The organism is Micromonospora sp. NPDC000089 (assembly GCF_042899365.1).
Classification (GTDB): domain Bacteria; phylum Actinomycetota; class Actinomycetes; order Mycobacteriales; family Micromonosporaceae; genus Micromonospora.
In genome coordinates this window covers 111,682-168,861 of sequence record NZ_JBIAZT010000008.1, presented here as the reverse complement: position 1 = coordinate 168,861, position 57,180 = coordinate 111,682, and the positions used below count along the sequence as shown (strand labels likewise).

Below are 57,180 nucleotides of genomic sequence, written 5' to 3'. Positions count from 1 at the left end.
GCGCCCGTCGATGTCGCAGACCACCCCGTTGCCCTTGGGCAGCAGCCGCGGCTGCAGGCCGGCCAGGGAGAGCTCGCGCGCGATCAGCGCGGCCGTCTCGAACTCCTCGCCGGACAGCTCCGGGTGGGAGTGGATGTGCCGGCGGGTGGCGATGAGGCCGGGCACCCGCAGCGCCAGCAGGTGATCCAGCTCGCCCGGCAGGGGCTGGGATCCGGACGGCGCCTCGGGCCAGGACGACGCCAGCTGGCCGCCGTTGGGCAGCGTCAACGCACTCGTCACGTCGAATTCTCGATCACTAGGAATGGATGGATCTTCGGGGCGGACAGCAGACAGCCTAGACCTCCGTCGGTGACGCTGCGCAACCTCGCTACGGTAGTGATCAGACCGCGCAGCGTCACTTACCCCCTGGTGAGAGGGCTCGAAAATCTGCGGGACAGCAGGTAGATCGGGTTCGAACGCCGTCATCTGCCCCACACCTCCTACACCGCGTAACCGTGCCGGCGGTCGCTAAATCGCCGTCGATCCGGGGCCGTCGTTCCGAATTGTCGCATTAGTCGCACCGATTAACTGACGCTCCGACAATTACCCGACGACCGTGGGCGGTCAGCCGACTCCAGAGCGTGGCACGACCGCACTGGCCACGACCGGACACGCTGTCCGTCCCGGATCACCCGTTCGGGTTACCCCGCAACACCGGTGACACACGCCCCACCCGCCGGTCGTACTCCTGGGCGCGACGACCGGGCCGCGTGCCGGCATCGGTTCCCGGTGACCGACCGTAGCGCGGCCGGGCCGCCGAGCGTCAGAACCGGTCGCTCGGCCGGTACGTCCCCCACACCTGGCGCAGCGTCCCGCAGACCTCGCCCACGGTGGCCCGGGCCCGCAGCGCCTCCTTCATCGGGTAGAGCACGTTCGCGTCGCCCTCGGCGGCGGCCCGCAGCTCGGCCAGGGCCCGCTCCACCGCGCCGGAGTCCCGCTCGGCGCGCAGCTTCGCCAGCCGCTCGGCCTGGGCCGCCTCGATCGTCGGGTCCACCCGCAGCGGCTCGTACGGCTCGTCGGCGTCGACGGTGAACCGGTTGAGCCCGACCACCACCCGCTCACCCGAGTCGATCTCCTGGGCGATCCGGTACGCCGACTGCTCGATCTCGCGCTTCTGGAAGCCCGCCTCGATGGCGTCCACCGCCGAGCCGTGGTCGGCCACCCGCTCCATCAGCTCCACCGCGGCCGCCTCGATCTCGGCGGTCATCGCCTCCACCACGTACGACCCGGCGAACGGGTCGACGGTGGCGGTCAGGTCCGTCTCGTACGCCAGCACCTGCTGGGTCCGCAGCGCCAGCCGGGCGGCCTTCTCGGTGGGCAGCGCGATCGCCTCGTCGAAGCTGTTGGTGTGCAGCGACTGGGTGCCGCCGAGCACCGCGCCGAGCCCCTGCACCGCCACCCGGACCAGGTTCACCTCGGGCTGCTGGGCGGTCAGCTGCACGCCCGCGGTCTGGGTGTGGAACCGCAGCATCATCGACTTCGGGTCCTTGGCGCCGAAGTCGTCACGCATCAGCCGGGCCCAGATCCGCCGGGCCGCGCGGAACTTCGCCACCTCCTCCAGCAGCGTGGTGCGGGCCACGAAGAAGAACGACAGCCGGGGCGCGAAGTCGTCCACGGCCAGCCCGGCCTCCAGCGCGGCCCGGACGTACTCCACGCCGTTGGCCAGCGTGAACGCGATCTCCTGCGCGGGCGTCGCGCCGGCCTCGGCCATGTGGTAGCCGGAGATGGAGATGGTGTTCCACTTGGGCACCTCGGCGCGGCAGTACGCGAAGGTGTCGGCCACCAGCCGCAGCGACGGCTTCGGCGGGAAGATGTACGTCCCCCGGGCGATGTACTCCTTGAGGATGTCGTTCTGGATGGTGCCGTTGAGCGCGCCGCCGGCGACCCCGTTCTCCTCGGCGACGAGCTGGTAGAGCAGCAGCAGCACCGAGCCGGGGGCGTTGATCGTCATCGAGGTGGAGACCTTGTCCAGCGGGATGCCGGCGAACAGCAGCCGCATGTCCTCGATGGAGTCGATCGCCACCCCGACCTTGCCCACCTCGCCGTGCGCGATCGGGTCGTCCGAGTCGTACCCCATCTGGGTGGGCAGGTCGAAGGCGACCGACAGGCCCATCGTGCCGGCGCGCAGCAGCTGGTGGTAGCGCGCGTTGGACTCGGTGGCCGTGCCGAAGCCGGCGTACTGCCGCATGGTCCACGGCCGGGAGGTGTACATGGTGGGGTAGACCCCACGGGTGTACGGGAACTCGCCCGGCCCGCCGAGCCGGTCGTCCAACTCCCCCGGCAGGTCGTCGGCCGTGTAGACGGCCTTGATGGGGAAACCGGACTCGCTCGACCGTTCGCTCATCACCGGATGGTAGGACGCCGGACGGCATCGATGGGTGAGGGATACCGCACACACGCGGCGGCGACCGACGCGTCGACCCCAGGTGAACAACCGGGTACCTACCGTCTGGTTCGGCAAAGGACCGCCGCGTCGGGTTTCGCATCGGGCGTCGGAACCAGCAAGATAGGGGGGTTGTGTCCCAGCCCCCTCGATATCCCCCGGTGGCTTTTCTGTGACTCAGATCCCGACGTGGAGCGGCGGACCAGTCAGTCCCTCCAACGGACGCGCGGCACCCGGCACCACCATCGGTGGGCGCTACTCGCTGCGCTCCGCGGTGGGCAACGGCGGCATGGGCACGGTCTGGCGTGCCGCCGACACCCTGCTGCGGCGTGACGTGGCGGTCAAGGAGGTCGTGCTGCCCCCCGGGCTGGCCCCCAGCGACCGGGACGCCATGTACGAACGCACCCTGCGCGAGGCCCGCGCCGCCGCGGCCATCCAGCATCCGGCCGTGGTGCAGGTGTACGACGTGGTCACCGAGGGTGGCCGCCCCTGGATCGTGATGGAGCTGCTGGATGCCCGCAGCCTGGCCGACATGGTGATCGAGGACGGCCCGGTGGCGCCGCGCGCGGTCGCCAAGATCGGTGTGGCGCTGCTCGGCGCGCTCGAGGTGGCCCACGCGAACGGCGTGCTGCACCGCGACGTCAAGCCGGCCAACGTGCTGATCTGCACCGACGGGCGCTGCGTGCTGACCGACTTCGGGGTGGCCCGGATGCCCACCGACGTGCAGCTCACCACGCCCGGCATGGTGCTGGGCTCGCCGCACTTCATCTCCCCCGAGCGGGCCATGGGCCAGGAGTTCGGCCCGCCCAGCGACCTGTTCTCGCTCGGCGTGACGCTCTACACCGCGGTGGAGGGGCGCCCGCCGTTCGACCGGGGGGACCCGATCGAGACCATGCACGCCGTGGTCGAGGACCCGCCGGCCACCCCGCAGCGCAGCGGCCCGCTGACCCGGGTGCTGATGGGCCTGCTGGAGAAGGACCCGGCCCGCCGGCTCGACGTGCACACCGCCAGGGCGATGCTCCGCGAGCTGCTCGCCGGCCCGCTGACCAGCACGGCGACCGCGGTCAACTCGGTCACCGACCCGTACGCGGTGGTGCCGGTGCAGCGTCCCGCCGCGCCCCCGGCCCCGCCCGCCGCGCCGGAGCCCAAGCCGAGCGGCCAGATCGGCGGCCGGGCGATGATCGGCCCGGGCGAGTCGTTGACCGACCGGTTGGCGGCGCTGCGGCGCGGCGAGCGGCCCACCCCGGCCACGCCGGCCCCGGCCGCCGGCCTCGAGGAGACCAGCGCGGACGCCCTGGCCGGCCCGCTGCACACCCCCACCGGCGCGATGCCCACCGCGGGTCGCCCGCCGGCCGGGTACCCGGGCGCCCCGGAAGCCGGGTTCGCCGGCGGCCCGGACGCCACCCGGCGGATCGGCGCCGGCGACACCACCCAGCGGGTCTACGGCGGTTCCGCCGACACCACCCAGCGGGTGTACGCCGGCGGCGCGGACAGCACCCAGCCGGTGTACGGCGGCGGTCAGTGGTCGGTGCCCGGCACCGGCCAGTCCTGGACGTCCCCGGCGACCGCCCCGACCGGCGGCGGCACCGGTGGCGCCCTCGACCGGGCGAAGGCGCTCGGCGGCAACCTGGTCGGCACCGTCAAGGGCTGGCCCCGCAAGCTCCAGCTCGCCGCGGCCGGCGGCGTCGCCGTGCTGCTGCTGCTCGGCATCGTGGCGCTGACCAGCGGCGGCGACCCGCAGCCGCCGGCGCCGACGCAGGCCCAGCCGACCGCCCCGGCGGCCGGCCCGCTGCCGGAGATGCAGGAGCACAACGCCAAGGGCGTGCAGCTCATGGTCCCCAAGGGCTGGCAGAAGGCGACCGGCGGCTCCTACGTCGACTACGTCGACCCGGCCGACGAGGGGCGCAAGGTGCGCATCCTGGCCGAGAAGTGGAAGGGCACGCCCGACCGCTGGGCGGAGGTCGCCCAGAACTTCCTGCGCACCAAGAGCACCACCTGCGGCAAGCCGTACACCCAGGTCGCGATGAACGATCAGGGCACGGCGGGCAAGCCGGGCGTCCAGTTCGAGTACACCTGCGGCGAGGGCGACGCGATGCGGCACGGCGTGTGGCGGGGCGTGCTGAGTGACGGGAAGATGTACTCCTTCTACCTCACCTCCAGCCAGGCGAACTTCGCGGAGAGCAAGCCGATCTTCGACGAGATGGCGAAGACGTTCCAGCTCACCGCGGCCAACTGAGTCGAGGCCGACCGGACGTGGTGCTCCGCCGCCGTGCTATCCATAGGCAATGGCGGCGGAGACCACTGACCTTGACCAGATTCGCGACCAGGCCCGGCGCTGGCTCGACGACGACCCGGACCCGGCCAGCCGGGAAGAGCTGCGGGCGGTGCTCGACGGGCTGCCGGGCAGCGCGCCGGAGCTGGCCGACCGGTTCGCCGGGCCGCTGACCTTCGGCACCGCCGGGCTGCGCGGCCCGCTGCGGGCCGGCCCCAACGGCATGAACCTCGCCGTGGTCACCCGGGCCGCCGCCGGGCTGGTCGGCTGGCTCGCCGCCCAGGGCGGCGAGGGTCCGCTGGTCATCGGGTACGACGCCCGGCACGGTTCCCGGGCGTTCGCCGAGCGCACCGCCGAGGTGGCCACCGGAGCGGGCCGGCCGGCGCTGCTGCTGCCCCGACCCCTGCCCACCCCGGTGCTGGCGTACGCCGTCCGGCAGCTGGGCGGGGTGGCCGGCGTGATGGTGACCGCCAGCCACAACCCGCCGCAGGACAACGGCTACAAGGTCTACCTGGGCGCGCGGCTCGGTGGGCCGCTGGGCGCGGGCGCGCAGATCGTGCCGCCGGCCGACGCCGGCATCGAGGCGGCCATCCGGGCGGTCGGCCCGCTGGCGCAGGTGCCGCTCGGCCCGCCCGGCCAGACCCTCGGTGACGACGTCGTCGCGTCGTACGTCGACCGGGCGGCCGCCGTGGTCGACCCGGGCGGTCCGCGCGACCTGCGGGTGGCGTACACGCCGCTGCACGGGGTGGGCGCGGCGGTGCTCACCGCGGCGTTCGCCCGGGCCGGCTTCGGGGTGCCCGGGGTGGTGCCCGACCAGGCGGAGCCGGATCCGGCCTTCCCGACGGTGAGCTTCCCCAACCCGGAGGAGCCCGGCGCGGTCGACCACCTGGTCGCCCTCGCCGACACGATCGACGCCGACCTGGCGATCGCCAACGACCCGGACGCGGACCGCTGCGCGGTGGCCGTCCGGGACGCCTCGACCGGCGGCTGGCGGATGCTTCGCGGCGACGAGGTGGGCGCGCTGCTCGCGGACCACCTGATGCGCCGCGGGGTGACCGGCCTGTACGCCACCACGATCGTGTCGTCGTCCCTGCTGCGGGCGATGTGCGCGGCCCGGGGGCTGCCGTACGACGAGACGCTGACCGGGTTCAAGTGGATCGTCCGGGCCGGTGGTGGGGCACAGCCGCTGGTCTTCGGGTACGAGGAGGCGCTGGGCTACTGCGTGGCACCGGAGCACGTCCGGGACAAGGACGGCATCACCGCCGCGCTGACCGTCGCCGAGCTGGCCGCCGGCCTCAAGGCGCAGGGCCGCACGCTGACCGACCGGCTGGACGAGCTGGCCGCCGAGTTCGGCGTGCACCACACCGACCAGCTCTCGGTGCGGGTGGACGACCTGCGGGTGATCACGGGCGCGATGGCCCGGATCCGCGCCGCCACCCCGGCCACCCTGCTCGGGCACCCGGTCACCGCGGTGGAGGACCTGCTCCCCGCCTCGGACGTGGTGGTGCTGCGCACCGACGCCGCCCGGGTGGTGATCCGCCCCTCCGGCACCGAGCCGAAGCTCAAGGCGTACCTGGAGGTGGTGGAGCCGGTCGCGGACGGCGACGTCGCGGCGGCCCGCACCCGCGCCCAGGCCGCCGTCGCGGCGCTCCGCACGGAGATCGCCGCCGCGTTGGGCGTCTAGCCCTCTCGGGGCGGTGGGTGCGCGGGCGCGGTGGCGTCGCACCCCCAGCGGCGCGGGGCCCATCACCCACGGTGACCGTAGCGGGACGACCGGCCGACCCCGCTCGGACGCTTTGCTCTGCTGCCATTGACGCTACAGCTACGAAGGGTGGCTGTCGCGTCGGTGGCAGCAGAGCAAAGCGGGGAGCGAGGGTGCGCCGGCGCTTCCCGGTGCGCGGACAAAGCAGCAGCTCAGCGCCGCGCACCGGGCGGTGCGGCGGCCGGGGCGACAGTTGAGTGCCGCCCCGCCGTCACAGTGAGTAATGGCGGCTCAGGCGGAAGGCCGCGAGCACGCCGGGTGACGATCGGCGATTCAGGGGAGCTTGCCCAGGGCGTGGTCGACGGCCTGGCCCAGGGCGGCGATGACCAGGCCCACCGACGGGCGGACCACCGAGTCGTCCAGGCTGACCGTGCCGGAGAAGCCGGCGCCGCCGGCGATCTCCTCCAGCCGGCGGTGCGCGTCCGCGGCCGCCTCGCCGGTCAGGCCGAGCGCCGGTTCCATCCGCAGCACCGCCACCAGGGTGGCCAGCGCGGCGGTGCGCTCGTCCGGCAGCTGCCCGTCGGCCAGCGCCTCGGCCAGCCGGCGGCGGGTCTCCTGCTCCACCGAGCGGTCCGCCACCGGGTAGCGGTGCACCACGATGAACTCCAGCTCGGTCTCCTCCACGTCCCGGACCACGCCCCGGTCGACCAGGTCCTGGAGGATGCGGTCCCGCAGGCCGTGGCGCAGCCGCTGCACCCAGGAGGACGGGGTGTGCGGGGTGTCGGCCGCGATCCGGGCCAGCACCGCGTCAAGGATCGGTTCACCGACCGGCGTCGGGTCGGCGGCCACCAGGTTCCCCTCGGCGTACGCGACCCGGCCGGCCAGCGCCAGCTCGACCAGGACGGCGGCGGCCATCCCCAGGTCCAGCCCGATCCGGGTCATGGTCGCCCGGCCGGTCTCGTCGTCGTACCCCAGCAGCAGCAGCTCTTCGGCGAGCGCAACACCAGTCATGGCCCGGAACGGTAGCGCCTGCGCGCACCCGACGGGGTACCAACTCGCCCGCCGCCGGGGCGGGGAGCTCAGAACCGGGGCATTCCGCCGAACTGGCGGTCGCCCGCGTCGCCCAGGCCGGGGACGATGAACATGTCGTCGTTCAGGCCCTCGTCGATGCTCGCCGTCACCAGGCGCAGCGGCAGGCCCGACTTCTCCAGCCGGGCGATGCCGACCGGGGCGGCCAGCACGCAGAGCACGGTGATGTCGGTGCAGCCCCGGTCGGCGAGCAGCCGGCAGCAGTGCTCCAGCGAGCCGCCGGTGGCCAGCATCGGGTCGAGCACCAGCACCGGCAGGCCGGCCAGGTCGCGCGGCAGCGACTCCATGTACGCCCGCGGCTCGTACGTCTTCTCGTCCCGGGCCAGGCCGACGAAGCCCATCGACGACTCGGGCAGCAGGCCGAGCGCGGCGTCGGCCATGCCCAGGCCGGCCCGCAGCACCGGCACCAGCAGCGGCGGGTTGGCCAGCCGGGTGCCCTCGGTGCCGGTGACCGGCGTCTGCACCGGGTACCGCTCGACGGGGAAGGTGCGCGCGGCCTCGTACACCAGCATGGTGGTGAGTTCGTGCAGTGCGGCCCGGAACGACGACGAGTCGGTCCGGGCGTCCCGCATGGCGGTCAGCCGCGACTGGGCGAGCGGGTGGTCAATGACGTGTACGTCCACGGTCGCTCAACCTACCGCCCCGGGCGCGCCGCCGGTGCGGGTGCGGGGTGACCAGCGACGCCGCTCACGTGTGGCCCACCCGACGGAGGGAACGTGACCAAGATCACCCGACGCGCGGATGCGTAGACTTCGGGGCATGACGGCGACAGCGACGTCGGCCCGGTCGGACCTGACCGAACTGGGACGATCCGAGACCGCTCTGCGGACCTTCCTGCACGGCCTGCCGGGCGTGGACCAGGTCGGCGCGGAGCAGCGGGCGGCACAGCTCGGCACCCGCTCCATCAAGACCACCGCCAAGGCCCAGGCGATCGACCTGGCCATCCGGATGGTCGACCTGACCACCCTGGAGGGGGCGGACACCCCGGGCAAGGTGCGGGCGCTGGCCGCGAAGGCGCTGCGCCCCGACCCGGCCGACCCGTCCTGCCCACACGTCGGCGCGGTCTGCGTCTACCCGGCGATGGTCCCGTACGTGGCCGAGGTGCTGCGCGGCAGCGACGTGCACCTGGCCAGCGTGGCTACCTCGTTCCCCTCCGGTCAGGCCCCGCTGGAGATCAAGCTGGCCGACGTCCGGGCGGCCGTCGAGGCCGGCGCCGACGAGATCGACATGGTGATCAACCGGGGCGCGTTCCTGGCCGGCCGCTACTCCGAGGTCTACGACGAGATCGTTGCGGTCAAGGAAGCCTGCGGCCCTGCTGATGGCGGTCACCAGGGGCGACCGGCAGCCCACCTCAAGGTGATCCTGGAAACCGGCGAGCTGGCCACCTACGACAACGTGCGCCGGGCCTCCTGGCTGGCCATGCTGGCCGGCGGCGACTTCATCAAGACCTCCACCGGCAAGGTGCCGGCCGCGGCCACGCTGCCGGTGACCCTGGTGATGCTGGAGGCGGTCCGCGACTTCCGCGCGGCCACCGGCCGGCAGGTCGGCGTGAAGCCGGCCGGCGGCATCAAGAACACCAAGGACGCGATCAAGTACCTGGTGATGGTCAACGAGACCGTCGGCCCGGACTGGCTCGACCCGGACTGGTTCCGCTTCGGCGCGTCCAGCCTGCTCAACGACCTGCTCATGCAGCGCACCAAGCTGACGACCGGCGTCTACTCCGGTCCCGACTACTTCACCCTGGACTGAGCGTGATGTTCGAATACGCCCCTGCGCCCGAGTCCCGCTCGGTGGTGGACCTCAAGCCCTCGTACGGGCTGTTCATCGACGGCGAGTTCGTCGACGGCGAGGATCGCAACAAGTCGATCAACCCGGCCACCGAGGAGGTGCTCGCCGAGGTGACCTGGGCCGGCGAGGCGGAGGTGGACCGCGCGGTCCGCGCCGCCCGGACGGCGTACGAGCGGGTCTGGGGTCCGATGCCGGGCCGCGACCGGGCCAAGTACCTCTACCGGATCGCCCGGATCATCCAGGAGCGCTCCCGCGAGCTGGCCGTGCTGGAGTCGCTGGACAACGGCAAGCCGATCAAGGAGTCCCGCGACGTCGACCTGCCCCTGGTCGCCGCGCACTTCTTCTACTACGCGGGCTGGGCCGACAAGCTGGAGCACGCCGGGTTCGGGCCGAACCCGAAGCCGCTCGGCGTCGCCGCGCAGGTGATCCCGTGGAACTTCCCGCTGCTGATGCTGGCCTGGAAGATCGCCCCGGCGCTCGCCGCCGGCAACACGGTGGTGCTCAAGCCGGCCGAGACCACCCCGCTGACCGCGCTGCTCTTCGCCGAGATCTGCCAGCAGGCCGACCTGCCGGCCGGCGTGGTCAACATCGTCACCGGCGCCGGGGAGACCGGCCGGGCCCTGGTCGAGCACCCGGGCGTCGACAAGGTGGCCTTCACCGGCTCCACCGAGGTCGGCCGGGCCATCGCCCGCTCGATCGCCGGCACCCGCAAGAAGCTCACCCTGGAGCTGGGCGGCAAGGCCGCCAACATCGTCTTCGACGACGCGCCGATCGACCAGGCGGTCGAGGGGATCGTCAACGGCATCTTCTTCAACCAGGGGCACGTCTGCTGCGCCGGCTCCCGGCTGCTGATCCAGGAGAACGTCGCCGAGCAGGTCCTCGACTCGCTCAAGCGGCGGATGGCCCAGCTGCGGGTCGGCGACCCGCTGGACAAGAACACCGACGTCGGCGCGATCAACTCGGCCGCCCAGCTGGAGCGGATCCGCGAGCTGTCGGACGCCGGCTCCGCCGAGGGCGCGGAGCGCTGGTCGCCGCCGTGCGAGCTGCCCGACCGCGGCTTCTGGTTCGCGCCGACCATCTTCACCGGGGTCACCCAGGCGCACCGGATCGCCCGCGAGGAGATCTTCGGCCCGGTGCTGTCCGTGCTGACCTTCCGCACCCCGGCCGAGGCCGTGGAAAAAGCCAACAACACGCCGTACGGGCTGTCCGCCGGGATCTGGACCGACAAGGGCTCCCGCATCCTCTGGACGGCCGACCGGCTGCGCGCCGGCGTCGTCTGGGCCAACACGTTCAACAAGTTCGACCCCACCTCGCCGTTCGGCGGCTACAAGGAGTCGGGCTACGGTCGCGAGGGCGGCCGGCACGGGCTGGAGGGGTACCTCAATGTCTGAGCGGGTCGCGGTACGCAAGACGTACAAGCTCTTCATCGGGGGCAAGTTCCCCCGCAGCGAGTCGGGACGGTCGTATCTCGTGCAGTCCGCCAACGTCTCCCTGGCCTCCCGCAAGGACGCCCGGGACGCCGTCGTCGCCGCCCGCGCCGCCGTCAAGGGGTGGGCCGGCGCGACCGCGTACAACCGGGGTCAGATCCTCTACCGGGTCGCCGAGATGCTGGAGGGCCGCCGCGAGCAGTTCGTCGCCCTCGGCGTGCCGGCCGACGAGGTCGACGCGGCGATCGACCGCTGGGTCTGGTACGCCGGCTGGGCCGACAAGCTCGCCCAGGTGTACGGCGGCGCGAACCCGGTGGCCGGGCCGTACTTCAACCTCTCCGCGCCCGAGCCGACCGGCGTGGTGGCCGTGGTGGCCCCCGAGCAGCCGGCGCTGCTCGGCCTGGTCAGCGTGATCGCCCCGGCGATCGTCACCGGCAACACCGTGGTGGTGGCGGCGTCCCCCTCGGCGCCGCTGGCGGCGGTGACCCTGGCCGAGGTGCTGGCCACCTCCGACCTGCCGGGCGGGGTGGTGAACATCCTCACCGGGCACCTGAAGGAGACCGTGCCGACGCTGGCCGGGCACCTGGACGTCAACGCGCTCGACCTGACCGGGGTGACCGACGCCGAGCTGGCGGCGGACCTGGAGGTCACCGCCGCGCAGAACCTCAAGCGCGTCCTCCGCCCGGCCCCGGCCGACCACGACTGGTCCACCGATCCGGGCATCACCCGGATGACCGCCCTCCTGGAGACGAAGACCGTCTGGCACCCCAAGGGCGTCTGACGGGGGTGGGTGGGATCTACTACGGGGGGTAGGATTGCTGCGTGACTCGGCTCGGTGATCTGGAACGTGCGGTGATGGACGTGCTGTGGAACGTGGTCCCGGGCACGTCCGACGGGGTGACCGTGCGGGAGGTCGCCGACGCGCTGGACGGGCGCGAGCTGGCGTACACCACCGTGATGACGGTGCTCGACCGGCTGGCCGGCAAGGGCATGGTGCAGCGCGAGCGGGAGGGGCGGGCCTGGCGCTACCGGGCCGCGGCCAGCCGTGAGCAGCACATCGCCCAGCTCATGCTGGACGCCCTCGACCTCGGCGGCAGTCGGGACGCCGCGCTGGTGCGCTTCGCCCGGTCGGTCACCGGCACCGAGGCCGAGGTGCTGCGGGCCGCGCTGGGCGCCGAGGCCGGGCTGACCGGCCGGGTCGAGGATCCGCACGCCGGTCGGGTGCGCCGCCCCGACGAGGCGACGGACCGGTAGGGCGGCTGCCGTGGCGTTCGCCGTGCACTTCGCCGCGTCGATGCTGGCCTGCTACCTCACCGCCCAGGTGCTGGCGCGGGCCACCTGGACGTGGCGCGCCCCCCGGGTCGCGATCGTCTGCTGGCAGGCGGTCGGGCTGGCGCTCGGGCTGTCCGCGATGGGCCTGCCGATGGCGGTCGGCCTGGCCGCGTACGACCGGCCGACCGGCGGCGCGCTGGTCGCGCTCGTCGTCGACCTGAGCCACGGCACGCTGCCCGCCGGGCTGGGCGCGGCCCACCTCGGGCTGGTCGGCGTCGGCTTCGGCATCGGGGCGGTGCTGCTGAGCACCACCGTGCGCAGCGTGCACGCCAGTGTCCGGGCCCAGCGCCGGCACCGGGACCTGCTCTCGCTGGTCGCCCGCCGCGACCCGTCGGTGCCCGGCGCACTGGTGCTGGACCACCCGAGCGCGGCGGCGTACTGCCTGCCCGGGGTCCGGCCCCGGGTGGTGGTGAGCGCCGGCACGCTGAGCCTGCTCGACCGCGCCGAGCTGGCGGCGGTGCTGACCCACGAGCGGGCGCACGCCCAGGAGCGGCACGACCTGGTGCTGCTGCCGTTCACCGCGCTGTGCCGGGCGCTGCCCTGGTTCCGCTGGGTGCGGGACGCGCACGCGCGGGTGGCGTTGCTGGTCGAGATGCGCGCCGACGACAAGGCCCGCGAGCTGCACGCGGAGGCGCCCCTGGCGGGCGCGCTGCGCCGGTTCGCCGCCTGCGGCGACCGGATCACCCCGGCCGGCGCGCTCGGCGTCGGCGACCGGGACCTCGACGTACGGGTGCAGCGGCTGATGACCCCGGACCGGCCGCCCCGGCTGCTCGGCGCGACCGCGCTGGCGGTGGCGACCACCCTGGTCGCGCTGCCGATCTCCCTCTTCCTGAGCTGACCGTGGGCACGGTCGGGCGAGGGAGCGGTGCGGCCGATATTACTACGCCACGTAGTATTTATAGGTAGGCAAGCTACGTGTAGGCTCCCTATCACAAGCGAGCCAACCTCTGGAGAGCGGCCATGGACACCCTGCTCCTCGCGCGCCTGCAGTTCGCCACCACCACCTCGATCCACTTCCTCTTCGTGGTGGTCACCATCGGGCTGGTCACCCTGCTGGTCGGCCTGCAGGCCGCCTGGTTCCTCACCGGCAACCCGCGCTGGGAGCGACTCACCCGCTTCTGGGGCCAGCTGTACGTGATCAACTACGTGGTCGGCATCGCCAGCGGGATCGTGATGGAGTTCCAGTTCGGGCTGAACTGGAGCGGGCTGTCCCGCTACGTCGGCAACGTCTTCGGCGCCCCGCTGGCGATCGAGACGCTGGTCGCCTTCTTCCTGGAGTCCACCTTCCTCGGCATGTGGATCTTCGGCTGGCACCGGCTGCGACGCGGCGTCCACCTCGCCCTGCTCTGCGGCGTCGCGGTCACCGCGTACGCCTCGGCGTTCTGGATCCTGGTGGCCAACGCCTGGCTGCAGCACCCGGTCGGGTACGAGCTGCACGACGGGGTCGCTCACCTCACCGACCTCGGCGCGCTGCTGACCAACCCCACCCTCGGCATGGCGTTCGGGCACGTGGTCGCGGCTGGGCTGCTCACCGGCGGGGTGCTGATGGCCGCGGTCAGCGCCGGGCACCTGATCCGTCGTACGCCGGACTTCGCGCTCTTCCGCACCTCGCTGCGGATCGGGCTGGTCACCGCCGCCGTCGCGATCACCGGAGTGCAGGGGTTCGGCTTCGCCCAGTTCGGGCCGGTCGGCGAGGCCCAGCCCACCAAGTTCGGCGGCGGGCCGGGCGCCGACGCGCTGGTCGCCGACTGGACCGCCCGGTTCGGCCCGGCCGACTACACCCCGCCGGTGCTGGCCAGCGTCGGGCTCGGCTTCATGATCCTGATCGGCTTCACCCTCGGCGCCCTCTGGCTGCTGCTGCCGCTGCTGTTCCGGGACTGGATCATCCGACTACGGTTCCCGCTCTGGCTGACCCTGTTCACCCTGCCGCTGCCCCTCGTCGCGGTGATCCTCGGCTGGATCGCGCGCGAGGTCGGCCGCCAGCCCTGGGTGGCGTACGGGCTGCTGCCCACCGACCGGGCCGTCTCCGACGTCGACCCCGCGCTGATGCTCGCCTCGCTGATCGGCTTCACCCTGCTGCTCGGCGCGCTCGCCGGCACCAACTGGACGCTGATGGCCCGCGCCGCCGCCCGGGGCGCCGCCGACCCCGCCCTCGGCCGCCCGCCCGGCGCGCCGGACGACGACTCCCGACCCGTACCCGCCCTCGCCGGATAGGACCCCGTGATGGATCTCGCCTTCTACGCCCTGCTCGGCCTCTTCTTCGCCGGCTACCTCGTTCTCGCCGGGTACGACTACGGCGTCGGCCTGCTGCTCGCCCGGCGGGACGGGTCGACCGGCCACCGCGCCTCGCTCACCGCGCTCGGGCCGTTCTTCCTCGGCAACGAGGTGTGGCTGGTCGCCACCGTCGGCATCCTGTTCGGCGCCTTCCCCACCCTGGAGGGCGAGCTGCTCTCCGGGTTCTACCCGGTGGTGGCCGGCGCGCTGGTCGGGGTGGTGCTGGTGACCGCCGGCGTGCAGCTGCGCAGCCGACCCACCGGCACCCGGGCCCGCGCCCGCTGGGACCGGCTGGTGGTGACCGGCAGCGCGCTCGCCGCGCTGGGCTGGGGCGCCCTGCTCGGCGGCCTGCTCCAGGGCGTACCCCGGCGGGCCGACGGGCACGTCGCCGGGGTGACCCACCTGGTCACCCCGTTCGTCGCCGCCGCCGCGCTCGCCGTGCTCGCCGTGGTGGCCGCGCACGGTGCGACCTTCCTCACCCTGCGGCTGCCCGTCGCCGAGGCGGTCACCGCCGGCCGGCTGGCCCGCCGGCTGATCCCGGTGGCGATCGTCGCGGTCGCCACGGCCACCGCGCTGGGCCTGCTCTCCGACCGGGTACGCGCCACCCCGACGCGCCCGCTGGTCGCCGTACTGCTGCCGTTGGTGCTGGTCACGGCGTTGCTGGCGGCCCGCGCGGCGCTGTGCCGGGGGCGGCCCGGGTGGGCGCTGGCCGGCACCGGCCTGGCGCTCGCCGCGCCGGTGGCCCTGGTCGGCGCGGCGCTCTGGCCCTGGGTGCTGGTCTCCACGGCCGATCCGGCGGCCTCGCTGGCGGTGGCCGACGCGGCGGCCAGCGGGCCGACCCTGCGCCTGCTGGGCTGGCTGACGTTGCCGCTGCTGCCGGCCCTACTAGGCTTCCAGGCGATGTGCTGGTGGGTGTTCCGAGGACGGACCGACGGCAGGGCACCGGTGTACTGGTGAACCGCCGTCCCTTCGACCCGCGTCTGCTGCGCCGGGTCCCCGCGGCCCGGCGCGACCTCGCCGTGCTCGCGGTCCTGGGCGGGCTCACCGCGCTGCTGGTCGTCGGGCAGGCCACCGCGCTGGCCGCGCTGCTCACCGCCGCCGTCGGCGGCCGGCTGGACCGGGTCGCGCTGGCCGGCTTCGTCGCCGCCGTCGGCGGGCGGGCGCTGGTCTCCTGGGGGCAGGGCACCGTCGCGGCGCGGGCCGCGGCGACCGTGAAGGCCGCCCTCCGCGCCGACCTGCTGGCCGCCGTCGGCCGGCACGGCCCGGGGTGGGTCGCCGGCCAACGGGCCGGGCAGCTCGCCACCCTGGCCGGGCGCGGCCTGGACGCGCTGGACGCCTACTTCACCGGCTACCTCCCCCAGCTGGTGCTCAGCGTGACCGTGCCGGCGGCCGTGCTGGCCCGGCTGGTGTTCGCCGACTGGTCCTCGGCGCTGATCATCGCGCTGACCATCCCGCTCATCCCGATCTTCGGCGCGCTGCTCGGCTGGCAGGCGCAGGCCGCCACCGAGCGGCAGTGGCGGCGGCTGTCGATGCTCGGCGGGCACTTCCTCGACATGGTCGCCGGCCTGCCCACGCTGCGCGCGTTCGGCCGGGCCCGGGCGCAGACCGAGGTGGTCCGCCGGATGGCCGACGGGCACCGGGTCGCCACCATGAAGACGCTGCGGATCGCCTTCCTCTCCGCGCTGGTGCTGGAGCTGATCGCCACGCTGTCGGTGGCGCTGGTCGCCGTGCCGGTCGGCATCCGGCTGCTCTCCGGCGGCATAACCCTGTCCACCGCGCTGCTGGTGCTGCTGCTCACCCCGGAGGCGTACCTGCCGCTGCGGGCGGCCGGCGCCCGGTTCCACGCCAGCATGGAGGGGCTGACCGCGCTGGACGAGGCGCTCACCCTCTCCGCGCCGCCCGCCACCACCGCCCCACCCGCCACCGTGCCTTCCGACGCCACCCCGGCGGGCGCCGCCCCCGCCGCCGCACCGGCGCCGGCCCCGTCCGGGCGCGGCGAGCTGCGCTTCGAGAACGTGACCGTGGCGTACGACCGCACCACCGCGCTGCGCGACGTCACGCTGACCGTCCGGCCCGGCGAGCGGATCGCCGTCATCGGGCCCAGCGGCGCCGGCAAGAGCACCCTGCTCGGCCTGCTGCTCGGCTTCGTCACCCCGACCTCCGGCCGGGTCACCGTGGACGGCGTCGACCTGGCCGGGGTGGACCTCGACGACTGGCGCCGGCAGCTGGCCTGGGTGCCGCAGCGGGCCCACCTGTTCGCCGCCTCGCTGGCCGACAACGTCCGGCTCGGCGCCCCCGACACCCGGGACCGCGCGCTGGCCACCGCGGTCACCGACGCCGCGCTGGACGAGGTGGTCGCCGCGCTGCCCGACGGGCTGGGCACCGTGCTCGGCGAGCGCGGGCACGGCCTGTCCAGCGGCCAGCGGCAGCGGGTCGCGCTGGCCCGGGCGTTCCTGCGGGACGCCCCGCTGGTGCTGCTGGACGAGCCGACCGCCCGACTGGACACCGCCAGCGAGGCGGTGGTGCTGGCGGCGACCCGGCGGCTGGTCGCCGGGCGCACCGCCCTCCTTGTCGCGCACCGCCCGGCGCTGCTGGCCGACGCCGACCGGATCATCCGGATCGAGGACGGCCGGGTGACCGAGCTGGCCCCGGCCCCGGTCGGGAAGGTGACCGGATGAGCGACGGAATCGTCCCGCCAGGGCGGGACCCGGTCGGCTCGACGCCCGCCGAGCTGCCCACACCGACGCCCGCAGAGGTGCCGGGGCCAGCGGGCGAGGTGACCGGGCCGGCGGCGGGCGAGGTGACCACCCGGGCCGACGCGACCGCCCCGGCCGACGAGGCGTCGCCCGGCCGGGCTCGGCCGACGCGGCCCGGTGGGCGGCGTGGTGCCGAGCGGGCGGTGCTGCGGTTGGCCCGGCCGTACCTGGGTCGGCTGGTCGGCGCGGGGCTGCTCGCCGCGGCCACCGAGTTCGCCGGGTTGGCGCTGATGGCCACCGCCACCTGGCTGCTGATGAGCGCCGCCGGTCGGCCGCCGCTGGACCGGCTGACCGTGGCGATCGTCGCCGTCCGGGCCTTGGCCATCGGTCGCGGCGTGTTCCGCTACACCGAGCGGCTGGCCGGCCACGACGCCGTGCTGCGCATGATCACCGACGTCCGGGCCCGGGTCTTCGCCGGCCTGGCCGCCCGGCCGGCCGGGCACCGCACCGGCGACGCGCTCAGCCGGCTGGTCTCCGACGTGGAGGCGGTGCAGGACCTGCTCCTGCGGGTGCTCGTGCCGGGGGCGGCCGCCGCGCTGGTGAGCGTGCTCGCGGTCGGCGGGGCGGCGGCGATCTCGCTGCCCGCGGCCGGGGTGCTCGCCGCCGGCCTGCTGGTCGCGGGGGTGGCGCTGCCCGTCCTGGCCGGCCGGCTCACCCGGCGGGCCGCCGACGAGGTGGCCCCGCTGCGGGGCGCGCTCGCCACCGACGCGATCGACCTCACCCATGGCGCCGCCGACCTGGCCGCGTTCGGCGCCACCGGGTCGGCCCTGGCGGTCGCCCGGGGCCGGGGCGACCGGCTGGCCCGCCTGGAGCGCCGGCTCGCCGCCACCGGCTTCGCGGTCGACGCGACCGGGGTGCTGGTAGCCGGGCTGACCGCCGGCGCGGTGGTGCTCGTCGCGCTGCGCGCCGGCGTCGGCGGCGTACTGGTCGGCGTGCTGGCGGTCGGCACCCTCGCCGCCGTGGAGGTGGCGCTGGCCCTGGTCGGCGCGGCCCGGCAACGCACCCAGCTCGCCGCCGGTCTGGACCGGGTCGCCGCGCTGCTCGCCGCGCCCACCGGGGCAACCGGTTACCCCTACCGCGCCGGCACCACCGCCGGGCCCGACCTCACCGGCGACCTCGGCAGGGGGACGACCGGCGGCGCGGCGGCCGGCGGCGCGGCAGCCCGGGCGGCGGGTTCGCGGCCCAGCGGCGGCCCGGCCGAGGCGGCGCACGTGCGGTTCGCGGGGGTACGGGTCCGCTATCGCCCGGGCGCGGCCCCCGCGCTGGACGGGTTCGACCTGGACCTGCCGCCCGGCCGCCGGGTGGCCGTGGTCGGGCCCAGCGGCGCCGGCAAGAGCACCCTGGCCGCCGTGCTGACCGGCGCGGTGCGGCCGGACGCCGGCCGGGTCACCCTGGACGGGATCGAGCTGTCGGCGTACCCGGCCGAGGAGTTGCCGCGCGCGGTCGGCGGGCTGCTCGCCGAGGCGTACGTCTTCCACGCCACCGTACGGGAGAACCTGCTGCTCGGCCGGCCCCGGGCGGACGAGGAGCAGCTGGCCGCCGCGGCCCGGGCGGCCGGCCTGCTGGACTGGGTACGCGAACAGCCCGACGGCTGGGACACCGTGGTCGGCGAGGAGGGCGGGCAGCTCTCCGGCGGCCAGCGGCAGCGGCTCGCGCTGGCCCGCGCGCTGCTCGCCGCCCCCGGGGTGCTGGTGCTGGACGAGCCCACCGAGGGCCTCGACCCGGCGGCCGCCGACGCGGTGCTCGGCTCCGCGCTGGCCGCCACCCCGGCCGGACACTCCGTGCTGCTGATCAGCCACCGGCTCAGCGGCCTCGACGGGCTGGACGAGATCCTGGTGCTGGACGCCGGCCGGGTGGTCCAGCGCGGCCGGCACACCGAGCTGACGGCCGCGCCGGGCTGGTACCGGGACCAGTGGCTGCTGCAGCAGGCCGCCGAGCGCGGCTACCTTGCCCTGAGACCCTGACCGCCGGGCTCCGGGAATCTCCCCGACGCGCCGGGGGCCGCCCGATGGCAGGCTGGGTGCCATGCGGGGTGGGGTGGACGAGCGGCTGCGGGAGTTGGACGACCGGCTGCGCGGGCCGGCGCGGGTCAAGCACGAGCTGCTCGTCGAGCTGCGCGACGCGCTGACCGACGCCGCCGAGGCGTACCGGGCGGCGGGGTTGTCCGCGGTCGAGGCCGAGCGGCGGGCGGTGGCCGAGTTCGGCAGCCCGGTCCGGCTCGCGCCGGCGTACCAGGCCGAGCTGGCCGCCGCCGCGCTGCGCACGCTCTCCACCCGGGCATTGCTGGTGGCCCTGCTGCTGGTCGCCGCCGGCGACCTGACCTGGCGGGGTTCGAGCTGGAGCGACGGGCCACGGCCGCCCGCCGGCTACCTGCTGCTGTCGGCGTCCATGCACGTGATCTGGTTGACCGCGGCCGGGCTCGCCCTGGCGGCGCTGGCGGCCGGGGCGCTGGGCGCGCGACGGGGGCGGGCCGAGCCGCCGGGCGGCCGGCTGCTCGGCTGGGGGTTGACCGGGGTGCTCGTCGTCGGGGTGACCAGCGGGCTCGCCCTGTTCGGCTGGTCGGTGCGGCTCTGGGACGCCGCGCTGACCTGGCCGCCGCTGCTGGTCGGGGCGGTGCTGGCGAGCGCGGCCTGGTTCTCGCTGGCCCGGGCGACCCGATCGTGGGTGGCCGCGACCCGCTGACCGGGGGTCGGCCGGTCAGGCGGAGGCGGTGGACGGCCCGTCGGTTCCGAGGAAGCGACCAACCGTGGCGCTGAAGTCCTGCCAGCCGGCGCGCTCGCCGGCCAGCGCCCGCCGCCCGGCGTCGGTCAGCTCGTAGGTGCGCCGCTCCCGCCCGTTGACGGTGCTCCAGGTGCTGGCCACGTGGCCGGCCCGCTCGAGCCGGCGCAGCGCCGGGTAGATCGTGCCGGTGGGCAGGTCCAGGCTGCCGTGGCTGCGCGCGCGGAGCGCCTCGATGATGGCGTAGCCGTGCAGTGCGCCACGCTCCAGCACCGCCAGCAGCAGGGCGTCCAGGTGTCCGTGCAGCGCCTGCGCCTTCATGTGTAGCAACGCTACCTGTCGGCGCCCCAGACCGCCAGCACGGCGTCCCGCTGGCCGCCCGGACCGTCCGCGCACCGGCCCGCCGGGCTTCCCGACCGCCACCGGGGTGCCGGTCCGCGCCCCGGCGGGCGCCCACTAGGGTATGTGCCCAGAGTCACTCGGCGGCGGCACCCGTCGGCGAGTGCCAACCCGACGCACACGGAGGTCAGCGTGGCCCGCCAGTCGCCCCACCGGCCCGACGCCGACGAGCCCGAGCTCGACGACACCGACGGGCCGGTCGAGCCCGAGGTGGAGCGCGGCGCCGCCGACCGCACCCTCTGGGACGAGCTGCGGATCGACCCGGTCGAGATCGCCCTGCCCGCCGGCACCGGCTTCACCCTGCGGGCGTACCGGCCGGCGCGGGAGGTGACCCCGACGGACGTCGCCGAGCGCGACGAGGACGACCCGTTCCTGGCCCGTCGGCAGGTCGTCGAGACCGAGGACGACGAGGAGGTGGTGATCCTCGACGAGGAGTTCGCCGCCCTCACCGAGGAGGACGACTCGGACGCCGCGCGGCGCCGGTCCGGCCGCGCCGGGGACGTCGACGACGAGGACGCCACGACCGACGAGTCCACCGACCGGGCGGACGACGAGGACGACGCCGACGAGGCGGAGGACGCGGACGACGCGGCCGCCGACGAGGAGGTGCCGGTCTTCCTCACCCACCGGGGCAAGCTGCTGCTGTTCCGTACCCCCGAGGCGCTGGTCAGTTTCATCCGTTCCGGTGCGCCCAACGACATGTCCCAACTGGACGGTTGGAATGAACTGTCCGATCGGGTGGAACCGGCCGACATCGCCCCGCTCGACGAGGACACCTACGAGCTGGATCTGGTCGTGGAGAACCTGCGCGGCGGGCACGACTCGTGGGATCCCACGCTGCTGATCGAGGCGGGCGAGGTGGCCCGCGACCTGTCGTACGCGCTGCGGCTACCGGCCGTGTTGGACATGCTCTCCGCCGGCTCCAGCCTGGACGACCTGGATGAGGCGCTGCGGTCCGCTGTCAACGGCGGAATCGGTGGTTTCCTGGGACGACGGCGACTCAAGAAGATCGGGGCGCAGACCGCGAGTTTGGGTTGGCGGACCATTGTCGGCAAGATCTCTGCTGTCGTGGACTGGCGCGACTGACCCCGAGCGGGGAGCATCAGTCTCTGGCGGAGAAAGCCCTGTGACCGGGAGGAGGACGACGCCGTGGCGCTCGTGCGCGTGTACTGCGGTCTGGCCTCAGCCGATCCGGCGGAGCGACCGGCGGCGGCCGGTCCGACGCTGACGTCTGCTGTGGTCGACGACGCAGGCCGGCTGCTGCATGTCTGCGAGATCGGCGACGACCCGGCCGGGTACGCCCGGTTGGTCGCGCTGCTCGTGGAGCGGTCGGGCGGGCCGAGCGGGGTGGCCATCGCGGCCGACAGCGACGACCACACGGTCACCGCGCTGTTGAGCGCCGCGGGGCGTCCACTCGCGATCACGGACGACGACTCCGCCGACGACTTCGCCGAGCGCTTCGCCGACGACGACTCCCTGGAGGAGATGCAGTCACCCCCGGCCGAGCGCCGGGCGGTGGGCCTGGCCCGCGCCCTGCAGGCCGGCGCGCTCTCCGCGGTCACCCTGCCGGCCCCGCGCGACCTGGTCGGCTACAAGCAGGTGCTGGCGGCGCACGCCGCCCTCTCCAGCGGTCGGCACGCCGCCGCGGCCGCGCTGCGCGAGGTGCTCCGCGAGCTCTATCCGGCGGCCCTGCGGGCGTACCCGGATCCGGCCGAGCCGGTCGCGTTGGCCGTCCTCGACGCGCTCCCCGAGCCGGGCATGCTGGCCGGCACCACCAGCCGCGGCCGGGAGCTCTCGGTCGCCGTCGACGCCGTGGCCGAGCACCTCGCGGCCGACGGGGTCGCCGAGCTCGAGCAGATCGAGGACGCGGTCACCGCGCTGCGGGTGGCGGTCACCGAGACGCCGCGCCGCGCCACCGTCAACCGGGCGCTCACCTCAGCGGTGGCGGAGACCGTCCGCCAGGCGGTCGCCTCGGTGCGGGCCTGCGACGCCGGCTGCGACGCCCTGGTCGGCGCCCTCAGCGCCCGGGTCACCACCCCGACCCCGGTGCCGGGCCGGCGGGCCGCCGCCCGTCGTGGCGAGCCGGTCGGCGAGCTGACCGGCATCGGCGGCACCGGAACGGGCCTGCGGGCCGTCCGCCCGGTCGAGCCGCAGGCGCCCGTGCCCACCGGCCGGCGCAGCCGTCCGGAGCCGGTCGCCGGCGGGACGCTGCCCACCGCGCCGCGGCCGCTCGGGCCGCCGCCGGTGGCGCCCGCCCCGGTGGCGCCACCGCCCGTCGCACCGGCGCCGGTCACCCCGGTCGCCCCCGCCGCGACGACCGCCACCCCGGCCTCCGCGCCGCCCGCCCGCACCGATCCGGCGATGCCGGTGGTCCGCCGCGGCACCGACGCCGGCATGCCGGTGGTACGTCGGGGCGCCGACCCCGCGTCGCCGCTGGCCGGCCGGGGCACCGACTCCACCTCGCCGCTGGTCCGCCGCGGCACCGACCCGGCCATGCCGGTCGTCCGCCGGGAGACCGACCCGGCCATGCCGGTCGTCCGCCGCGGGGTCGACGGGCCGACGAACCGGCCGGTCTCCGCGCCGCCGCCGCCCCCGCCCGGGATCACCCCGATCGCTCCGGCGCAGCGGGGGGCCGTGCCGCCCGCGGAGGCGGGCGAGCCGTTCCGGCCGACGCTGACCACCGCCGCGATCAACAGTGCCCGGGCGGAGCGGCAGCGCACCGTGATCCCGCCCCGGCCGAAGACCAACGGTGCGTCGGTGCCCCCCGTGGGCGGCTTCAGCGCCACCGACCTGAGCGTGCCGGTGCCGACGCCCCGTCCCGAGGCCGAGGCCGCGCCGCCCGGCTCGCGGGCCAACTGGCCGCTGGTCAACAACCCGCAGGATCCGGCGGACAGCGCCGCCGACAATCCGGTGGTGCCGTCCTTCGGCGAGCGCGGTGGTCGAGCGGCGGAGGCCTCCGCCGACGCCGGGGCCGAGCGCCGGGTCACCCCGCCCTGGCTCGCCGACGACCTGCCCCAGGAACCGCCGATGCTGCGGCTGGTCGAGCCGCCGCCGCTGGCCGACCGGGCGCTGCGCGACGGGCTCCCCCCGGCCGCCGACCCGCAGCTGGAGACGCCGCCGCTGCGCCTCGTCGAGCGGGACGACGCCAGCCGTACCGGCCGGGCCGGCCGCCCACTTCCCGAGCGCCGGGCCGACCTGCCCGAGCGGCGGTCCGACCTCGCGGAGCGCCGCCCGGAGCTGCCCGAGCGGCGGTCCGAGTTCGCCGAGCGGCGCTCCGATCTGCCGGAGCGGCGGTCGGACCGCCGGGCCGACCTGCCCGAGCGCCGGCCGGATCCGGTCGAGCGTCGGCCCGCTCCGCGGGAGCACCGCCCCTCGCCGATCTCCGACGAGGGCGACGGCGACCTGCTGATCTTCGCTCAGGCCAGGTCCGCCTGGTTCGTCGGTCACGCCGAGGAGAGCGAGCTGGACTGGTCGACCACGGCGGACACCGGTTGGCAGGCCGCCGAGCAGGCGGCCCGCCCGGCGATCGGCGCGGAGACCTCCGCCGGCCTGCCCAAGCGGGTTCCCCAGGCCAACCTGGTGCCCGGCTCACCGCTGCGCGAGGAACGGCCGCTGCGGATCGTCCGGGACGCGGCCAGCCTCGCCGAGAACACCACCGGTTACTTCCGCGGCTGGCGTCGCGGGCAGGAGATCGGTGGCTTCGCGGTCGGCGGCCGGCCGGGGCGTGAGTCGGCCGGTGGCTGGGACTTCAGCCGGGACCCGGCCGAGCGGGACGACGACCGGGAGTACGAGTTCCGTTCCGCCGGCTACCGGTCCTGACACTCCGCCGAGGATCGCCCCCGGCGACCGGCCGCCGGATCGGTCCCGAGCCCACCGGAACGCCCTCCGACCTGCGTGTTTCTGCCCACACCCGGCTGAGTTGACGCCGGGTCCGGGCGGGCGGAAACATACCCGCGGCACCGGCGAGAACCCGCCGGGCGGGAAAGGCGACTCCAATGGCGACACCGGCGACCGGCTCCCTCGTGCACACCCGACGCGGGGTGCTCACCGCGGCGGCCAGCACCCTCCTGCTCACCGCCTGCGGGCGCGGCACGGCCGACCGGGACGCCGGCGCCCCCACCGCCACCCCCGGCGTCGAAGACCTGGTGGTCGGGGTCAGCCTGGAGCTGACCGGGCGTGGCGCCGCGCTGGGCGTGCCGCAGGAGCGAGCGCTGCGGATCACCGCCGACGCCCTCAACCAGGACGGCGTACCGGTCGGCAACCAGCGCCGACGGATCCGGCTCGAGGTGCGGGACAACGGCAGCAACCCCCGGGTGGCCGCCCGTCAGGCCACCGAGCTGGCCACCCGGGACGGCGCGCACGCCCTGATCGGCGCCACGCTGGCCGAGACCTCGATGGGGATGATCGGGGTGGCGCAGCGGCTCCGGGTGCCGTACGTCTCGCTGGCCTTCGGTGACGGGATCGTCCGTCCGCTCGCCGACCGGACCTTCGTCTACAAGGTGACGCCCGACTCCCGGCCGGTTGCCAGTCGGATCGCCGCGCTGCTCGCCGAGCGGGGGCACCGCCGGGTGGCGCTGCTGGCCGGCAGCGGCCTGCACGGCGACGCGGGCGTCGAGGCGGTCGGCCCGGCCGTCGAGGCGGTGGGCCTGCGGCTCGTGCACACCGCCCGGCTGCCGGTGGACAGCATCGCCATGGTGCCGGCCGCCCAGGAGGCCGTCCGGCGCACCCCGGACGCCGTGGTGGTCTGGGCCAACGCCCCCGACTCCGGCGCCGCGGCCCGGGCACTGCGTAAGGCCGGCTACCGGGGGCCGCTGTACCTGGACGCCGCGGCCGTCGCCGAGGACACCCTGAACGAGCGCAACGCCCCGGCAGTGGAGGGCGCGTACGTGGTGCACCCGCTGACGCTCGGCGGTGACACCCTGACCAACACCACCAGCGGCGCCCTGGCCCGGCTCGACCTGACCTTCCAGTACCTCAACCGGTACGGCACCTACCGCGGCTTCGCCCCGTACGCCTCGGACGCCCTGACCCTGCTGGTGGAGGCGGCCCGGGCGGCGTCCAGCCTCGACCGTGGCCGGATCCGCGCCTACCTGCGCACCGAGGTGATCGACGGGATGGCCGGCTCGTACGCCTTCGAGCCCAGCCGGCACAGCGGGATGAACGGTGGCGCCCTCGGCGTGTACACGGTCAGCCGCGGCAGCTGGACCCGCTACTCCTGACCCCGCGACCCCCGGGTGCCCGGCGGGCCCACCGGAGCTACCTGGCCGGCCGGAGCACCGGCGTACGGGGCCGGCCGTAGCACCGGTGTGCACGGACAACAGGACGCGCCCGGGGCGGCCGAAGCCACCACCGGGCGCGTCGAGAGCCGTCAGGCCGGGGCGACCGCGCGCGAGCGGCGCATGGTCAGCACGTACTCGACCAGCGAGATCAGCACGTGCTTGGTCGACTCCCGGTTACGGGCGTCGCAGGCCACCACCGGCACGTCCGTGGAGATCGCCAGCGCGTCCCGGACGTCCTGCGGGTCGTGGTACTGCATGCCGTCGAAGCAGTTGATGGCCACCAGGTACGGCAGCCGCCGGTGCTCGAAGAAGTCGATCGCGGCGAAGCAGTCGGCCAGCCGGCGGGTGTCGACCAGCACCACGGCGCCGATCGCGCCGCGTACCAGCTCGTCCCACATGAACCAGAACCGCGTCTGGCCGGGGGTCCCGAACAGGTACAGGATCAGGTCCCGGTCGATCGAGATACGCCCGAAGTCCATCGCCACCGTGGTCGTCGTCTTGCCCGGCACCTGCCGGGTGTCGTCGACGCCCACGCCGGCGGAGGTCATGATGGCCTCGGTGGTCAGCGGCGTGATCTCCGAGACCGAGCCCACCAGCGTCGTCTTGCCGACGCCGAACCCCCCGGCGATAACGATCTTCGCCGACGTCACTCGCCCGCTCGGCGCAGGCGGGCGGTGCGACATGTCAGAGCCTGCGAAGTCCACTCAGCACCCTCTCCAGCAGTTCAGTGCCCATCGCGTCGTCCGAGTCGTCCAGGATGGTCGGCTCGTGGACCGCGACCAGGCCGTCCGTCGCCATGTCGGCGATGAGCACCCGGGCCACGCCGAGCGGAAGCTGCATCCGTGCCGCGATCTCGGCCAACGACTGCACGCGTCCGTCACACAGCGCGGCGATGTACTGGTGCTCTCGGCCCTGGCCGCCATTGCCACTGGCAGCGGCCCGACCGCGCACCGTCGTCTCGACGAGCGCCTCGAGGGCGATGTCGAGTCGGGGACGGGTACGACCACGGGTCACGGCGTATGGACGGACCAACGCACCGGTCGGTTCGTCACGATCGGCCATGTCGCCGCTCACCTCCCTCGTACCCGGCACCGGTTGTCACCGGCGACACCCCGTCATTGTCGTGTCGTTGCTGCTCACCGACCTGCTGGTCGGCGATCAGCCCATCATCCCGACAGCCGTACGCGGCTGCGGGGTCAGCGCGTCACCCACCCGGTCGACGAGCAGGGCCATCTCGTAGCCGACCTGGCCGACGTCGCAGCTGCGGGCGGCCAGCACGGCGAACGAGGAGCCGTCCGAGATGGACATCAGGAACAGGAAGCCGTTGTCCATCTCGACGACGGTCTGCAGCACCGCCCCGCCCTCGAAGCAGCGGGCCGCGCCCTGGGTCAGGCTGACCAGGCCGGAGGCGATCGCCGCCAGCTGGTCGGCCCGGTCCCGGGGCAGGTCCCGCGACGACGCGAGGAGCAGGCCGTCCGCGGAGACGGCGACCGCGTGCGCGACCCCCGGCACCCGATCGGCGAAGTTGGCCAGCAGCCAACCGAGATCCTGCGTAGTGGTCATCCTTCTTGCTCCTTCTGCCCGCTCCCGGCGGCCCGGCCCGAGCCGGACTGCGAGGATTGCTGCCCTCCCGGAGTCGCCTCCGGACTGGTGGGGTTGCTGTCCGAGGGGTGGGTCCGGCCGCGCTGCACGCCCCGATGGTAGGCGGAGAGCAGACCGCGTACCGCTTCCGGCGTCCGGCGCTGGACGGAGGTGGTCGGCTTCTCCACGGCGCCGGGCACCAGCTGGGCCATCGGCGTCCGCTTCGGCAGACCGGTTTCGGTGGTCGCCGCGACCGGCACGTCGGAGGCGGCCACCGCGGCCCGCCAGCCGTCGTCGGCGGCGGTCTGCCAGCCGGTGCCCTGCTGCGGCGCGGGCCGGCGGGTGGGCAGGCCGTTGGCCGGGCCGGGCCGGGCGCCGCCGTTGGTCGACCCGTTGGCACGGGGCGCGCCTGCGGCTGTCGGGGTGTCTGCCATCGGCGGTTTACCTGTCGGGGCTGGTGCGGTGTCCGGAGCGGAACGGTCGGCGGCGTCGACGACGGGGGTCTGCTGCGTCGCGGCGCCGTTCGGGGCCGCCTTGCCGCCGGCCGCCTCCTCGGGCCCGGGTCGGCGGGTGCGGAACCACGCCGACTCCAGCTCCCGGAAGATCGGCAGCTCCATCGTCTCGTCCGCGTACCGCTGGCGGCTGCCGGCCTGCTGCGGCGTCGTCGGCCGACCGGCCGGCGCCTGCCCGGCGCGGACCCGCGGCCCGCTGGGCTGTCCCGCGCTGGGCTGTCCCGCGCTGGGCTGTCCCGCGCTGGGCTGACCGGCCTGAGCCTGCGGCCCGGTGGGCTGCGCGGGCTGCTGCTGCGGCGCCGGACGGGTCTGCGGAGCGGCGTACGCCTGCGGCGCGGCGGGCCGGGCCGCCGCGCTCGGCGGCTCGGTCTCGGTGCGACCGATCCGGGGCAGCTCCGAGGTCATGTCCAGCGCGGCGGCGAGCCGTTCCGGGACCGCCGGGGCGCCGCCCTGCTCGGTGCCGGTCACCGGCGGCGTGCCGACCACCGGCGGCCAGGCCGGCGGCGCACCCGCGCTCGGTCCGGCCGGTGCGGCCGGGGACGGTCCCGCCGGGGTCGGCCGCTGCGGCAACGCGTTGCCCGGCGGCGTGGAGACCGGCTGGCCCGAGACCGGCGCGGCCGAGACCGGCGGGCCCGAGTACGGCTGCGCCGAGAACGGCGCGGAGTACGGCTGGGCCGAGTACGGCTGACCGGACACCGGGTGCCCCGACACCGGCTGGCCGGACGTGGGCGCGGCCGAGACCGGCATGCCGGAGACCGGCGGCAGTGGTGGCGACGAGACCGGCGGGAACGGCGGGGCGCTGTACGGGCGGGCCTCCGGGCTGCTCGGCAGCTGCCGCGGGATCATCGGCTGCTGCCCGGTGCTGCCCGGGTCGCCGTCGTCCGCACGCCGCTGCGGCAGCGGACCGGTCGGCTGGCCGTTGCTGGGCCGGTTGAACACGTCGCCGCCGTTGAGGCCGCCGGCGCCGGTCAGGTCCGACCAGGCCGGCATGGCGCGCGGGCCACCGTCGGCCGGGCTGCCGTTGCGCGGCGCCGGCTCGAACGGACGGCCACCCAGGGTGACCTGGTTACCGGAGTCGGCCGGACGGCCGCCCGCGGTGGGGCCGCCGCCGAGCGCGGGCAGCGCGCCGAAGACCGGGGCGCCCGCGGACAGCTGCGGAGCGGGGGTGGCGGCGACCGGCAGCGAGCCCGGCTGCGGCATCCGACCGGCGAGCGCCCGCGGCACCAGCACCGAGGTGGGCAGGGTGACCTCGGCCACCGTGCCTCGACCGGTGCCCGGCCGCAGCTCCACCTTGACCCCGTGCCGGGACGCCAGCCGGGCTACCACGACCAGGCCCATCATCCGGGAGACCGCCACGTCCACCTGCGGCGGCGTGGCGAGCCGCTCGTTGAGCTCGGCCAGCTGCTCGGCGCTGATGCCGATGCCGTGGTCCTCGACGTAGAGGGTGGCCCGGTCGCCCGCCCGGCGCGCCTCCACCATCACCTGGGAGTCCGGTGGGGAGAACGCGGTGGCGTTGTCGAACAGCTCGGCCACCAGGTGCACCAGGTCGTTGACCGCGTGCGCGGCGACCTCGATGTCCCGGTCGATGATGCCGAACTCGATCCGGGTGTAGTGCTCCACCTCGGACTGGGCGGCCCGCAGCACGTCGATCAGGGCGGCCGGCTCGCGCTGCACGCGGGTGGAGTCCGCCCCGGCGAGCACCAGGAGGTTCTCGTCGTTGCGGCGCATCCGGGTGGCCAGGTGGTCGAGCTGGAACAGCTCGGCCAGCCGGTCCGGGTCCTCCTCGCCGCGCTCCAGCCGGTCCAGGTGACCGATCAGCCGGTCGACCAGGATCTGCGAACGGCGGGCGAGGTTGACGAACATGGTGGCGACGGAGGACCGCAGGGCGGCCTGCTCCGCCGCGGTCTTCACAGCCTCCAGGTGGACCGCGTTGAACGCCTCGGTCACCTGGCCGAACTCGTCGCGGCTGCGGACCGGCAGCGGCTCGGCGATCTGGTTGGCCAGCTGCCCGGCGGACATGCCCCCGGCGACCTGCGGGTCGCGCAGTCGGGCGACCGCCTGGGGCAGGCCGTACTGGGCGATCGAGAGGGCGCCCTGACGCAGGTCACGCAGCGACCGGGCCATCGACCGGGCGACCAGGTACGCGAAGAGGATGCTCAGCAGCAGCATGCCGAGCAGCAGGCCGGTCTCCAGGAAGACCTGCTGCTGGACGTCCGAGCGCAGCCGGTCGGCCTGGGCCAGCACGTTACCGTCGAGCTCCGCCTCGACGGTCCGGTACAGGCCGGAGTAGGCCACCATGGCGGCGTCCCACTGGTCGGGGCCGAACTTGATCGAGTCGGTCCGGTCGGTGGTGAGGCCGCCGATCTGGCCGATGTAGACCTGGGCCTGCCGCAGGTCGGATCCGGCGACGGTCTGGTTGTAGAACTCCCGCTCTTCCCGGCTGGCCACCGTCTCGAAGGTCTGCTGCGCCTGCTGCAGACCGGTGCCGGTGGCGATGTACTGGTCGCGCAGCGCGGACGGGTACGCCTTGCGGAGCAGGATCTCGTGCACCGCGATCCGGCGGAGGGAGAGGAACTCCTTGGCCCGCGCGACGGAGCCGGCGGCCCGCATCCGGTCGCTCAGGTCGTTGTCGCCGGCGAGCTGGGTGGCGGAGTCGCGGATGCTGATCAGGCCGTCGATCAGGAACTGGTACTTGCCGACCGCGTCGGTGGTGCGCAGCCTGCCGTTGTAGACCTGGCTGCGGGTGCCCGGCAGGTCCAGCAGGTCCTGGTCGATCCGGTCCAGCAGGTTCTCGAAGTTGGCCGGCAGGCCATCGATGTCGACCCGCTGTTGGGAGTACGGTGCCTTGGCCTGGTCCACCCGCGCGTTGACCCGGTTGTAGGCCTCCTGGTACTGCTCCCGCGCCTGACCCTTGGGGGGCGAACCGAGCAGCAGGACGGCCGAGGTGCGCTCGTCCTGCAGGGTGTTCACCAGGTCACCCGAGCGGTCCACCAGGGCGGCGAGGTCGCCGGCCCGGTTGGCGTTGTTGAGCGTCTGCAGGTGGTCGACCAACCCGCTCGTGCCCACGACGACCGTGGCGATGGTCGGCACGATCATGATCAGACCGAGCTTGGACCAGATCGGCATGTCACGGAGTCGACCGGCCGGCCGGCTCAGTCGCGACAGGAAGGAGCCCGCCGTCTGTGGCCGTTTGCTCACGTCACCGCCCTCGCGATTACAGCGTTCCGCGTTGCCTCGGGCAACGCCCAGCGACCGACCCGGCGGGTCGGACCCCCGAGATTCCATCACGCCGCTCCGGAAAGAGAAAGCCCAGGTTGGCGCTCACCGGGGGTGTGATGAGATAGGGGAACACTTTGCTCGCTATCCGTCTGGCCGGAGTCACCTAACGTAATGGAATATCGTCACCGCGTCGTTCTTCTGGCCGGCCCCTCCGGCTCCGGAAAGTCGTACATTGCGCAGCGAACCGGACTTCCCGTGCTGTGTCTGGACGACTTCTACAAGGACGGCGATGACCCTACGTTGCCGCGACAGAACGGCCTGGTGGACTGGGACTCCCCCGGCTCCTGGGATGCCGAAACGGCCGTGGAAACGATTGCGCGACTGGCTCGGGACGGCAAGGCCGAAGTGCCGGTTTATGCGATCGGTGCCGACCGCAAGGTGGCCAGCCGGCCATTCGTGGTGACCGGATCGCCACTCTTCATCGCCGAAGGGATCTTCGCCGCGGACATCGCCGAGGAGTGCCGCCGACGCGGCCTGCTCGCCGGGGCGTACGCGCTGCGCCGTCCGCGCGGCGCCACCTTCGTCCGCCGGCTGACGCGGGACCTGGCCGAACAGCGCAAGGCGCCGCGGGTGCTGGTCCGGCGCGGGCTGGCGCTGCTGCGCGCCGAGCCGGAGGTGCTGCGCCGGCAGACCGGGCTCGGCGCCGAGGCGACCCGGGCCCGGGAGATCCTGCGCCGGGTGGCCGGCCTGGTGGCCGACCACCCGCCCCACTCCGCCGACCGGCACTGAGCCCACCGCCCGCGCCGGGCCGACCGGCACTGAGCCCGCCGCCCGCGCCGGGCCGGCCGGGACCTGGCCGACCGGCCGCGCCGGTCAGCCGAGCAGCTTCGCGTACGCCGGCTTGATCACCTCGTCGATGATGCGCAACCGCTCGTCGAACGGGATGAACGCGCTCTTCATCGCGTTGATGGTGAACCACTGGAGCTCCTTCCAGCCGTAGCCGAAGGCCTCCACCAGCAGCGCCATCTCCCGGGACATCGAGGTGCCGCTCATCAGCCGGTTGTCGGTGTTCACCGTCACCCGGAACCGCAGGTCGCGCAGCAGCCCGATGGGGTGCTCGGCGATCGAGGCGACCGCGCCGGTCTGCACGTTGGACGACGGGCAGAGCTCCAGCGGGATGCGCTTGTCCCGGACGTACGCGGCGAGCCGGCCGAGCACCGGCGTCGGGCCCGGGTTGATGTCGTCCACGATCCGTACGCCGTGCCCCAGCCGGTCGGCCCCGCACCACTGGATGGCCTGCCAGATCGACGGCAGCCCGAACGCCTCGCCGGCGTGGATGGTGAAGTGGAAGTTCTCCCGCTGGAGGTACTCGAAGGCGTCCAGGTGCCGGGTGGGCGGGAAGCCCGCCTCGGCGCCGGCGATGTCGAAGCCGACCACGCCGGTGTCCCGGTGCCGGACGGCCAGCTCGGCGATCTCCTGCGAGCGGGCCGCGTGCCGCATCGCGGTGAGCAGGGTGCCCACCCGGATCCGGTGGCCGGCCTCGGCGGCCGCCGCGGTGCCCTCGGCGAACCCGGCGAGCACCGCGTCGACCACCTCGTCCAGGGTGAGGTCCTGCTCCAGGTGCTGCTCCGGGGCGAACCGGACCTCGGCGTAGACCACGCCGTCGGCGGCCAGGTCCAGGGCGCACTCCCGGGCCACCCGGCGCAGCGCCGGCGCGGTCTGCATCACCGCCACGGTGTGCGCGAACGTCTCCAGGTAGCGCTCCAGCGAGCCGGAGTCGGCCGCCTCGACGAACCAGCGACCGAGCGCCTCCGGGTCGGTGCTGGGCAGCTCGTGGCCGACCTCGGCGGCCAGTTCCACGATCGTCGCCGGGCGCAGACCGCCGTCGAGGTGATCGTGCAGCAACGCCTTCGGGGCCTTGACGATGTCCTGGTACGAGATTGCGACCATGCCCAGACCCTAGTTCCCGCCGCCGCCGGGACGGCACGGGACCGGGCCTGCCGTCACGGCCGCCAGCCGTACACCCGCTCGACGGCGAGGCGCAGGACGAGCCGGCCGTCGGTGACCATGGCCGCCCGGTAGTCCGCCCAGTCCGGGTGCTCGCCGCGGATCCGCCGGTAGACCTCGACCAGCTCGTCGACGATGGCGTCGTCGGTGGCCGCCGCCGGCGGGCTGAGCGTGACCACCCCCTCGGCCACCGCGTACGCCCCGCCGTCGGGGGTGCTGACGTAGAAGCTGGCGCGCGGGTCGCGGCGCAGGTTGCGCACCTTGGCCCGGTCGCCCGTGGTGGAGCAGCGGATCAGCCCCGGCTCGGCGAGGTAGTCCAGGTTCGACAGCTGCGGCCGGCCGTCCCGGCGCAGGGTGGCCAGCGCCCCGCGCCCCCGGTCTCCGAACAGCTCCCACAGACTGGTTGACATGTCATCGACCGTAGGGCCGGATCGGTGACATGTCAACGACCTGGCTAGGATCGGCGCATGGAGTCGACGCGCTGGCTGGACGAGCGGGAGGACCGCGCCTGGCGCGGGTACCGCCGGATGCGTCGCCTGCTCGACCTGGCGCTGGCCCGGCAGCTGGCCCAGGATTCCGGCCTCTCCGAGCCGGACTACGACGTCCTCACCGACCTGTCCGAGACCCCCGGCCAGCGGCTGCGACTCAGCGAGCTGGCCGACCGGATGCTCTGGTCGCGCAGCCGGCTGTCCCACCACATCTCCCGGATGTGCCGGCGCGGCCTGGTCACCCGCGAGGAGTGCCCGTCCGACGGCCGCGGCTCGCTGGTGGCGCTCACCCCGGCCGGCCGACGGGCCGTCGAGGCGGCCGCCCCGGGCCACGTCGCCGCCGTCCGCCGGCACCTGATCGACCAGCTCACCCCCGCCGAGATCGAGGCGCTCGGCGCGCTCACCCACCGGGTGGTCGCCCGGCTGGCCGCCGACCGCGCCCGGCCCGAGCCGGCGGAGGGCTGAGATGGACCCGCGGATCCTGGCCCGGCTGCGCTGCCCGGTCTGCGCCGAGCCGCTGACCGAGGCCACCGCCGGCACCGCCCGGGCGCTGCGCTGCCCGCGCGGGCACAGCTTCGACACCGCCCGACAGGGGTACGTCAACCTGCTCGCCGGCCGTGCCCCGCACGCCGGGGACAGCGCCGAGATGGTCGCCGCCCGAGCCGACTTCCTCTCCCGCGACCACTACCGACCGATCGCCACCGCACTCGCCGAGGCGGCTCGCGCGGCGATGCCGGCCCACGAGCCGGCGGCCCGCGCGGCGACGGTGAACAGCGGGGCGACGCCGGCCCGCGAAGCGGCACCGGACCGCGAGGCCACACCGGACCGCGAAGCGGCACCCGACCGCGAGCCGGCGGCGGGCGGTGGGGCGTACCCGTTGGTGGTGGACGCCGGGGCCGGCACCGGTTGGTATCTCGCCGCGGTGCTGGCGGCGCTGCCGGACGCCGTGGGTCTGGCCCTGGACGTCGCCAAGCCCGCGCTGCGCCGGGCGGCCCGGGCGCACCCGCGCGCCGCCGCGGCGCTGGCCGACACCTGGCAGCGACTCCCGCTCGCCGACCACTCCACCGCCCTGCTGCTCAACGTGTTCGCGCCGCGCAACGGCCCGGAGTTCCACCGGGTCCTCGACCCGGCCGGCGCGCTGCTGGTGGTCACCCCCACCGACGCGCACCTGACCGAGCTGGTCGACGCGCTCGGCCTGCTGCGGGTGGACCCGGCCAAGGCCGACCGGGTGGCCGAGAGCCTGGCCGGGCACTTCACCGAGGAGTCGGCCACCGAGCACCGGGCGCGGCTGACCCTGACCCGGGCCGAGGTGGCCACCCTGGTCGGGATGGGCCCCAGCGCCTGGCACGCCGACCCGGCCCGGCTGGCCGAGCGGATCGCCGCGCTGCCCGAGCCGGTCGCGGTGACCCTCGCCGTCCGGCTCGGCGTACACCGACCACGCTGACCGGCGGTCACCGGCCGGCGAGCACCGGCGGCGCCGGCGCCGGGTCAGGTGGAGAGGTCGACCTCTTCCCAGCCCGGCGGCTCGTCGTGGTACGGCCCGCGCAGCATCACCGCCCACTCCAGCGCCCAGCGGCGCTGCCCGATCGCGTTGGCGTCGACCAGCCCGGGCAGCGGGTGGCCGACCTTCTCCGCCGCCAGGTACGCCCAGTCCAGGCAGTAGTGCAGGTCGAGCAGGGCGGCCGCGTCGGCGGGGTGCTGCGGGGCGGCCAGGATCCGCGACCGCCAGTGGGCGAACGTCTCCCCGGAGGGGATGTGCGGCAGCCGCTCGACCAGCCGCTCGTCCACCGGCACCGTCGGGTCCAGCTCCTTGGTCAGGCCCAGCACCCAGCACAGCGAGAAGAGCGCGTCGTGGTGCAGCACGAACGACCGGTGGTCGCCCTTGCCGCCCATCACGAACTGCCACTCCGGCGGGGTGACCATGTCGACCAGGTGGGAGTTGAGCAGCCAGCCCGTCGCGGCCTGGGCGGGCATCCCGAAGCAGCGGGCGAGGATCACGTGCAGCACCGCGATCCGCGCCTCGATCTCGTCGGTCGGGCGCAGCTCGATCTCGTCGCCCGGCTCCCAGACCAGCGGGAACTGGGCGGGCGGCAGGGGCAGGCCGAGTCGGGCCAGCTCGTCGAGGCTCGCCTCACGGACTTCCCGGGGGTCGGGGGCGGTCACCAGCACGATCGATGTCCCTGTCTGCTCGCATCGGCGCACACTGCCGGTCGATCCCCCTGGGCTGGGAGGATAGCCGGTCGGGCAGGTGGGCACCATGGTGCCGCACCCACCGGTGACCGGCCCGCCGGGGTCAGCCGATCCGCTCGATGACCAGCGGCGTCGGCGTCGGCGTGGTGGCGGCGATCCGGACCGCCCGGGCGGCCTCCGCCCGCGCCGCCGGGATCCGGGAGGCGTCGTCGGCGCGCAGCTCGTAGAGCGGGTCGCCGGCGCGTACCGGGTCGCCGGGCCGCCGGTGCAGCACCACCCCGGCGGGGATGCTGACCGGGTCCTCCTTGCGGGCCCGTCCGGCGCCGAGTCGCCACGCGGCCACCCCGATCGCGTACGCGTCGACCGACTCGACGAAGCCGTCGGCCTCGGCGCGGACCACCTCCACCTCGTTGGCGGTCGGCATCGGGGCGTCCGGGTCGCCACCCTGGGCGCGGATCATCCGGCGCCAGGCGTCCATCGCCCGCCCGTCCCGCAGGGCGGCGGCCGGGTCGGCGTCCGGCAGACCGGCCGCGGTCAGCATCTCCCGGGCCAGCGCCAGGGTCAGCTCCACCACGTCGGCCGGGCCGCCGCCGGCCAGCACCTCCACCGACTCGGTCACCTCGACCGCGTTGCCGACGGTCAGCCCGAGCGGAGTGGACATGTCGGTGAGCAGCGCGACGGTCCGCACCCCGTGCGCGCCGCCCAGCTCCACCATGGTGCGGGCCAGCTCCCGGGCGTCGTCCACCGACTTCATGAACGCGCCGGAGCCGACCTTGACGTCGAGCACCAGCGCCCCGGTGCCCTCGGCGATCTTCTTGCTCATGATCGAGCTGGCGATCAGCGGGATCGCCTCGACGGTGCCGGTGACGTCGCGCAGCGCGTACAGCTTGCGGTCGGCCGGGGCGAGCCCGGTGCCGGCCGCGCAGATCACCGCGCCGACGTCGCGCAGCTGGGCGATGAACTCCTCGTTGCTCAGCGCGGCCCGCCAGCCGGGGATCGACTCCAGCTTGTCCAGCGTGCCGCCGGTGTGCCCGAGGCCGCGCCCGGACAGCTGCGGCACCGCGCCGCCGCACGCGGCGACCAACGGGGTGAGCGGCAGGGTGATCTTGTCACCGACGCCGCCGGTGGAGTGCTTGTCGACGGTCGGCCGGGTCACCGCGGACAGGTCCAGCCGCTCCCCGCTGGCGATCATCGCGGCGGTCCACCGGGCGATCTCCGGCGGCGTCATCCCGCGCAGCAGGATGGCCATGGCCAGCGCCGACATCTGCTCGTCGGCCACCACCCCCTGGGTGTACGCGTCGACCACCCAGTCGATCTGGTCGTCGCTCAGCACCCCCCCGTCCCGCTTGGCCCGAATGACATCAACCGCCGCAAACCCACTCATCAGATGATCTTCCCTAGTCGTTGCGAGATACCGACCGCGCGGACCGCGCCCACCGGGGATGGACCGACCGTGCCCGGCGGAGGGATCAAGCCTGACCGCCCGGAGCCGGGCACGGTCGGGCCCATCCCTCAAGCTCAACCCCTCCAGACCGAAGGGATCTCCGTAGGCGGCTCGCCCTCCCCCGCCCAGAAGATGGTGCCGGCCGCGTCGACCACCACCACCCTGGGGGTACGGGCCAGTCCCCAGCTGATCGCCTCGGCGGAGTCGTCCCAGCTCGGGCCCTCCTCCAGCACCCCGGTCTCGGCGTCCACCGCGTCGCCCGCGGACCGTTCCCAGTACGCCGTCCAGACCTGCTGGCCGGCAGCGAGGTCGGGGTGCACGAAGACGGTGCCGCGGCCCCGCCAGGCGGCCACCCGCTCCGGCACCACCGGCACCGGGGTCTCCCCCACCACCGCGTCGAGGTCCGCCACGTCGAACGCGTGCGGCAGCAGCTCGGCCATCCGCAGCGGCCCGAGGCGGGACTCGACCAGGCACTCCGGGCCGCCGTTCTCCCACAGCAGCTGCCGGCACCGGCCGCACGGCATCAGCGGCTCACCGGTCGCGTCGACGCAGGAGAGCGCCACCAGCCGGCCGCCGCCGGTGGCGTGCAGCGAGGAGACCACCCCGCACTCGGCGCAGAGGGTCACGCCGTAGCCGGCGTTCTCCACGTTGCAGCCGACCACGATCCGGCCGTCGTCGACCAGGGCGGCCGCGCCGACCGGGAACTTCGAGTACGGCGCGTACGCGTGCCGCATCGCCTCGGTGGCGGCGGCCCGTAGCCGGTCCCAGTCGATCTCGGTCATCCCACCATTGTGCCGAAGCCGCCCAGGTCGGACGCGCGAAGGGGTACCCGGGAACGCCGCGCGCCCGGCGGGAGTTCTTCCCCACCGGGCGCGTCGGGTCGCGGGCTCAGCCCTTGACGTACGGCTTGCCGTCCGCGGCGGGCGCGCGGACCCGGCCGACCAGCCCGGCCACCGCCAGGATGGTGGCCAGGTACGGCAGCATCGCCAGGAACTGGCTGGGAATGCTGCTGCCGATCGCGCCGAGGTAGGTGGCCAACTGGTCGGCGAAGCCGAAGAAGAGCGCGGCGAGCAGCGCCCCGGTCGGGCTCCACCGGCCGAAGATCAGCGCGGCCAGGGCGATGAAGCCCTTCCCACCGATCATGTTCTTGGTGAACGAGTAGAGCGCCAGCGTGTACGACGCGCCACCGATGCCGGCGACCATGCCGGCCAGCAGCACGTTGCGGTACCGCAGCCCGAGCACCTTGACGCCGAGGGTGTCCGCCGCGGTGGGGTGCTCGCCGACCGAGCGGGTCCGCAGCCCCCACCGGGTCCGGAACAGCGCGATGTGGATCACCAGCACCAGCAGCAGGCCGAGGTAGAGGAAGATGTTGCCGCGGAACAGCGCCGGCCCGAGGACCGGGATGTCCTTCAGCAGCGGGATCTCCCAGTTCGAGAAGCGCGGCGCGCTGTTGTACTTCTGCGCGTCGGTCTGCATCAGCCGCTCGTAGAGGAAGCCGGTGACGCCGACCGCCAGCAGGTTCAGCACGATACCCATGACCACCTGGTCGACCAGGTAGCGGATCGCGAACACGGCCAGCAGCAGCGAGATCAGCGCGCCGCCGATCGCGGCGGCGACCAGGCCGACCCAGACGCTCTGCGAGATGCTGCCGAACAGCGCGCCGCTGAACGCGCCCATCAGCAGCTGGCCCTCGATGGCCACGTTGACCACGCCGCTGCGCTCGCAGAGCACGCCGGCCAACGCGCCGAAGATCAGTGGCAGGGCCAGGATGAAGGTGCCCCGGACGATGTTGACCAGCGGCATGAAGTTGCGCCCCTCGGGGGCGGCGGAGACCTGCCAGCACAGGAAGCTCAGCACGAAGGCGACCAGGCCGACGCCGAGCGCGAGCGTGAACCAGCGCTTCGGCACCCCGGCCAGCAGGGCGCCGCCGGCCGCGGCGGTGATCAACCCGAACAGGATCGCGCCGACCGTGCCGTCGATCTCCAGCGCGGCGCCGCCCTCGGTCTCGCTGAGGGTGAAGCGGGCCTGCTGGCCGGTGGCGAGCGCCCCGAACAGCACGGTGGCGAGCACGCCCAGCGCCAGCAGGACCGCGCCGATCCTGCGGTTGCGCGTCCAGAAGCCCTGGTCGACCGTTGCCACGGCGACGTCGGGGACAGCGGTGGTGGACATGCCTTACCAGCCCTTCGCCAGGCTCGTCTGCAACCGGGCGGCGCGGGCGGCCCGGAGCTGGAAGATCGCCTTCACCAGGGCCGGCGCGGCGATGAAGATGACGATCAGCGCCTGGAGCACGGTGACCAGCTCCAGCGAGATACCTGAGTACGACTGCATCCGGTTGCCACCGGCCTGCAGCGCGCCGAACAGCAGCGCCGCCAGCAGCACCCCCCACGGCTTCACCCGGCCGAGCAGCGCCACCAGGATGCCGTCGAAGCCGATCTGCGCGATCACCAGCGGGGTGAGCGCGTTCGCGGTCGAACCGAGCACCATCTGGCTGCCGCCCAGGCCGGCGAGCAGCCCGGAGATCACCATGACCAGCACGTACGTCCTGGTGACGCTGATTCCGGCGGTGCGGGCGGCGTCCGGGTTCGCGCCGACCGCGCGCAGCTCGAAGCCGAGCGTGGAGCGGTTGAGCAGCCAGGCGACGAACCAGGTGGCCAGCACGGCGAGCAGGATGCCGGCGTGCACCCGCAGGTCGGCGCCGAGCAGCCGGGGCAGCTGGGCCGAGGAGTCGACCGGCTTGCTGATCGCGTCGGAACGGTCCGGGTTCTGCACCCCGGCCTGGACGATGATCCAGGAGAGGAAATAGACCGCGACGTAGTTCAGCATGATCGTGTTGATCACCTCGTGGGCCCCGGTGCGGGCCTTGAGGATGCCCGGCACGAAGCCCCAGAGCGCACCGGCGGCGGCGCCGGCGATCAGCGCGACCAGCAGGTGCAGCCCCGGCGGCAGCGGCAGCGCGAAGCCGGCGATCGCGGCCAGGATGACGCCCATGGTCGCCTGGCCCTGGGCGCCGATGTTGAACAGGCCGCCGCGGAAGGCGAGCGCGACCGCCAGACCGGTGAAGGCGAGCGGGGCGGTGTAGGTGAGCGTCTCGGAGATCGGACCCATCGCCGCGGTGAAGCCGACCGCGTCCGGGTCGAAGACGGCGCCCTTGAACAGGTTCGCGTACGCCTCGCTGACCACCGTCCAGCTGGAGTTGATCGCGTCGGCCGGCCGGGCGGTGATGTAGCCGTAGGTGGCCAGCACCTCCGGGTCGGAGACGATGATCAGGATCGCGCCGATCACCATCGCCAGCACCAGCGCGAGCACCGTCACGGTGACCGTGTTGGCCGCCCAGAGGTTGTCCAGGAACAGCCGGCCGAGCGACGGCCGGGGCTGGTCGGCTGGCGGCGCGGTGGCCGTCGCACTCCGGTCGGCGCGGCCGGTCCCGGCCAGCTCCGCCTCGGTCGCCCGCTCCTTGTCCGGGGAGCCGGGGTTGGGGTTGCTCATGCCTCGTCCTCGTTCACAGGGCGTTCGTGGGCCGGCGCCGCACCGCCGACGGCCGCACCGCCGCCGGGTGCGGCGTGCCCGCCGGTCGGGGCCGCGCCGCCTCCGGCGGCCGGCTCACCGCCGGTCGGGGCCGCGTCGTTTCTGGCGGCCGGCTCACCGCCGACGGGGGTCGCGTCGTTTCTGGCGGCCGGCTCACCGCCGACGGGGGTCGCGTCGCCCGGGGCGGTGTCCGGGGTGATGCCGGCCATCAGCAGGCCGATCTCCTCGCGAGGGGTGTCCGGGCCGACGATGCCGATGACCCGGCCGCGGTACATCACTGCGATCCGGTCGGCCAGCCCGATCACCTCGTCCAGCTCGCTGGAGACGACCATGACGGCGGTGCCCACGTCCCGCTCGCGGATCACCCGGCTGTGGATGAACTCGATCGAGCCGACGTCGACGCCGCGGGTCGGCTGGGCGGCGATCAGCAGCTTCAGCGGCCGGGACAGCTCCCGCGCGACGATCACCTTCTGTTGGTTGCCGCCGGAGAGGGTGCCCACCGCGGCGTCGGCCGAGGAGGTGCGCACGTCGAACTGCTCGATCCGTTCCCGCGCCGACTTCGCGATCGCGTCCGGCTTCAGCGAGATGCCGCTGCCGAACGGCGGCCGGTCGTAGATGTCCAGCACCAGGTTCTCCGCCACGGAGAACTCCTTGACCAGGCCGTCCACGCTGCGGTCCTCGGGCACGTAGCCGACCCCGGCGCGGAGCACCTTCTTGGTCGACCAGCCGTTGAGCTGCTGGCCGTCCAGGCTGATCGACCCGGCGAGGACGGGGCGCAGCCCCATGATCGCCTCGATCAGCTCGGTCTGGCCGTTGCCCTGCACGCCGGCCACGCCGAGCACCTCGCCGGCGTGCACGGTGAGGTCGACGCCGTCCACCGCGCGCACGTGCCGGTCGTCGTCCACCACCAGACCGGAGAGCTCGAGCATCGGCGCGCCCGGGGTGGCGGGCTGCTTGTCCACGGTGAGCCGGACGTTGCGGCCGACCATCAGCGCGGCCAGCTCGTCCCGGCTGGCGTCCGGGGAGGCGGTGCCGACCGTCTTCCCGCGCCGGATCACGGTGATCCGGTCGGCGATGGCCTTGACCTCGCCGAGCTTGTGGGTGATGAAGACGATCGACTTGCCGGCGGCCTTGAGCGACCGCATGACCGTGAGCAGCTCCTCGGTCTCCTGCGGGGTGAGCACCGCGGTCGGCTCGTCCAGGATGAGCAGGTCGACATCGCGGGTGAGCGCCTTGACGATCTCCACCCGCTGCTGGATGCCGACCGGCAGGTCCTCGATCACCGCGTCCGGGTCGACCCGCAGGTTGTACCGCGCGGAGACCTCGGCCACCTCGCGGCGGGCCCGGCGGCGGTCCAGGAAGCCGGCGATGCCGCCCCGGACCTGCTCGGCGCCGAGCATGATGTTCTCCGCGACGGTGAAGACCGGCACCAGCATGAAGTGCTGGTGCACCATGCCGATCCCGGCGCCGATCGCGTCGGACGGGCCCTTCAGCTTCAGCGGCTGGCCGTCGACGAGGATCTCGCCCTCGTCGGGCTGGTAGAGCCCGTAGAGGACGTTCATCAGGGTCGACTTGCCGGCGCCGTTCTCGCCGAGCAGGGCGTGGATCTCTCCAGGCTCCACCGTCAGGTCGATGTGGTCGTTGGCGACCAGATCACCGAACCGCTTGGTGATGCCGCGCAGTTCGAGTCTCAGCGCAACCTCCTGGAGTGCGAGCGATGGTGCAGCGTAGCTGCCGGTAGCCGGGCGGCCGGGGCCGGCGGTGGCCGGCCGGTGGTGCGCCATCGGCCGCCCCGGGCGGGCGCGGGTGTCCCACGCCCGCCGGAGCGGCCGATCGTCATGCCTGGTGCCTGCCCGCCTCCGCTGTCGATGATCCCATCGCGGTGACCGGGCGGTCGGTCACTTGGTCGGCTGAGCCTTCGAGGTGACCGTGACGGTGCCGGCGGCGATGTCCGCCTTGAGCTTGTCGACCTCGGCCTTGAGGTCCGCGGGGACCTTCGAGTCGAAGTCGTGGTACGGGGCGATGGACACGCCGTTGTTCGCCAGGGTGCCGACGAAGCCCGGCTTGGCCTGCAGCTTCTCGCCACCGGCGGCCTTCAGCACGGCCTCCTTCACGGCGTCCGGGATGTTCTTGACGACCGTGGTCACGATCGCGGAGCAGTCCGGGGTGCTCTCGCAGCCGTCGACGTCCACCCAGACGACCGAGTACTTGCCGCCCGAGGCCTTGGCCGCGGCGGTGGTGCCGAGGCCGGCGCCGCCGGCGACCGGCATCACGATGTCCGCGCCCTGGGCGACCAGGGTGTCGGAGACCTTCTTGCCCTCGTCCTGCTTGACGAAGTCGTTGGTGAAGGAGCCCTTCTGGGTCGCCTTGTCCCAGCCCAGCACCTGGACGTTCTTGCCCTTGGCCTTGTTGTAGTAGGCCACGCCGTCGGCGAAACCGTCCATGAAGATGGTCACCGGCGGGATCGGCAGGCCACCGTAGGTGCCGACCTTGCCGGTCTTGCTCAGCCCGGCGGCCAGGTAACCGGCCTGGAAGGCGGCCTGCGCGGTGTCGAACTGCATCGGGTAGACGTTGTCCACGCCCGGGTTCGCGTCCACGATCGCGAACTGCTGGTCCGGCTTGGCCGCGGCGGCCTTCTTGGTGGCGTCCTGCATCAGGCCACCGACGGCCAGGATGAAGTCGCACTTCTGGTTGACGAACCCGGTCAGGTTGACCTCGTAGTCCGCCTCGGCCTTCGACTGGACGTTCTTGATGTCGATGTTGCTGTTCGCCTTCTGCGCCTCCTGCAGGCCCTTCCAGGCGGAGGTGTTGAAGGACTTGTCGTCGATGCCGCCGACGTCGGTCACCATGCAGGCGCTGTACTTCTTGCCGCCGGTGCCGCCGGCGTTGTTGTCGTCCTTGGGGGCCTCACCACACGCGGCGGCGCCCAGCACGAGCCCACCCGCCACGAAGGCGGAGGCGATCCGCATCCCACGCACAGAGCGCAAGACGTCTCCTTCCCATTGCACACCGCGCCTTGTGCGGTGGCAGCCCTTTGACCGACGAGCGCTGTGCTGCCGGCATCCCACGTTACGGACGGGAGCGTACGCCCGCGCCCACCCACCGGCCGACAATCGTGCCCGACTGTTGAACGCCTGTTATCCGGGCGTAACCCGGGCGTGGGGTAGATCACCCCGGACGCTGCTAATGCGCCGTTCGGCACGTTTCACCGGCGTCGCGACCCGGCCTGCGGGGCTACCGCCAGAAGACCGCCACCGCCGCGTTGAGCAGGGTCAACCCGATGATCGCCAGGAAGTGGCCGCGGGCTACCTGCTCCCGCTTGCGGGAGAAGAAGACCATGACAAAGATCAGCAGGGCCAGCACCAACTTGGTAACAAGCTTGGCGGGCGCCGGCTCGTCCCCGTCGCGCAGCGGCGCGGCGAGGCCGAGACCGGTCAGCAGGCCGATCACCGAACCCCAGAGCATGGCCGCGTTGATCCGCAGCCGGCCGCTGACGTACTGGGCGATCGACCCGCCGAGCAGCAGGGCGAAACCGATCAGATGGACATAGAGAAGGACCAGCCGGAGAGCTTCCACGCCGGCCATCCTGCCCCATCAACGACGGGTTGTAGTAGCACCCCCGCCGACTGAGCTCAATCCGTGATCTCGACCGGCTGCCGCGCCGGCCGCTCCGGTCCCCGATCCGGCACGGGCCCGGCCGGGCGGAACCGGCCGACCAGCACCAGCAGCACGCCGAGCAGCGCGTACCCGCCGAGCACCACCAGCGACCGGCCGGCGCCCGCGCCGTCGAAGAAGGCCGCCGAGCGCAGCAGCGTGGCACCGGCACCCGCGGGCAGGAACTGCCCCACCGTCCCCCACGGCTGAGGCAGCAGCTCGGGGGCGGAAGTGACCCCGGACAGCGGGTTGCCGACCAGGAACACCACCAGCGCGCCGAGACCCACGCCGGGGCCGCCGAGCAGCGCCCCGAGCCCGGCCACGGTGCCCGCGGCGGCCAGCGCGATCAGCCCGACCGCGCCCGCCTCGCGCCAGTAGTCGCCGTTCAGCACGCCGAGCCAACCGTGCAGCACCGCCGCGCCGACCGGGCCGGCGAGCACGGCGTACCCGAGCAGGCCGAGCAGGCGCGCACCCCGGCCGGCGACCAGGAAGGTGAGCAGCGCGCCGGCCAGCATGCTGGTGAGCGCCAGCGGCAGGAAGCCGGCGGCGAAGCCGGCGCCCCTCGGGTCGTCGGGATCGGCCGGGACCACCTCCACCACCGGCACCGGCCGGCCGGCGGAGAGCCGGGTCGAAGCCTCGGTGAGCAGCGCGGCGACGGTCGGGCCGGCGGCCGGGGCGGTGTGCAGGGCGACGCCGTCCGGGCCGACGACGAAGGCGGCGTACACCTCGCGGTCGCGCAGCGCGGCGTCGGCCGCCGCCGCGTCCGGCAGCGTGCGGACGTCGAACGCGCCGGGCTGCGCGGTGGCGAGCCGGCCGGCCAGCTGGGCGGCGGCGGGCGGCGGCCCGGCGACGGCGACCGGCAGGTCGCGCGGCGCGAGGTGCGCGGCGGGCGCCGCGAACAGGGGTACGAGCAGCGCCTGCGCGAGCACCGCCAGCGCGGCGACCAGGACGGCGAGCAGCCACGGGGAGCGGACCCGGGCCGGTGCTGTGGACATTCCGTGCTCCTCAAAACGAATGCTCGTTCTCTTTGAGGCCAGCGTGCACCCCGCCACTGTCCGCCGTCAAGAACGAGCGTTCGTTTTACACTGTGTGGCGTGCCACGCGTATCGGACGAACACCTCGCCGCCCGCCGTCAGCAGATCCTCGACGCGGCCCGGCGCTGCTTCCTGCGCGACGGCTTCCACCACACGTCGATGCAGGACGTGATCGCCGAGGCGGGCCTGTCGGTCGGCGCCGTCTACCGCTACTTCCCCAGCAAGAACGACCTGATCACGGCCATCTCCCAGGCGGTGATCGGCGGCGCCGAGGAGGTCATCGGCGGTCTCGCCCGGCAGGAGCCGGTGCCGACGGTGGTCGAGGCGCTGGATCTGGTGCTGGCGTACGTCGACCGGCAGGTCGGGGACGAGGGCGTGCTCCGGCTCGCCCTGCAGGTCTGGGGCGAGGCCCAGCGCGACCCGACGCTGGCGACGTTCGTCCGGGCCACCTACTCCGGCTTCCGCGACCACTGGGAGGTCTACGTCCGCCGCGCCCAGCAGGCCGGTGAGCTGCCGGCGGACGCCGACCCGGAGGCGGTCGCCGCCGTCCTGTTCGGCATGGTCCCCGGCTACTTCACCCAACGCATCCTCACCGGCGGCCCCGACCGCCGCACCTACCTTGCCGGCGCCCACGCCCTCCTCACCCACCCCACCCCCCACCCCTGACCCTGACCCTGACCCCCGCCGATCTTGCACTTGCTAACCCGGCAAAAGGCGCGAAAGGCGCATACCAGGGGCCGAAGCTGCAAGATCGGCGGGGGAAGGGTGGGGGCGGGGCGGGTGGGTCAGGTCAGGCGCCAGGCCTGGAAGGTGGGGCCGTCCGGGGGGAGGGTGACCAGGCCGTCGGCGTCGGGGCGTAGGGGCGGGGCGGCGCCGTAGACGTTCTCGGCGGGCGGGAGACCGGTGAGGCGGAGGGGGGTGCCGGGGGCGCGGCGGGCCAGCAGCAGCACCGAGCCGGTGGGGGCCTCGCGCAGGAAGACCAGGGTGTCCGGGTCGGCGTACACCCGGCGCAGGCCGCCGTGGCGCAGCGCCGGCTCGGCGCGACGCAGCGCGAGCAGCGACAGGTACGCCTCGAACGTGCCCCGGTCCCAGCTGGCCGGCCGGTGCCACGGCATCGGGGTACGCGACCCCTCCCCGTTCGTGCCGGTCAGCCCCAGCTCGTCCCCCGCAAAGATCACCGGGGTGCCCGGCATGGTGGCCAGCAGCCCGGCGGCCACCTCCTGCCGGGCGGCGTCGCCGACCACGGTGCGGATCCGGGCCGAGTCGTGCGAGCCGAGCAGCTGCCAGGAGTGCGTGTACGACCGCCAGGAGATCAGCGAGCGGTACGCGTCCATGGTGGCCAGCACCGCCCCCGCGTCCCGCCGGGCCACCCCGCCGGGGGTACCGAGGAAGTTCGGCACCGGGTCATCGCCGTGCCGCAGCCAGGACCAGACCGGGTCGGTGAAGCCGACGTAGTTCATCGTCCCGTGCCAGCCGTCGCGGTCCAGGTCACCGGTGTGGTCGTGACCGTGCTCGGCGAGCAGCAGCCCGTCGGCGCGGGTCTCGGCGACCACCTCGCGCAGCAGCCGCGCCACCTCGTGGGTGTACGCGTCCGCGCCCCGCCGGCCGGTCATGTTGGCCACGTCGACCCGCCAGCCGTCCAGCCCGTACGGCGGGCGCAGCCAGCGGCGCAGCAGCGAGTCGGGCGCGGTGGCGAAGCGCCGGCGCAGCTCGGCGCTGCCCCAGTTGAGCTTGGGCAGCGACTTCACGCCGTTCCAGGACTCGTAGTCACCGCTCGCCGCGTCGAAGTAGTACAGCTCGCGCTCGGGGGCCCGCACGTCGGAGGCGGCGGCGGTGAACCACTCGTGCGCGTCGCCGGTGTGGTTGCTGGTGATGTCGCCGAGCAGCCGCCAACCCCGGGCCCGGACCGCGTCGGCCAGCCGGGCCAGCGCGGCGTCCCCGCCGAGCAGCGGGTCGACGGTGTCGAAGCTGGCCGCGTCGTACCGGTGGTTGGAGCGGGCCGGGAAGATCGGGGTGAGGTAGACGGTGTTCACCCCGAGCCGGTCCAGGTGGTCCAGCTTCTCGGTGACGCCGTCCAGGTCACCGCCGTAGAACTGGTACGGCGTCTCCGGGCCGCGCCCGATCACCGGGGTGTCCCAGTCGCACGGGATCGCCCAGTCGGGCGCGGTCCGCCCGTCGGCGGCGGCCGAGCGGGCGAACCGGTCCGGGAAGATCTGGTAGATCAGCGCGTCCCGCGCCCAGGCCGGCGGCGGGGCGTGGCTGACCAGCTTGAAGTCGCCGTTGTCCGGCACGTCGTGGTCGACCAGGCCGGCGGCGTTCAGCCAGCGGTGGCCGCTCGACCCGGAGAGCATGAACCGGTAGTTGCTGACCGGGTTGCGGACCTCGACGTCGGCCCGCCACCATACGTCACCGCCCTCGGTGCGGTCCACGGTGGCCTCGGCGAAGCGTGGCTCCCCGTCCGGGGTGGTGCGCACGTGCACGGCCCGCACGCCCGCGCCGGCCGGCGCCCGGACGAAGACCGGTACGGTCCGTCCGAGCGCCGGCTCCTGCTCCGGTACGTAGAGCGCGGAGCCGTCGTGGTGCGGTTGCATGTGGACGACTACCCCTTGACGGCGCCGGAGGTCAGGCCGGAGACGATGTAGCGCTGGAGGATCTGGAACACCAGCACCGTGGGGATCGCGGTGAGCAGGGTCGCCACCGCGAAGATGCCGAAGTTCACGTTCCGCTCGTTGCCCTGGAGCATGCCGTACATGCCGACCGCCAGGGTCTTCGAGTTGCTGTTGGTGAGGAACACGTTCGCCATCAGGAACTCGTTGATCGTGCTGATGAAGGCGAGCAGCCCGGTGACCGCCAGGATCGGCGCCACCAGCGGCAACATGATCCGGAAGAAGACCTGGACGTGCGAGGCGCCGTCCATGGTGGCCGACTCGTCCAGCTCCCGGGGCAGCGTGTCGAAGAAGCCCTTCATCAGCCAGGTGTTCACGCCCAGCGCGCCGCCCAGGTAGAGCAGCAGCAGGCCCCACGGGGTGTTGAAGCCGATCGACGGCCACAGGTCGGTGATCGTGCCGAAGATCAGGAAGATCGCCACGATCGCCAGGAACTGCGGGAACATCTGGATCAGCAGCAGCGAGAGCAGGCCCACCCGCCGGCCGCGGAACCGCATCCGGGAGAACGCGTACGCGGCCAGCGAGGACAGGAACACCGAGGCGAACGACGCGACGCCCGCCACCAGCAGCGAGTTGAGGAACCAGCGCGCGAACGCGGTGCGCTCGAACAGCTGCCCGAAGTTGCCGAACGACACCCCGCCGGTCGGCACCAGCTCGGTGGAGGACAGCGTGCCGAGCGGGTTGAGCGCCGCCGAGATCACGAACACGATCGGGAAGAGGCTGAACAGCACCCCGAGCACGCCGACCAGGTGCCGCCACCCGACCTGCGCAAACCAGCGGTTGCGCCGCCGGGGGGCGTTGCGGTTGGCCGTCGGCGTGGCCCCGCCCCCGGCCACCGGGGCTCCGGTGAGAGTGGTCATGCGTAGACCTCCTCCTGCTTGCGGGTACGCCGGAAGCTGATCGCCGACACCACCGCGACGATGGTGAAGATGAACAGCGAGATGGCCGCGGCGAACCCGAACTGGGCGCCCGAGCCACCGAACGCCAGCCGGTAGGTGTAGGTGATCAGCAGGTCGGTGGCGCCGTTGGTCGGGTTGTCCGCCGGGAACGGCGCGCCCTCGGTGGTCAGGTAGATCGCGTTGAAGTTGTTGAAGTTGAACGCGAACGACGAGATCAGCAGCGGCGAGAGGGCGACCAGCAGCAGCGGCAGGGTGACCGCCCGGAACGACTGCCAGGGGGACGCCCCGTCGACCGAGGTGGCCTCGGTCAGCTCCCGCGGGATGGCCTGCAACGCGCCGGTGGCGACCAGGAACATGTACGGGTACCCGAGCCAGAGCTGCACCAGGATGACCGCCACCCGGGCCGACCACGCGCCGCCGAACCAGTCGACGTCGGTCCCGAACAGGCTGTTGATCAGGCCGAAGTCGGTGTTGAACATGTCCCGCCAGACCAGCAGCATGGCGAACGACGGCATGGCGTACGGCAGGATCAGCAGCACCCGGTAGATGTTGGTGCCGCGGACCCGGGGCGAGTGCAGCGCGAGCGCGATCAGCATGCCGAGGATGAACGTGCCGCCGGTGGAGCCGATCGCGAAGGCGAAGTTCCAGATCAGCGTGCCGAGGAACGGGCCGGAGATGTTCTCGTCGGTGAGCACCCGGGTGAAGTTGGACAGGCCGACGTTGACCTTCCAGCCTTGGGCGAGCCGGTCGCCGTCGGCGGCCACGAAGGCGCCGCGGTCGCCGTCGGCGGTCCAGGTCTTGCCGCTCTCGCTGTCCTTGACGCAGTCGCAGCCCGCGTCGTACGCCCGGACGGCCTTGCCCTCGTACGCCCGGGACAGCCCGGAGGAGCGCAGCGCGCCGCCGGTGGTGGGCACCACCAGGTCGGTGATGTCCTTGCTGCGGGCGCTGGCCTGGCCGAAGTTCAGCACGGTGTAGCCGTCCGCGGCGGTGACCTTGCCGCCCGGGGCGACGGTGGCCGCGCCCGGGTCGAGCGGCCGCAGGCCCTCGTTGTCACCGACGGAGACCGTGTTGCTCTTCGGGTCGGTGATCAGGAAGACCAGGGCGCCGGTGGCCGGGTCACCCTTGGTGGCGACCGAGAGCGGGTACTGGGTGGAGCCGGGGACCTGCTTCACCGAGGAGCTCTGGATCGCGACGATCGCGTCGTCCTTGCTACCGCGGTGACCGTCGCCGAAGTTCGTGAATGCCGTGCTGGCGGTGTAGAGCACCGGCACGATCTGGAAGGCGATCAGGAAGAGCGTGCCCGGGACCAGGTACTTCGCCGGGATGTGCCGGCGGCCGAGGTAGAGGTAGAACAGCCCGGCGGTGGCCAGCACCAGCACGGCCAGCCCGATCCACATCTCGGCCGCGACGAGCGGGAAGGCAGCCCAGATCGCGATCCCGGCCACCAGGCCGAGCAGGATCACCTTCGCGGCGAGGCCGGCCGCGGTGATCGGCGCGTGGTTCCGCGCGGTACGGGACGAGCGCGGGGACCCGGAGCGGACGGGCCCCCGGCCCGGGGTCTGCTGGGCAGACCCCGGGCCGGACAGCGACGTGCTCATTACTTGATCTGACCGGAGATCGTCTTGCCGGCGGCGGTGACGGTCTTGGTCGGGTCGGCGCCACCGATGACGGCGGCCTCGGCCTTGCCGAACGGGTCCCAGATCGCGGCCATGGCCGGGATCGCCGGGAGCACCTGGCCGTCCTTGCCGGCCTCGGTGAACTTGGTCAGGTCCGGGTCGCTGCCCTTGACCTGGTCCAGCGCGGCGGTCAGCGCCGGCGGGCGCGGCTCGGCCTGGTACAGCGCCACGGCCAGCTCCGGCTTGGTGACGTAGTTGGCCACGAACTCCTGCGCCAGGGCCTTGTTCTTGCCCTTGGCGGCGACGTAGAACGCCTGGACGCCCACGAACGGCGCGGCTTCCTTGCCACCGGCGAAGCCGGGGATGGCGGAGATGTCGTACTTGACGCCGGCCTTCTTGACGTCGGCGGTGGCCCACGGCCCGGAGACCAGGTAGGCGCACTTCTTGCCGGTGAAGGTGGCGATCGAGTTGGTGTCGGAGATCGAGCGCTTCAGCACGCCCTCACCCTTCTCGCCGAGCGCGCCGATCTTCTTGAACGCGGCGATCGACTCCGGCTTGCCCACGCCCAGGTCCTTCGGGTCGTAGTCGCCGTTGGCGGCGGTGCCGAACAGGTAACCGCCGGCCGAGCTGTACAGCGGGTAGATGTGGTACGCGTCGCCGTTCTGGCCGACCTGCAGGCAGAGCGTCTCGGTGACCTTCTTCTGCGCCTTGAGCTGCTTGCCGGTGGCGACCAGTTCCTCGATCGTCTTCGGCGCCTGGGGGGCCAGCTCGGTGTTGCGGATCAGCGCCAGGTTCTCGGTCGCGTAGGGCACGCCGTAGAGCTGGCCGTTGAAGGTGACGGCCTTGATCGCGGTGGGGTTGAACCCGCTCTTCTGCTCGTCGGGGAGCTGCACCGGGTCGATCGCGCCGTTCTGGACCAGGTTGCCGATCCAGTCGTGCGCGCCGACCACGACGTCCGGGCCGCTGCCCTGGCCGGAGGCGGTGACGAAGTTGGTCTGCAGGTCCTTCGAGACGGCCTGCACCTCGACGGTGACGCCGTTCTCCTGGCCGAACTTCTCGGCGAACGGCTTGAGGGCCGCGGTCCGCTTGTCGTCGGCCCAGATCACGAGCTTGCCACTGGCGGCCTTGGGGGAGGCGCTGGCGGCCGGCTCGTCGCTCTTGTTGTCGCCACCACCACAGCCGGAGGCGGCGAGCGCCAGGCCGAGAACGGCGACCACACCCGCGGTACGGATGCGCATCGGTACTCCTGTCGTCATGGCGGTCCGCCGGGGGAAGGGCGGTCGCCAGTGGGAAACTCTGAAAGTTCTTGCCAACCGGCGCCCAGAGTGCTGCGCCGCTGCTCTCGCGTGTTGCGGGGACGTTAGCAAGAGGTTGCAGAGAATGGAAGGGCTTGCAGGAGTGTACGCAAGACTTTGCCGTTGAGCTAAAGTGCCGCCATGCGCGCTCGACTGTCCGACATCGCCCAACAGGCCGAAGTCAGCGAGGCCACGGTGTCGCGGGTGCTCAACGACCGCCCCGGCGTGGCCCCGGAGACCCGGCAGGCCGTGCTGACCGCCCTCGATGTGCTCGGTTACGAGCGCCCGGCCCGGCTGCGCAAGCGCAGCGCGGGGCTGGTCGGGCTGGTCGTGCCGGAGCTGGAGAACCCCATCTTCCCGGCGTTCGCCCAGGTCATCGAGTCCACTCTGGCGCAGAGCGGGTTCACGCCGGTGCTGTGCACCCAGACCCCGGGCGGGGTCACCGAGGACGAGTACGTGGAGATGCTGCTGGACCGCCAGGTCTCCGGCATCGTCTTCGTCTCCGGCCTGCACGCCGACACCGCGGCCAACCACGACCGGTACCGCGCGCTGATCGCCCGGCCGCTGCCGATCGTCATGATCAATGGGTACGCCCCGGGCATCGCCGCGCCCTTCGTCTCCTGCGACGACCGGGAGGCCACCGAGCTGGCCGTCGCCCACCTGGTCGCCCTCGGCCACCGGCGGATCGGCCTGATCACCGGGCCGGACCGGTTCGTGCCGGTGCAGCGGCGGGTGGCCGGCTTCCGGGCCGCGATGTCCCGGCTGGCCGGCCTGGCCGAGGACGAGCTGGACGAGCTCGCCGAGCTGTCCCTGTTCGGGGTGGAGGGCGGCGAGGCGGCCGCCGGCCGACTGATCGAACGGGACGTCACCGGGATCGTCTGCGGCTCGGACCTGATGGCGCTGGGCGCGATCCGGGCCGCCCGGCAGCGCGGCCGGTCGGTCCCCGACGAGCTGTCCGTGGTCGGGTACGACGACTCCCCGCTGATGGCCTTCACCGACCCGCCGCTGACCACCATGCGCCAGCCGGTGATCGCGATGGCGGTCGCCGCGGTGCGGGCCCTGGTCGACGAGATCAACGGGCACGCCGCCCCGCACTCGGAGTACCTGTTCCGCCCCGAGCTGGTGGTGCGCGGCTCGACCGCGGTGGTCGGCGGCTCGGGCGCCGGCCCCGTCCCCGGTGGTCCGCGCCGCCAGCGGCCGGTGCCGCCGGCCGTCGCCGTGCCGGCCTGACCGGCTCGCCGTACAGTGCCGGCCTTGCCGGCTCGTCGTCCCGTGCCGGCTTGGCCGGTCGTCCCGCCCACCGGGACGGTGCGGCCGACAACGGCGGGCTGGACCCCCGGTGATTGCTGTCATTTCTTGCGCAAGGGCTGCTTGACTCTTGCAGCTCCGGGGCGTCATGCTGCTCGACACCGCGCCGCGCGGAGGTGCCCCCGTCCCCCACGGGGCGGCGCCGACCCGCGCCGGCACCGCCGTCCCGCGCCACAAGAAACGGGGATCGTCACCGATGACCGCCACCACCCCCACGCCGCTGACCTCCGACGACGACTGGTGGCGCTCCGCGGTCGTCTACCAGGTGTACGTCCGCAGCTTCGCCGACTCCAACGGCGACGGCGTCGGTGACCTCCAGGGCATCCGGGAGCGGCTGCCGTACCTGCGCGACCTCGGGGTGGACGCGCTCTGGCTGACCCCGTTCTACACCTCGCCTCAGGTCGACGCCGGCTACGACGTGTCCGACTACCGGGACGTCGACCCGCTCTTCGGCTCGCTCCCCGACTTCGACGCGATGATCGGCGACGCGCACGCGCTCGGCCTGCGGATCATCGTCGACCTGGTGCCCAACCACACCTCCAGCGCGCACCCGTGGTTCACCGCCGCGCTGGCCGCCGCCCCCGGCTCCCCCGAGCGCGAGCGCTACCTCTTCGCCGACGGCAAGGGCGAGACCGGCGAGCTGCCGCCGAACGACTGGGAGAGCATCTTCGGCGGCCCGGCCTGGACCCGGGTGCCGGACGGCCAGTGGTACCTGCACCTGTTCGACCCGGCCCAGCCGGACCTGAACTGGCGCCACCGGGAGGTCCGCGCCGAGTTCGAGGACGTGCTGCGGTTCTGGCTCGACCGGGGCGTGGACGGCTTCCGGATCGACGTGGCGCACGGGATGATCAAGGCCGAGGGCCTGCCGGACGTCGGCTTCAGCTCGATGACCACCGGCCAGCGCCAGTCCGAGCTGCTCGGCAAGGGCCGGCTGCCGTACTTCGACCAGGACGAGGTGCACGAGATCTACCGCGCCTGGCGGCCGATCCTGGACAGCTACCCGGGCGGCCGGATGGCGGTCGCCGAGGCGTGGGCCGAGACGCCGCAGCGGCTGGCCCGCTACATCGGCCCGGACGAGCTGCACCAGGCGTTCAGCTTCGACTTCCTGGAAGCCACCTGGTCGGCCGACTCGTTCCGCAAGGTGATCGACACCGCGCTGGCCGAGTCGACCATCGTCGGCGCCCCGACCACCTGGGTGCTCTCCAACCACGACAAGCAGCGCCACGTCACCCGGTACGGCGACGGCGAGGTCGGCCTGCGCCGTGCCCGGGCCGCCGCGCTGCTGATGTTCGCGCTGCCCGGCTGCGCCTACGTCTACCAGGGCGAGGAACTGGGCCTGCCGGAGGTGCTGGACCTCCCCGACGAGCTGCGCCAGGACCCGTCGTTCCTGCGCACCGGCGAGAGCCGGGACGGCTGCCGGGTGCCGATCCCGTGGAGCGGCGAGCTGGCCCCGTACGGCTTCGGCCCGGCCGGCAGCGAGCAGAGCTGGCTGCCGGCGCCGACGACCTGGCGGGCCCTCTCGGTGGCCGCCCAGGCCGGCGTGCCCGGCTCGACGCTGGAGCTGTACCGCGCGGCGCTGCGGGTCCGGCGCGAGCACCCGGCGCTGGCGGGCACCGCGGGCGGGGTGGTCTGGTTGGAGACCGAGCCCGGTGTGCTGGCGTTCAGCCGGGCGGTGGACGGCGCCGTGCTGACCTGCGTGGTCAACATCAGCGGCGCGCCCGTCCTGATCGAGGGCTACGGCCGGCCGGCGGTGGCCAGCGACGACCTCACCGAGCGGGGCGACGGCCACGTCCTGCCGGTGGACAGTGCGGCGTGGTTCGAACGGCGCTGAGCCGGGTAACCCGCGATTGACCTGGTCGTCCGTTGTGCTCCGCGCCGACGGGCGGCTGGGCTGCCGACCCCTTGTGGTGGGGGGTGAGGTGGCACCGGCCCCTCGGGAGTTCGCTCCCGGGGGGCCGTTGTCCTTCCCGGACCACTACCGTCCGCCGCGGCGGTAGAACCAGGACCGGCCACGCGGCGCGCCGCCGGCCGCGCGCTCAGCGACCCCGGGTACGCAGCAGCTCGGCGATCCGGGCGAAGCCGGCCCGTAGCTCGTCCTCGGTCGGCGCGGGCAACGGCTCGGGCTGGTCCCGCTCGGCCGCCTCCTCCAGCTCGTCGTCGATGACGTCCTCGAAGTCGCCGTAGAGGTCGGCCTCCTCGGTCCGGGCCGTCTCGTCCTCGGCGGCGATCTGCGCGGCGGCGATCTCGCCGCGGATCTCCTCCGCGCTCAGCGCGGGCAGCAGCGGCTCGACCACCGCCATCAGCTGCTCCTCGGCGACCACCGCCTCGGCCAGGGCCAACGCGTGCTGCCGCTCGTACGGGCCGCACACCACCGGCTCCCACTCGGCCGGGTCGGCCAGCGGCCCGAACGTGATGATCCACGGCAGGCCGAGCATCGGCGAGTCGTCCGGCAGGTCCAGCGTCACGAGTGCCCCCACGCGCTCATCATGGTCGGTCGGGTCGACGAGCCGGGTGGCATTTGCCCTATTCATCTTTTCCGGCAACTGTCGGCATCCCGGCATCCCGGCATGCCGACGGCATTGCGGCGGCACGGCTCAGCCGGGGCGGGCCGCGTCCAGGGCGGCGCGCACCAGGGCCAGCGCCCGCTCCGCCGGCACCCCGAGCCGCACCGCCTCCTCGGCGTACCGGGTGGCGGCCCGGTGCAGCCGGTCGGCCGCGTCGTCCCGCCCCGGGGCCACGTACGTGCCGTGCCGGCCCCGGGTCTCCAGCAGGCCGGCCGCCTCCAACTCCCGGTACGCCCGGGCCACCGTGTTCACCGCCAGCCCCAGCTCGGCGGCGAACTGCCGCACCGGGGGCAGCCGGGTGCCCACCGCCAACCGACCGTCCCCGATCTGCGCGGCCAACTGCCCGCGCACCTGCTCGTACGGCGGCACCGCCGACCTCGGGTCGATCTCGATCAACATCTCAACCCGCCCCGCCGGGCGTACCCGGATCGGTGCCCTCGTCGGTCACCGGCTGCTCGTCGGCCTCCACGTCCAGATCGGCCGGTGGCGGCCCCTCCGCCAGGTCGACCACCCGGCCGTGCCGGCTGGTCGCGGCCAGCGCGGCGCCGAAGAGCACCAACTGGTTGAGCAGGTAGAGGTAGAGCAGCAGGCCCACCGCGCTGGCCACCACCGTGTACGCCGGGTTCCGCTCGGTCCGCACGATGTAGTAGCGCCCCAGCGTGTTGAGCAGGGTGATCCCCACCGCGACCAGCAGCACCACCGGGCGCAGCCGGCGGCGGCTCATCCGCAGCCGGGGCACCGCGACCAGCAGCGCGGTGGCCAGCACGGCGTTGACCAGCACGCTGAGCACCGCGCTGATCGTGGTCAGCCCGACCGACCCGGTGGCCCGCAGCAGGAAGCGCAGCACCGACTCCAGCGCGTCCACCGCGGCCACCGACACACCGAGCAGCACGAAGACCAGCAGCAGCACGGCCAGGTCGAGCAGCCGGCGGACCACCAGGTTGCCCGGCTGCTGGTTGAAGCCGTACACCAGCCGCTGCGAGGAGCGGATCGCCTCCACCCAGCCGACCCCGGTGAAGACCAGGATGACCAGGCCGACCACGCCGACGGCGTTGCTGCTCTCGGCGATCTGCCGCGGGTCGAGGAAGGGCAGATTCTCCCGCAGGAAGCCGGCCGCGGCCTCGCTGACGTCGTCGTTGTTCTCCAGGATCGCCCCGAAGACCGAGTAACCGACCAGGGCGAGCGCGAAGACCGCGAAGAAGCCGTAGTACGCGATGGCCGCGGCGAGCCGGCCGCCCAGCACGTTGCCGTACAGGTCCAGCGCCCGCCAGAGGTGGTCGAACCGGGGCCAGCGCAGCCGGGCCGCGCCGATGCGGCGGTCGATGCCGCCGGTCAGCCGACCCCACGCGTCCACCACGTCATCCTCGCCGATCTGTCGTCACCGGGGGCCCTCGACGCCCACGGCGAGGGTCAACCGCCCAGCCGGAAGTCCCGGCGCGGCTGGAACCGGGCCTGCCCGCTGTGCGAGAAGAGGGTGAAGGCCTCCACCTCGAACATCGCCGAGAAGTCGGCCAGGTCCTCGTACGCCCTGTCCAGCGCCTCGGGGGCGACGTCCTGGGCGACCGTGACGTGCGGGTGGTACGGGAAGCGGGTCTCCCGGTGCAGCTCCGGCGCGTCGTTGATGGCGGCGGCCAGCAGCTCGCACTCGCTGATCCCGGCCGCCACCGCGACGAAGACCACCTGGGTGACCGGCCGGAAGGTGCCGGTGCCGCGCAGGTGC

The 57,180-nt window shown here is 73.9% G+C and carries 48 protein-coding genes and 2 pseudogenes (2 of these 50 cut by a window edge); 22 read left to right on the top strand and 28 right to left on the bottom strand.

Going from position 1 to position 57,180, the window contains the following annotated elements; all coding sequences use genetic code 11:
* Positions 1-279: the beginning of an amidohydrolase gene (locus ACFY3U_RS17165; RefSeq protein ID WP_387201981.1), read on the bottom strand. 981 nt of this gene lie to the left of the window's left edge; the window shows 279 of its 1,260 coding nt (coding positions 1-279); it begins with the start codon at positions 277-279; its stop codon lies beyond the left edge, outside the window.
* A 523-nt stretch (positions 280-802) separates the two neighbouring features.
* Entirely contained in the window at positions 803-2,383 is a 1,581-nt protein-coding gene (locus ACFY3U_RS17160) for a methylmalonyl-CoA mutase (protein WP_387201978.1), read from the bottom strand.
* Between the two features lie 211 nt (positions 2,384-2,594).
* Here ACFY3U_RS17160 and ACFY3U_RS17155 point away from each other — a divergent pair, with 211 nt between their 5' ends.
* Together ACFY3U_RS17155 and ACFY3U_RS17150 are read left to right on the top strand one after the other, a co-directional pair.
* Positions 2,595-4,658 (top strand): serine/threonine-protein kinase, encoded by a 2,064-nt coding sequence (locus tag ACFY3U_RS17155; RefSeq protein ID WP_387201975.1) that lies wholly within the window; start codon positions 2,595-2,597, stop codon positions 4,656-4,658.
* A 49-nt stretch (positions 4,659-4,707) separates the two neighbouring features.
* Positions 4,708-6,378 (top strand): phospho-sugar mutase, encoded by a 1,671-nt coding sequence (locus ACFY3U_RS17150; RefSeq protein ID WP_387201972.1) that lies wholly within the window; start codon positions 4,708-4,710, stop codon positions 6,376-6,378.
* 351 nt (positions 6,379-6,729) lie between these two features.
* Here the strand turns inward: ACFY3U_RS17150 and ACFY3U_RS17145 are convergent, their stop codons facing one another.
* Together ACFY3U_RS17145 and upp are read right to left on the bottom strand one after the other, a co-directional pair.
* Positions 6,730-7,407: a GPP34 family phosphoprotein gene (locus ACFY3U_RS17145; protein ID WP_387201969.1), complete on the bottom strand. Its 678-nt coding sequence runs from the start codon at positions 7,405-7,407 to the stop codon at positions 6,730-6,732.
* A 68-nt stretch (positions 7,408-7,475) separates the two neighbouring features.
* Positions 7,476-8,108, bottom strand: coding sequence for a uracil phosphoribosyltransferase (gene upp, locus ACFY3U_RS17140; RefSeq protein ID WP_387201966.1), 633 nt, complete (start codon positions 8,106-8,108; stop codon positions 7,476-7,478).
* 136 nt (positions 8,109-8,244) lie between these two features.
* Here upp and deoC point away from each other — a divergent pair, with 136 nt between their 5' ends.
* The 10 genes from deoC to ACFY3U_RS17090 all read left to right on the top strand — a co-directional run bounded on the left by deoC (position 8,245) and on the right by ACFY3U_RS17090 (position 19,744).
* On the top strand, positions 8,245-9,234 hold the full coding sequence (gene deoC, locus ACFY3U_RS17135; protein ID WP_387201963.1) for a deoxyribose-phosphate aldolase: 990 nt from the start codon (positions 8,245-8,247) through the stop codon (positions 9,232-9,234).
* A gap of 5 nt (positions 9,235-9,239) precedes the next feature.
* A complete protein-coding gene (locus tag ACFY3U_RS17130) occupies positions 9,240-10,664 on the top strand; it encodes an aldehyde dehydrogenase family protein (RefSeq protein ID WP_387201960.1) in 1,425 nt (474 codons plus the stop codon).
* The gene (locus tag ACFY3U_RS17125) at positions 10,657-11,481 is read left to right on the top strand and encodes an aldehyde dehydrogenase family protein (protein ID WP_387201957.1); all 825 of its coding nucleotides are present in this window, start codon (positions 10,657-10,659) and stop codon (positions 11,479-11,481) included. The genes ACFY3U_RS17130 and ACFY3U_RS17125 overlap by 8 nt, the downstream gene beginning before the upstream one ends.
* A gap of 41 nt (positions 11,482-11,522) precedes the next feature.
* Entirely contained in the window at positions 11,523-11,954 is a 432-nt protein-coding gene (locus ACFY3U_RS17120) for a BlaI/MecI/CopY family transcriptional regulator (protein WP_387201954.1), read from the top strand.
* A 10-nt stretch (positions 11,955-11,964) separates the two neighbouring features.
* Positions 11,965-12,870 carry a M56 family metallopeptidase gene (locus ACFY3U_RS17115; protein ID WP_387201951.1) on the top strand — a complete coding sequence of 302 codons (906 nt, stop codon included), beginning with the start codon at positions 11,965-11,967 and terminating at the stop codon, positions 12,868-12,870.
* A gap of 122 nt (positions 12,871-12,992) precedes the next feature.
* Entirely contained in the window at positions 12,993-14,246 is a 1,254-nt protein-coding gene (locus ACFY3U_RS17110; protein WP_387201948.1) for a cytochrome ubiquinol oxidase subunit I, read from the top strand.
* A gap of 9 nt (positions 14,247-14,255) precedes the next feature.
* Entirely contained in the window at positions 14,256-15,263 is a 1,008-nt protein-coding gene (locus tag ACFY3U_RS17105) for a cytochrome d ubiquinol oxidase subunit II (protein WP_387201945.1), read from the top strand.
* A complete protein-coding gene (gene cydD / locus ACFY3U_RS17100; protein WP_387201942.1) occupies positions 15,260-16,984 on the top strand; it encodes a thiol reductant ABC exporter subunit CydD in 1,725 nt (574 codons plus the stop codon). Before ACFY3U_RS17105 ends, cydD begins: the two co-directional genes overlap by 4 nt.
* Positions 16,985-17,205: 221 nt before the next feature.
* Complete coding sequence (gene cydC, locus ACFY3U_RS17095; protein WP_387202270.1) at positions 17,206-19,026, top strand: thiol reductant ABC exporter subunit CydC; 1,821 nt, start codon at positions 17,206-17,208, stop codon at positions 19,024-19,026.
* 61 nt (positions 19,027-19,087) lie between these two features.
* The gene (locus tag ACFY3U_RS17090; RefSeq protein WP_387201939.1) at positions 19,088-19,744 is read left to right on the top strand and encodes a permease prefix domain 1-containing protein; all 657 of its coding nucleotides are present in this window, start codon (positions 19,088-19,090) and stop codon (positions 19,742-19,744) included.
* A gap of 15 nt (positions 19,745-19,759) precedes the next feature.
* Here the strand turns inward: ACFY3U_RS17090 and ACFY3U_RS17085 are convergent, their stop codons facing one another.
* Entirely contained in the window at positions 19,760-20,101 is a 342-nt protein-coding gene (locus ACFY3U_RS17085; protein WP_387201937.1) for a PadR family transcriptional regulator, read from the bottom strand.
* 210 nt (positions 20,102-20,311) lie between these two features.
* Here ACFY3U_RS17085 and ACFY3U_RS17080 point away from each other — a divergent pair, with 210 nt between their 5' ends.
* From ACFY3U_RS17080 to ACFY3U_RS17065, 4 genes and pseudogenes are all read left to right on the top strand, one after another.
* Positions 20,312-21,265, top strand: a complete 954-nt coding sequence (locus ACFY3U_RS17080) for a DNA primase (RefSeq protein ID WP_387201934.1) — start codon at positions 20,312-20,314, stop codon at positions 21,263-21,265.
* A 63-nt stretch (positions 21,266-21,328) separates the two neighbouring features.
* Positions 21,329-22,537 (top strand): annotated as a pseudogene (locus ACFY3U_RS17075) (transposase); the annotation flags it as partial.
* Between the two features lie 189 nt (positions 22,538-22,726).
* Positions 22,727-23,998: pseudogene (locus ACFY3U_RS17070) on the top strand (hypothetical protein); the annotation flags it as partial.
* 176 nt (positions 23,999-24,174) lie between these two features.
* Positions 24,175-25,398, top strand: coding sequence for an ABC transporter substrate-binding protein (locus ACFY3U_RS17065; RefSeq protein ID WP_387201931.1), 1,224 nt, complete (start codon positions 24,175-24,177; stop codon positions 25,396-25,398).
* A gap of 149 nt (positions 25,399-25,547) precedes the next feature.
* On the opposite strand, the gene ACFY3U_RS17060 is transcribed toward ACFY3U_RS17065, so the two are convergent.
* The 4 genes from ACFY3U_RS17060 to ACFY3U_RS17045 all read right to left on the bottom strand — a co-directional run bounded on the left by ACFY3U_RS17060 (position 25,548) and on the right by ACFY3U_RS17045 (position 30,749).
* The gene (locus tag ACFY3U_RS17060) at positions 25,548-26,141 is read right to left on the bottom strand and encodes an ATP/GTP-binding protein (RefSeq protein WP_088964027.1); all 594 of its coding nucleotides are present in this window, start codon (positions 26,139-26,141) and stop codon (positions 25,548-25,550) included.
* Between the two features lies 1 nt (position 26,142).
* The gene (locus tag ACFY3U_RS17055; RefSeq protein WP_387201927.1) at positions 26,143-26,520 is read right to left on the bottom strand and encodes a DUF742 domain-containing protein; all 378 of its coding nucleotides are present in this window, start codon (positions 26,518-26,520) and stop codon (positions 26,143-26,145) included.
* A gap of 96 nt (positions 26,521-26,616) precedes the next feature.
* A complete protein-coding gene (locus ACFY3U_RS17050) occupies positions 26,617-27,021 on the bottom strand; it encodes a roadblock/LC7 domain-containing protein (protein WP_013283992.1) in 405 nt (134 codons plus the stop codon).
* Positions 27,018-30,749 carry a nitrate- and nitrite sensing domain-containing protein gene (locus ACFY3U_RS17045; protein WP_387201924.1) on the bottom strand — a complete coding sequence of 1,244 codons (3,732 nt, stop codon included), beginning with the start codon at positions 30,747-30,749 and terminating at the stop codon, positions 27,018-27,020. Before ACFY3U_RS17045 ends, ACFY3U_RS17050 begins: the two co-directional genes overlap by 4 nt.
* Positions 30,750-31,208: 459 nt before the next feature.
* Here ACFY3U_RS17045 and ACFY3U_RS17040 point away from each other — a divergent pair, with 459 nt between their 5' ends.
* Positions 31,209-31,559 carry a hypothetical protein gene (locus tag ACFY3U_RS17040; RefSeq protein WP_387201921.1) on the top strand — a complete coding sequence of 117 codons (351 nt, stop codon included), beginning with the start codon at positions 31,209-31,211 and terminating at the stop codon, positions 31,557-31,559.
* Between the two features lie 84 nt (positions 31,560-31,643).
* Here ACFY3U_RS17040 and ACFY3U_RS17035 read toward each other — a convergent pair whose 3' ends face one another.
* Together ACFY3U_RS17035 and ACFY3U_RS17030 are read right to left on the bottom strand one after the other, a co-directional pair.
* Positions 31,644-32,720, bottom strand: a complete 1,077-nt coding sequence (locus ACFY3U_RS17035; protein ID WP_387201920.1) for an adenosine deaminase — start codon at positions 32,718-32,720, stop codon at positions 31,644-31,646.
* A gap of 53 nt (positions 32,721-32,773) precedes the next feature.
* Positions 32,774-33,187 (bottom strand): PPOX class F420-dependent oxidoreductase, encoded by a 414-nt coding sequence (locus ACFY3U_RS17030; protein ID WP_387201917.1) that lies wholly within the window; start codon positions 33,185-33,187, stop codon positions 32,774-32,776.
* A 57-nt stretch (positions 33,188-33,244) separates the two neighbouring features.
* Between ACFY3U_RS17030 and ACFY3U_RS17025 the strand changes: the two genes are divergently transcribed.
* Positions 33,245-33,730: a MarR family winged helix-turn-helix transcriptional regulator gene (locus ACFY3U_RS17025; protein ID WP_387201914.1), complete on the top strand. Its 486-nt coding sequence runs from the start codon at positions 33,245-33,247 to the stop codon at positions 33,728-33,730.
* A 1-nt stretch (position 33,731) separates the two neighbouring features.
* Positions 33,732-34,709 carry a putative RNA methyltransferase gene (locus tag ACFY3U_RS17020; protein ID WP_387201911.1) on the top strand — a complete coding sequence of 326 codons (978 nt, stop codon included), beginning with the start codon at positions 33,732-33,734 and terminating at the stop codon, positions 34,707-34,709.
* Between the two features lie 44 nt (positions 34,710-34,753).
* Here the strand turns inward: ACFY3U_RS17020 and ACFY3U_RS17015 are convergent, their stop codons facing one another.
* The 9 genes from ACFY3U_RS17015 to ACFY3U_RS16975 all read right to left on the bottom strand — a co-directional run bounded on the left by ACFY3U_RS17015 (position 34,754) and on the right by ACFY3U_RS16975 (position 45,073).
* Positions 34,754-35,434 (bottom strand): DUF4272 domain-containing protein, encoded by a 681-nt coding sequence (locus ACFY3U_RS17015; RefSeq protein ID WP_387201908.1) that lies wholly within the window; start codon positions 35,432-35,434, stop codon positions 34,754-34,756.
* Between the two features lie 124 nt (positions 35,435-35,558).
* Positions 35,559-36,839 (bottom strand): thymidine phosphorylase, encoded by a 1,281-nt coding sequence (locus tag ACFY3U_RS17010; RefSeq protein ID WP_387201905.1) that lies wholly within the window; start codon positions 36,837-36,839, stop codon positions 35,559-35,561.
* Positions 36,840-36,973: 134 nt separating this feature from the next.
* Complete coding sequence (locus ACFY3U_RS17005) at positions 36,974-37,681, bottom strand: cytidine deaminase (RefSeq protein WP_387201902.1); 708 nt, start codon at positions 37,679-37,681, stop codon at positions 36,974-36,976.
* Positions 37,682-37,787: 106 nt separating this feature from the next.
* A complete protein-coding gene (locus tag ACFY3U_RS17000) occupies positions 37,788-39,068 on the bottom strand; it encodes an ABC transporter permease (RefSeq protein WP_387201899.1) in 1,281 nt (426 codons plus the stop codon).
* A 3-nt stretch (positions 39,069-39,071) separates the two neighbouring features.
* Positions 39,072-40,385, bottom strand: a complete 1,314-nt coding sequence (locus tag ACFY3U_RS16995) for an ABC transporter permease (RefSeq protein WP_387201897.1) — start codon at positions 40,383-40,385, stop codon at positions 39,072-39,074.
* Positions 40,382-42,208 (bottom strand): ABC transporter ATP-binding protein, encoded by a 1,827-nt coding sequence (locus tag ACFY3U_RS16990; RefSeq protein ID WP_387201894.1) that lies wholly within the window; start codon positions 42,206-42,208, stop codon positions 40,382-40,384. The genes ACFY3U_RS16995 and ACFY3U_RS16990 overlap by 4 nt, the downstream gene beginning before the upstream one ends.
* A 114-nt stretch (positions 42,209-42,322) precedes the next feature.
* Positions 42,323-43,393, bottom strand: coding sequence for a BMP family protein (locus ACFY3U_RS16985; RefSeq protein ID WP_387202268.1), 1,071 nt, complete (start codon positions 43,391-43,393; stop codon positions 42,323-42,325).
* Positions 43,394-43,658: 265 nt separating this feature from the next.
* Positions 43,659-44,000, bottom strand: a complete 342-nt coding sequence (locus ACFY3U_RS16980) for a hypothetical protein (protein WP_387201891.1) — start codon at positions 43,998-44,000, stop codon at positions 43,659-43,661.
* Between the two features lie 56 nt (positions 44,001-44,056).
* Entirely contained in the window at positions 44,057-45,073 is a 1,017-nt protein-coding gene (locus ACFY3U_RS16975; RefSeq protein WP_387201888.1) for a hypothetical protein, read from the bottom strand.
* 99 nt (positions 45,074-45,172) lie between these two features.
* On the opposite strand from ACFY3U_RS16975, the gene ACFY3U_RS16970 reads away from it, so the two are divergent.
* Positions 45,173-45,778: a TetR/AcrR family transcriptional regulator gene (locus tag ACFY3U_RS16970; protein WP_387201885.1), complete on the top strand. Its 606-nt coding sequence runs from the start codon at positions 45,173-45,175 to the stop codon at positions 45,776-45,778.
* Positions 45,779-45,897: 119 nt separating this feature from the next.
* On the opposite strand, the gene ACFY3U_RS16965 is transcribed toward ACFY3U_RS16970, so the two are convergent.
* Genes ACFY3U_RS16965 through ACFY3U_RS16950 form a run of 4 tightly spaced genes read right to left on the bottom strand, consistent with a single transcriptional unit; the run spans position 45,898 to position 51,531 of the window.
* Positions 45,898-47,703, bottom strand: a complete 1,806-nt coding sequence (locus tag ACFY3U_RS16965; protein ID WP_387201882.1) for a glycoside hydrolase family 13 protein — start codon at positions 47,701-47,703, stop codon at positions 45,898-45,900.
* A gap of 8 nt (positions 47,704-47,711) precedes the next feature.
* Complete coding sequence (locus ACFY3U_RS16960; RefSeq protein WP_387201879.1) at positions 47,712-48,638, bottom strand: sugar ABC transporter permease; 927 nt, start codon at positions 48,636-48,638, stop codon at positions 47,712-47,714.
* Complete coding sequence (locus tag ACFY3U_RS16955) at positions 48,635-50,275, bottom strand: ABC transporter permease subunit (RefSeq protein WP_387201876.1); 1,641 nt, start codon at positions 50,273-50,275, stop codon at positions 48,635-48,637. The genes ACFY3U_RS16960 and ACFY3U_RS16955 overlap by 4 nt, the downstream gene beginning before the upstream one ends.
* Positions 50,275-51,531: an extracellular solute-binding protein gene (locus ACFY3U_RS16950; protein ID WP_387201873.1), complete on the bottom strand. Its 1,257-nt coding sequence runs from the start codon at positions 51,529-51,531 to the stop codon at positions 50,275-50,277. Before ACFY3U_RS16950 ends, ACFY3U_RS16955 begins: the two co-directional genes overlap by 1 nt.
* Positions 51,532-51,729: 198 nt before the next feature.
* On the opposite strand from ACFY3U_RS16950, the gene ACFY3U_RS16945 reads away from it, so the two are divergent.
* Entirely contained in the window at positions 51,730-52,818 is a 1,089-nt protein-coding gene (locus ACFY3U_RS16945; RefSeq protein ID WP_387201870.1) for a LacI family DNA-binding transcriptional regulator, read from the top strand.
* A gap of 274 nt (positions 52,819-53,092) precedes the next feature.
* Positions 53,093-54,727: a glycoside hydrolase family 13 protein gene (locus ACFY3U_RS16940; protein WP_387201867.1), complete on the top strand. Its 1,635-nt coding sequence runs from the start codon at positions 53,093-53,095 to the stop codon at positions 54,725-54,727.
* Positions 54,728-54,932: 205 nt separating this feature from the next.
* Here the strand turns inward: ACFY3U_RS16940 and ACFY3U_RS16935 are convergent, their stop codons facing one another.
* The 4 genes from ACFY3U_RS16935 to ACFY3U_RS16920 all read right to left on the bottom strand — a co-directional run.
* Complete coding sequence (locus ACFY3U_RS16935; RefSeq protein WP_387201864.1) at positions 54,933-55,373, bottom strand: hypothetical protein; 441 nt, start codon at positions 55,371-55,373, stop codon at positions 54,933-54,935.
* A gap of 117 nt (positions 55,374-55,490) precedes the next feature.
* The gene (locus ACFY3U_RS16930; RefSeq protein WP_387201861.1) at positions 55,491-55,859 is read right to left on the bottom strand and encodes a GntR family transcriptional regulator; all 369 of its coding nucleotides are present in this window, start codon (positions 55,857-55,859) and stop codon (positions 55,491-55,493) included.
* A 1-nt stretch (position 55,860) separates the two neighbouring features.
* Positions 55,861-56,814, bottom strand: coding sequence for a YhjD/YihY/BrkB family envelope integrity protein (locus ACFY3U_RS16925; protein WP_387201858.1), 954 nt, complete (start codon positions 56,812-56,814; stop codon positions 55,861-55,863).
* 56 nt (positions 56,815-56,870) lie between these two features.
* On the bottom strand, positions 56,871-57,180 hold the 3' portion of the coding sequence (locus tag ACFY3U_RS16920; RefSeq protein ID WP_387202266.1) for a 2'-5' RNA ligase family protein. The gene runs 239 nt beyond the window's last position; the window shows 310 of its 549 coding nt (coding positions 240-549); its start codon lies beyond the right edge, outside the window; the stop codon is at positions 56,871-56,873.

Coding starts and splice junctions, on each gene's coding strand:
- ACFY3U_RS17160 (WP_387201978.1), bottom strand. CDS start 2,383: ATGAGCGAACGGTCGAGCGAGTCCGGTTTCCCCATCAAGGCCGTCTAC.
- ACFY3U_RS17150 (WP_387201972.1), top strand. CDS start 4,708: ATGGCGGCGGAGACCACTGACCTTGACCAGATTCGCGACCAGGCCCGG.
- ACFY3U_RS17145 (WP_387201969.1), bottom strand. CDS start 7,407: ATGACTGGTGTTGCGCTCGCCGAAGAGCTGCTGCTGCTGGGGTACGAC.
- deoC (WP_387201963.1), top strand. CDS start 8,245: ATGACGGCGACAGCGACGTCGGCCCGGTCGGACCTGACCGAACTGGGA.
- ACFY3U_RS17130 (WP_387201960.1), top strand. CDS start 9,240: ATGTTCGAATACGCCCCTGCGCCCGAGTCCCGCTCGGTGGTGGACCTC.
- ACFY3U_RS17125 (WP_387201957.1), top strand. CDS start 10,657: ATGTCTGAGCGGGTCGCGGTACGCAAGACGTACAAGCTCTTCATCGGG.
- ACFY3U_RS17110 (WP_387201948.1), top strand. CDS start 12,993: ATGGACACCCTGCTCCTCGCGCGCCTGCAGTTCGCCACCACCACCTCG.
- ACFY3U_RS17105 (WP_387201945.1), top strand. CDS start 14,256: ATGGATCTCGCCTTCTACGCCCTGCTCGGCCTCTTCTTCGCCGGCTAC.
- ACFY3U_RS17090 (WP_387201939.1), top strand. CDS start 19,088: ATGCGGGGTGGGGTGGACGAGCGGCTGCGGGAGTTGGACGACCGGCTG.
- ACFY3U_RS17085 (WP_387201937.1), bottom strand. CDS start 20,101: ATGAAGGCGCAGGCGCTGCACGGACACCTGGACGCCCTGCTGCTGGCG.
- ACFY3U_RS17065 (WP_387201931.1), top strand. CDS start 24,175: ATGGCGACACCGGCGACCGGCTCCCTCGTGCACACCCGACGCGGGGTG.
- ACFY3U_RS17060 (WP_088964027.1), bottom strand. CDS start 26,141: ATGTCGCACCGCCCGCCTGCGCCGAGCGGGCGAGTGACGTCGGCGAAG.
- ACFY3U_RS17055 (WP_387201927.1), bottom strand. CDS start 26,520: ATGGCCGATCGTGACGAACCGACCGGTGCGTTGGTCCGTCCATACGCC.
- ACFY3U_RS17050 (WP_013283992.1), bottom strand. CDS start 27,021: ATGACCACTACGCAGGATCTCGGTTGGCTGCTGGCCAACTTCGCCGAT.
- ACFY3U_RS17035 (WP_387201920.1), bottom strand. CDS start 32,720: ATGGTCGCAATCTCGTACCAGGACATCGTCAAGGCCCCGAAGGCGTTG.
- ACFY3U_RS17030 (WP_387201917.1), bottom strand. CDS start 33,187: ATGTCAACCAGTCTGTGGGAGCTGTTCGGAGACCGGGGGCGCGGGGCG.
- ACFY3U_RS17025 (WP_387201914.1), top strand. CDS start 33,245: ATGGAGTCGACGCGCTGGCTGGACGAGCGGGAGGACCGCGCCTGGCGC.
- ACFY3U_RS17020 (WP_387201911.1), top strand. CDS start 33,732: ATGGACCCGCGGATCCTGGCCCGGCTGCGCTGCCCGGTCTGCGCCGAG.
- ACFY3U_RS17010 (WP_387201905.1), bottom strand. CDS start 36,839: ATGAGTGGGTTTGCGGCGGTTGATGTCATTCGGGCCAAGCGGGACGGG.
- ACFY3U_RS17005 (WP_387201902.1), bottom strand. CDS start 37,681: ATGACCGAGATCGACTGGGACCGGCTACGGGCCGCCGCCACCGAGGCG.
- ACFY3U_RS17000 (WP_387201899.1), bottom strand. CDS start 39,068: ATGTCCACCACCGCTGTCCCCGACGTCGCCGTGGCAACGGTCGACCAG.
- ACFY3U_RS16995 (WP_387201897.1), bottom strand. CDS start 40,385: ATGAGCAACCCCAACCCCGGCTCCCCGGACAAGGAGCGGGCGACCGAG.
- ACFY3U_RS16990 (WP_387201894.1), bottom strand. CDS start 42,208: ATGGCGCACCACCGGCCGGCCACCGCCGGCCCCGGCCGCCCGGCTACC.
- ACFY3U_RS16985 (WP_387202268.1), bottom strand. CDS start 43,393: ATGCGGATCGCCTCCGCCTTCGTGGCGGGTGGGCTCGTGCTGGGCGCC.
- ACFY3U_RS16975 (WP_387201888.1), bottom strand. CDS start 45,073: ATGTCCACAGCACCGGCCCGGGTCCGCTCCCCGTGGCTGCTCGCCGTC.
- ACFY3U_RS16965 (WP_387201882.1), bottom strand. CDS start 47,703: ATGCAACCGCACCACGACGGCTCCGCGCTCTACGTACCGGAGCAGGAG.
- ACFY3U_RS16960 (WP_387201879.1), bottom strand. CDS start 48,638: ATGACCACTCTCACCGGAGCCCCGGTGGCCGGGGGCGGGGCCACGCCG.
- ACFY3U_RS16955 (WP_387201876.1), bottom strand. CDS start 50,275: ATGAGCACGTCGCTGTCCGGCCCGGGGTCTGCCCAGCAGACCCCGGGC.
- ACFY3U_RS16950 (WP_387201873.1), bottom strand. CDS start 51,531: ATGCGCATCCGTACCGCGGGTGTGGTCGCCGTTCTCGGCCTGGCGCTC.
- ACFY3U_RS16945 (WP_387201870.1), top strand. CDS start 51,730: ATGCGCGCTCGACTGTCCGACATCGCCCAACAGGCCGAAGTCAGCGAG.
- ACFY3U_RS16940 (WP_387201867.1), top strand. CDS start 53,093: ATGACCGCCACCACCCCCACGCCGCTGACCTCCGACGACGACTGGTGG.
- ACFY3U_RS16930 (WP_387201861.1), bottom strand. CDS start 55,859: ATGTTGATCGAGATCGACCCGAGGTCGGCGGTGCCGCCGTACGAGCAG.